Annotated in this window: 57 protein-coding genes and 1 other RNA gene (1 of these 58 running past the window's edge); 29 read left to right on the top strand and 29 right to left on the bottom strand. The window is 54.7% G+C overall.

The window, feature by feature from the left end:
- The first annotated feature begins 26 nt into the window (after positions 1-26).
- The gene (locus ACPUC8_RS11685; protein ID WP_494926343.1) at positions 27-527 is read left to right on the top strand and encodes a M48 metallopeptidase family protein; all 501 of its coding nucleotides are present in this window, start codon (positions 27-29) and stop codon (positions 525-527) included.
- On the opposite strand, the gene ACPUC8_RS11680 is transcribed toward ACPUC8_RS11685, so the two are convergent.
- Positions 524-2,203, bottom strand: coding sequence for a chloride channel protein (locus ACPUC8_RS11680; RefSeq protein WP_039328487.1), 1,680 nt, complete (start codon positions 2,201-2,203; stop codon positions 524-526). The genes ACPUC8_RS11685 and ACPUC8_RS11680 overlap by 4 nt on opposite strands.
- A gap of 139 nt (positions 2,204-2,342) precedes the next feature.
- Here ACPUC8_RS11680 and ACPUC8_RS11675 point away from each other — a divergent pair, with 139 nt between their 5' ends.
- The 3 genes from ACPUC8_RS11675 to sstT all read left to right on the top strand — a co-directional run bounded on the left by ACPUC8_RS11675 (position 2,343) and on the right by sstT (position 6,142).
- A complete protein-coding gene (locus ACPUC8_RS11675; protein WP_494926409.1) occupies positions 2,343-3,329 on the top strand; it encodes a Gfo/Idh/MocA family protein in 987 nt (328 codons plus the stop codon).
- A gap of 380 nt (positions 3,330-3,709) precedes the next feature.
- Positions 3,710-4,681 carry a TerC family protein gene (locus ACPUC8_RS11670; RefSeq protein WP_039336760.1) on the top strand — a complete coding sequence of 324 codons (972 nt, stop codon included), beginning with the start codon at positions 3,710-3,712 and terminating at the stop codon, positions 4,679-4,681.
- 228 nt (positions 4,682-4,909) lie between these two features.
- On the top strand, positions 4,910-6,142 hold the full coding sequence (sstT, locus tag ACPUC8_RS11665; protein ID WP_039336762.1) for a serine/threonine transporter SstT: 1,233 nt from the start codon (positions 4,910-4,912) through the stop codon (positions 6,140-6,142).
- A gap of 373 nt (positions 6,143-6,515) precedes the next feature.
- On the opposite strand, the gene ACPUC8_RS11660 is transcribed toward sstT, so the two are convergent.
- Genes ACPUC8_RS11660 through uxaC form a run of 3 tightly spaced genes read right to left on the bottom strand, consistent with a single transcriptional unit; the run spans position 6,516 to position 10,877 of the window.
- Entirely contained in the window at positions 6,516-8,006 is a 1,491-nt protein-coding gene (locus ACPUC8_RS11660) for a UxaA family hydrolase (RefSeq protein ID WP_494926342.1), read from the bottom strand.
- Positions 8,007-8,010: 4 nt separating this feature from the next.
- Positions 8,011-9,459 carry a tagaturonate reductase gene (locus tag ACPUC8_RS11655; RefSeq protein ID WP_494926408.1) on the bottom strand — a complete coding sequence of 483 codons (1,449 nt, stop codon included), beginning with the start codon at positions 9,457-9,459 and terminating at the stop codon, positions 8,011-8,013.
- Positions 9,460-9,461: 2 nt separating this feature from the next.
- Entirely contained in the window at positions 9,462-10,877 is a 1,416-nt protein-coding gene (uxaC, locus tag ACPUC8_RS11650; protein ID WP_039336768.1) for a glucuronate isomerase, read from the bottom strand.
- Positions 10,878-11,264: 387 nt separating this feature from the next.
- Here uxaC and ACPUC8_RS11645 point away from each other — a divergent pair, with 387 nt between their 5' ends.
- The 10 genes from ACPUC8_RS11645 (at position 11,265) to ACPUC8_RS11600 (ending at position 18,154) form a co-directional block, all read left to right on the top strand.
- Complete coding sequence (locus ACPUC8_RS11645) at positions 11,265-12,566, top strand: MFS transporter (RefSeq protein ID WP_039336778.1); 1,302 nt, start codon at positions 11,265-11,267, stop codon at positions 12,564-12,566.
- A gap of 90 nt (positions 12,567-12,656) precedes the next feature.
- Positions 12,657-13,430, top strand: a complete 774-nt coding sequence (gene exuR, locus ACPUC8_RS11640) for a transcriptional regulator ExuR (RefSeq protein WP_039336770.1) — start codon at positions 12,657-12,659, stop codon at positions 13,428-13,430.
- A gap of 321 nt (positions 13,431-13,751) precedes the next feature.
- Positions 13,752-14,429, top strand: coding sequence for a DedA family protein (locus tag ACPUC8_RS11635; protein WP_039336772.1), 678 nt, complete (start codon positions 13,752-13,754; stop codon positions 14,427-14,429).
- Entirely contained in the window at positions 14,426-14,794 is a 369-nt protein-coding gene (gene mzrA, locus ACPUC8_RS11630; protein ID WP_494926341.1) for an EnvZ/OmpR regulon moderator MzrA, read from the top strand. Before ACPUC8_RS11635 ends, mzrA begins: the two co-directional genes overlap by 4 nt.
- Positions 14,795-14,967: 173 nt before the next feature.
- Entirely contained in the window at positions 14,968-15,339 is a 372-nt protein-coding gene (locus ACPUC8_RS11625; RefSeq protein WP_153011386.1) for a DUF1090 domain-containing protein, read from the top strand.
- A gap of 159 nt (positions 15,340-15,498) precedes the next feature.
- Positions 15,499-15,804 (top strand): ElaB/YgaM/YqjD family protein, encoded by a 306-nt coding sequence (locus ACPUC8_RS11620; protein ID WP_039331587.1) that lies wholly within the window; start codon positions 15,499-15,501, stop codon positions 15,802-15,804.
- Position 15,805: 1 nt separating this feature from the next.
- Positions 15,806-16,201 carry a phage holin family protein gene (locus tag ACPUC8_RS11615; protein ID WP_039331351.1) on the top strand — a complete coding sequence of 132 codons (396 nt, stop codon included), beginning with the start codon at positions 15,806-15,808 and terminating at the stop codon, positions 16,199-16,201.
- Positions 16,198-16,482, top strand: a complete 285-nt coding sequence (locus ACPUC8_RS11610; protein ID WP_039331354.1) for a YqjK-like family protein — start codon at positions 16,198-16,200, stop codon at positions 16,480-16,482. The genes ACPUC8_RS11615 and ACPUC8_RS11610 overlap by 4 nt, the downstream gene beginning before the upstream one ends.
- A gap of 206 nt (positions 16,483-16,688) precedes the next feature.
- Positions 16,689-17,099 (top strand): DoxX family protein, encoded by a 411-nt coding sequence (locus ACPUC8_RS11605; RefSeq protein ID WP_283227327.1) that lies wholly within the window; start codon positions 16,689-16,691, stop codon positions 17,097-17,099.
- An 80-nt stretch (positions 17,100-17,179) separates the two neighbouring features.
- Positions 17,180-18,154 carry a glutathione S-transferase family protein gene (locus tag ACPUC8_RS11600; protein WP_039331358.1) on the top strand — a complete coding sequence of 325 codons (975 nt, stop codon included), beginning with the start codon at positions 17,180-17,182 and terminating at the stop codon, positions 18,152-18,154.
- A gap of 196 nt (positions 18,155-18,350) precedes the next feature.
- Here the strand turns inward: ACPUC8_RS11600 and mdtI are convergent, their stop codons facing one another.
- The 4 genes from mdtI to rsmI all read right to left on the bottom strand — a co-directional run bounded on the left by mdtI (position 18,351) and on the right by rsmI (position 20,805).
- Positions 18,351-18,680, bottom strand: coding sequence for a multidrug/spermidine efflux SMR transporter subunit MdtI (gene mdtI, locus ACPUC8_RS11595; RefSeq protein WP_494926340.1), 330 nt, complete (start codon positions 18,678-18,680; stop codon positions 18,351-18,353).
- Entirely contained in the window at positions 18,667-19,017 is a 351-nt protein-coding gene (gene mdtJ / locus ACPUC8_RS11590; RefSeq protein ID WP_494926339.1) for a multidrug/spermidine efflux SMR transporter subunit MdtJ, read from the bottom strand. Before mdtJ ends, mdtI begins: the two co-directional genes overlap by 14 nt.
- A gap of 512 nt (positions 19,018-19,529) precedes the next feature.
- Positions 19,530-19,908, bottom strand: an RNA gene (gene rnpB / locus ACPUC8_RS11585) — RNase P RNA component class A.
- A gap of 33 nt (positions 19,909-19,941) precedes the next feature.
- Positions 19,942-20,805 carry a 16S rRNA (cytidine(1402)-2'-O)-methyltransferase gene (gene rsmI / locus ACPUC8_RS11580; RefSeq protein ID WP_494926338.1) on the bottom strand — a complete coding sequence of 288 codons (864 nt, stop codon included), beginning with the start codon at positions 20,803-20,805 and terminating at the stop codon, positions 19,942-19,944.
- Positions 20,806-20,867: 62 nt separating this feature from the next.
- Between rsmI and ACPUC8_RS11575 the strand changes: the two genes are divergently transcribed.
- From ACPUC8_RS11575 to dolP, 4 genes are read left to right on the top strand one after another with little or no spacing between them, the layout of a single operon-like run.
- Entirely contained in the window at positions 20,868-22,913 is a 2,046-nt protein-coding gene (locus tag ACPUC8_RS11575; RefSeq protein WP_039331366.1) for a penicillin-binding protein activator, read from the top strand.
- Positions 22,871-23,266, top strand: coding sequence for a YraN family protein (locus ACPUC8_RS11570; RefSeq protein ID WP_494926337.1), 396 nt, complete (start codon positions 22,871-22,873; stop codon positions 23,264-23,266). The genes ACPUC8_RS11575 and ACPUC8_RS11570 overlap by 43 nt, the downstream gene beginning before the upstream one ends.
- Before the next feature lie 14 nt (positions 23,267-23,280).
- A complete protein-coding gene (gene diaA, locus ACPUC8_RS11565) occupies positions 23,281-23,868 on the top strand; it encodes a DnaA initiator-associating protein DiaA (RefSeq protein WP_007890352.1) in 588 nt (195 codons plus the stop codon).
- 14 nt (positions 23,869-23,882) lie between these two features.
- Positions 23,883-24,455: a division/outer membrane stress-associated lipid-binding lipoprotein gene (gene dolP, locus ACPUC8_RS11560; RefSeq protein ID WP_039331375.1), complete on the top strand. Its 573-nt coding sequence runs from the start codon at positions 23,883-23,885 to the stop codon at positions 24,453-24,455.
- A gap of 70 nt (positions 24,456-24,525) precedes the next feature.
- On the opposite strand, the gene ACPUC8_RS11555 is transcribed toward dolP, so the two are convergent.
- Positions 24,526-25,227 carry a pirin family protein gene (locus ACPUC8_RS11555; RefSeq protein WP_039331377.1) on the bottom strand — a complete coding sequence of 234 codons (702 nt, stop codon included), beginning with the start codon at positions 25,225-25,227 and terminating at the stop codon, positions 24,526-24,528.
- 129 nt (positions 25,228-25,356) lie between these two features.
- On the opposite strand from ACPUC8_RS11555, the gene ACPUC8_RS11550 reads away from it, so the two are divergent.
- Positions 25,357-26,256, top strand: a complete 900-nt coding sequence (locus ACPUC8_RS11550) for a LysR family transcriptional regulator (RefSeq protein ID WP_039331379.1) — start codon at positions 25,357-25,359, stop codon at positions 26,254-26,256.
- Positions 26,257-26,408: 152 nt separating this feature from the next.
- Here the strand turns inward: ACPUC8_RS11550 and ACPUC8_RS11545 are convergent, their stop codons facing one another.
- The 11 genes from ACPUC8_RS11545 to pmbA all read right to left on the bottom strand — a co-directional run bounded on the left by ACPUC8_RS11545 (position 26,409) and on the right by pmbA (position 35,973).
- Positions 26,409-28,319, bottom strand: a complete 1,911-nt coding sequence (locus ACPUC8_RS11545; protein ID WP_494926336.1) for a BglG family transcription antiterminator — start codon at positions 28,317-28,319, stop codon at positions 26,409-26,411.
- 23 nt (positions 28,320-28,342) lie between these two features.
- Entirely contained in the window at positions 28,343-29,080 is a 738-nt protein-coding gene (dagF, locus tag ACPUC8_RS11540) for a 2-dehydro-3-deoxy-phosphogluconate aldolase (protein WP_039331384.1), read from the bottom strand.
- Entirely contained in the window at positions 29,077-30,198 is a 1,122-nt protein-coding gene (locus ACPUC8_RS11535; RefSeq protein WP_494926335.1) for a DgaE family pyridoxal phosphate-dependent ammonia lyase, read from the bottom strand. The genes dagF and ACPUC8_RS11535 overlap by 4 nt, the downstream gene beginning before the upstream one ends.
- The gene (locus tag ACPUC8_RS11530; protein ID WP_058971297.1) at positions 30,182-31,315 is read right to left on the bottom strand and encodes an amidohydrolase/deacetylase family metallohydrolase; all 1,134 of its coding nucleotides are present in this window, start codon (positions 31,313-31,315) and stop codon (positions 30,182-30,184) included. The genes ACPUC8_RS11535 and ACPUC8_RS11530 overlap by 17 nt, the downstream gene beginning before the upstream one ends.
- 128 nt (positions 31,316-31,443) lie before the next feature.
- Entirely contained in the window at positions 31,444-32,091 is a 648-nt protein-coding gene (locus tag ACPUC8_RS11525) for a DUF4310 family protein (RefSeq protein ID WP_008103548.1), read from the bottom strand.
- A gap of 12 nt (positions 32,092-32,103) precedes the next feature.
- Positions 32,104-32,880, bottom strand: a complete 777-nt coding sequence (locus ACPUC8_RS11520; RefSeq protein ID WP_039331392.1) for a DUF4311 domain-containing protein — start codon at positions 32,878-32,880, stop codon at positions 32,104-32,106.
- A gap of 25 nt (positions 32,881-32,905) precedes the next feature.
- Positions 32,906-33,205 carry a DUF4312 family protein gene (locus tag ACPUC8_RS11515; protein WP_039331394.1) on the bottom strand — a complete coding sequence of 100 codons (300 nt, stop codon included), beginning with the start codon at positions 33,203-33,205 and terminating at the stop codon, positions 32,906-32,908.
- A gap of 2 nt (positions 33,206-33,207) precedes the next feature.
- Positions 33,208-33,564: an SFCGS family glycine-rich protein gene (locus tag ACPUC8_RS11510; protein WP_009087404.1), complete on the bottom strand. Its 357-nt coding sequence runs from the start codon at positions 33,562-33,564 to the stop codon at positions 33,208-33,210.
- Positions 33,565-33,581: 17 nt separating this feature from the next.
- The gene (locus ACPUC8_RS11505; RefSeq protein ID WP_039331400.1) at positions 33,582-33,920 is read right to left on the bottom strand and encodes a glycine dehydrogenase; all 339 of its coding nucleotides are present in this window, start codon (positions 33,918-33,920) and stop codon (positions 33,582-33,584) included.
- 254 nt (positions 33,921-34,174) lie between these two features.
- Positions 34,175-34,561 (bottom strand): cytochrome b562, encoded by a 387-nt coding sequence (gene cybC / locus ACPUC8_RS11500; protein WP_039331402.1) that lies wholly within the window; start codon positions 34,559-34,561, stop codon positions 34,175-34,177.
- A 71-nt stretch (positions 34,562-34,632) separates the two neighbouring features.
- Entirely contained in the window at positions 34,633-35,973 is a 1,341-nt protein-coding gene (gene pmbA, locus ACPUC8_RS11495; RefSeq protein WP_058971294.1) for a metalloprotease PmbA, read from the bottom strand.
- Between the two features lie 116 nt (positions 35,974-36,089).
- Here pmbA and yjgA point away from each other — a divergent pair, with 116 nt between their 5' ends.
- The gene (gene yjgA / locus ACPUC8_RS11490; protein ID WP_058971291.1) at positions 36,090-36,638 is read left to right on the top strand and encodes a ribosome biogenesis factor YjgA; all 549 of its coding nucleotides are present in this window, start codon (positions 36,090-36,092) and stop codon (positions 36,636-36,638) included.
- Positions 36,639-36,731: 93 nt separating this feature from the next.
- Here yjgA and mpl read toward each other — a convergent pair whose 3' ends face one another.
- Positions 36,732-38,087 (bottom strand): UDP-N-acetylmuramate:L-alanyl-gamma-D-glutamyl-meso-diaminopimelate ligase, encoded by a 1,356-nt coding sequence (gene mpl / locus ACPUC8_RS11485; protein WP_494926334.1) that lies wholly within the window; start codon positions 38,085-38,087, stop codon positions 36,732-36,734.
- A 166-nt stretch (positions 38,088-38,253) separates the two neighbouring features.
- On the opposite strand from mpl, the gene fbp reads away from it, so the two are divergent.
- A complete protein-coding gene (gene fbp / locus ACPUC8_RS11480) occupies positions 38,254-39,258 on the top strand; it encodes a class 1 fructose-bisphosphatase (protein ID WP_039331410.1) in 1,005 nt (334 codons plus the stop codon).
- Between the two features lie 50 nt (positions 39,259-39,308).
- Here fbp and ACPUC8_RS11475 read toward each other — a convergent pair whose 3' ends face one another.
- Entirely contained in the window at positions 39,309-39,572 is a 264-nt protein-coding gene (locus tag ACPUC8_RS11475) for a helix-turn-helix domain-containing protein (protein WP_494926333.1), read from the bottom strand.
- A 92-nt stretch (positions 39,573-39,664) separates the two neighbouring features.
- Here ACPUC8_RS11475 and ACPUC8_RS11470 point away from each other — a divergent pair, with 92 nt between their 5' ends.
- Positions 39,665-39,955, top strand: coding sequence for a helix-turn-helix domain-containing protein (locus tag ACPUC8_RS11470; protein ID WP_039331413.1), 291 nt, complete (start codon positions 39,665-39,667; stop codon positions 39,953-39,955).
- A 16-nt stretch (positions 39,956-39,971) separates the two neighbouring features.
- Here the strand turns inward: ACPUC8_RS11470 and ACPUC8_RS11465 are convergent, their stop codons facing one another.
- Positions 39,972-41,531: a methyl-accepting chemotaxis protein gene (locus tag ACPUC8_RS11465; protein ID WP_058971701.1), complete on the bottom strand. Its 1,560-nt coding sequence runs from the start codon at positions 41,529-41,531 to the stop codon at positions 39,972-39,974.
- Between the two features lie 173 nt (positions 41,532-41,704).
- On the opposite strand from ACPUC8_RS11465, the gene ACPUC8_RS11460 reads away from it, so the two are divergent.
- The 3 genes from ACPUC8_RS11460 to ppa all read left to right on the top strand — a co-directional run bounded on the left by ACPUC8_RS11460 (position 41,705) and on the right by ppa (position 43,270).
- Positions 41,705-42,118, top strand: a complete 414-nt coding sequence (locus ACPUC8_RS11460; RefSeq protein ID WP_494926332.1) for a lysozyme inhibitor LprI family protein — start codon at positions 41,705-41,707, stop codon at positions 42,116-42,118.
- Positions 42,119-42,189: 71 nt separating this feature from the next.
- The gene (locus tag ACPUC8_RS11455) at positions 42,190-42,639 is read left to right on the top strand and encodes a DUF441 domain-containing protein (protein ID WP_038644476.1); all 450 of its coding nucleotides are present in this window, start codon (positions 42,190-42,192) and stop codon (positions 42,637-42,639) included.
- Positions 42,640-42,739: 100 nt separating this feature from the next.
- Positions 42,740-43,270: an inorganic diphosphatase gene (gene ppa, locus ACPUC8_RS11450; RefSeq protein ID WP_039331418.1), complete on the top strand. Its 531-nt coding sequence runs from the start codon at positions 42,740-42,742 to the stop codon at positions 43,268-43,270.
- A gap of 98 nt (positions 43,271-43,368) precedes the next feature.
- Here ppa and ACPUC8_RS11445 read toward each other — a convergent pair whose 3' ends face one another.
- From ACPUC8_RS11445 to tamA, 3 genes are read right to left on the bottom strand one after another with little or no spacing between them, the layout of a single operon-like run.
- Positions 43,369-43,722 carry a gamma-glutamylcyclotransferase family protein gene (locus ACPUC8_RS11445; protein ID WP_039331420.1) on the bottom strand — a complete coding sequence of 118 codons (354 nt, stop codon included), beginning with the start codon at positions 43,720-43,722 and terminating at the stop codon, positions 43,369-43,371.
- Positions 43,723-43,724: 2 nt separating this feature from the next.
- A complete protein-coding gene (gene tamB, locus ACPUC8_RS11440) occupies positions 43,725-47,495 on the bottom strand; it encodes an autotransporter assembly complex protein TamB (RefSeq protein ID WP_494926331.1) in 3,771 nt (1,256 codons plus the stop codon).
- Complete coding sequence (gene tamA, locus ACPUC8_RS11435; protein ID WP_038644462.1) at positions 47,492-49,231, bottom strand: autotransporter assembly complex protein TamA; 1,740 nt, start codon at positions 49,229-49,231, stop codon at positions 47,492-47,494. The genes tamB and tamA overlap by 4 nt, the downstream gene beginning before the upstream one ends.
- 448 nt (positions 49,232-49,679) lie before the next feature.
- Here tamA and paeA point away from each other — a divergent pair, with 448 nt between their 5' ends.
- Positions 49,680-51,017 (top strand): polyamine export protein PaeA, encoded by a 1,338-nt coding sequence (gene paeA, locus ACPUC8_RS11430; RefSeq protein WP_494926330.1) that lies wholly within the window; start codon positions 49,680-49,682, stop codon positions 51,015-51,017.
- A gap of 83 nt (positions 51,018-51,100) precedes the next feature.
- Here the strand turns inward: paeA and ACPUC8_RS11425 are convergent, their stop codons facing one another.
- Positions 51,101-51,307, bottom strand: a complete 207-nt coding sequence (locus ACPUC8_RS11425) for a DUF1107 domain-containing protein (protein WP_031280153.1) — start codon at positions 51,305-51,307, stop codon at positions 51,101-51,103.
- Positions 51,308-51,620: 313 nt separating this feature from the next.
- Here ACPUC8_RS11425 and ACPUC8_RS11420 point away from each other — a divergent pair, with 313 nt between their 5' ends.
- The gene (locus ACPUC8_RS11420) at positions 51,621-52,178 is read left to right on the top strand and encodes a YtfJ family protein (RefSeq protein WP_494926329.1); all 558 of its coding nucleotides are present in this window, start codon (positions 51,621-51,623) and stop codon (positions 52,176-52,178) included.
- 63 nt (positions 52,179-52,241) lie between these two features.
- Here the strand turns inward: ACPUC8_RS11420 and cysQ are convergent, their stop codons facing one another.
- The gene (gene cysQ / locus ACPUC8_RS11415) at positions 52,242-52,988 is read right to left on the bottom strand and encodes a 3'(2'),5'-bisphosphate nucleotidase CysQ (RefSeq protein ID WP_039331431.1); all 747 of its coding nucleotides are present in this window, start codon (positions 52,986-52,988) and stop codon (positions 52,242-52,244) included.
- 292 nt (positions 52,989-53,280) lie between these two features.
- Here cysQ and ACPUC8_RS11410 point away from each other — a divergent pair, with 292 nt between their 5' ends.
- Positions 53,281-55,230 (top strand): bifunctional 2',3'-cyclic-nucleotide 2'-phosphodiesterase/3'-nucleotidase, encoded by a 1,950-nt coding sequence (locus ACPUC8_RS11410; protein WP_494926328.1) that lies wholly within the window; start codon positions 53,281-53,283, stop codon positions 55,228-55,230.
- A gap of 79 nt (positions 55,231-55,309) precedes the next feature.
- Here ACPUC8_RS11410 and bamJ read toward each other — a convergent pair whose 3' ends face one another.
- Complete coding sequence (gene bamJ / locus ACPUC8_RS11405; protein ID WP_039331436.1) at positions 55,310-55,930, bottom strand: BamJ family beta-barrel-assembly machinery protein; 621 nt, start codon at positions 55,928-55,930, stop codon at positions 55,310-55,312.
- 214 nt (positions 55,931-56,144) lie between these two features.
- On the opposite strand from bamJ, the gene ACPUC8_RS11400 reads away from it, so the two are divergent.
- On the top strand, positions 56,145-56,389 hold the start of the coding sequence (locus tag ACPUC8_RS11400; RefSeq protein ID WP_156138058.1) for a LysM-like peptidoglycan-binding domain-containing protein. Its footprint extends 412 nt past the window's final position; the window shows 245 of its 657 coding nt (coding positions 1-245); the start codon lies at positions 56,145-56,147; its stop codon lies off the right edge, out of view.

The following is a 56,389-nucleotide window of genomic DNA, read 5'->3' as shown; positions in this document are numbered from 1 at the left end:
TATACTGTCTTTCGTCGGGAATCCCAATGTCATTAATCTATCTGCAGGGTTACCCTGAAAACATCCTCGAACAGGTGCAGTTGCTGATTGATAATCAGCGATTAGGCAGCTTTTTGCAGGAACGTTATCCCGATACCCACGATGTAGTCAGCGATCGGGCACTTTACGAATACACCCAGGCGATGAAAAGCCGCTATATGCGCAGCGCGCCGCCAGTGAGCAAAGTGATTTGGGATAACAAAATCAAGGTGATGAAACATGCGCTTGGGCTGCACACTGCCATTTCACGCGTACAGGGTGGCAATCTGAAAGCCAAAGCCGAGATTCGCATCTCGACCTTCTTCCGCTTGGCGCCGGAGCCTTTTCTGCGCATGATCGTGGTGCACGAACTCGCGCACCTGAAAGAGAAAGAGCACGATAAAGCGTTTTATCAACTCTGCTGCCATATGGAACCGGATTACCACCAGCTGGAGTTTGATGCGCGCCTGTGGATGACAGACCAGGCGATGCGCGGCAACGCGGCTTAAAGAAACTCCTGCGCCTTCTGTATCAAGCTGGTTTTGGTCAGGGCGCCCATAAAACGGCGCTCCTGCGGGTTGTTCAGCACCGGCAAGCGCTCTAGCGTCACCCGCGCAAACGCCTCCCAGCCTTCTCGCATACTCTGATTCTGATAAATACACGGGAAGTTATCGTCCATCACACTGCTAACTGGCGAATCCAGGGTGATCTCCTGCGTCAGCACTTTGCGTGAGATATCGTGAATCGACACCACGCCAAGGAACTGCCCAACGCTGTTGATCACGTAGACATAGCGTTCACGTTTGAGCGAACTCACCGCCAGCGCCTGTCCCACTGACTCTTCCGGTTGCAGCGCCGCGCCGGGGATAATCAGCTGATCCACGCGCATATTATCGAAGTCGAATTTGGCTTCTGAACGACTAAAGTGATTGCTCACCACCGGATAGGTGCTGGCGGATTGCAGCCGGTACACCACCATCGAGGCCAGCACTGAGGCAATCATGATTGGGAACAGCAGGCTGCTGTTGAGCGTCATTTCCAGCACCATCAACATCGCCATTAACGGCGCCTGACTGACTGCTGCCAGCACCGCCGCCATGCCAATCGCCGCATACAGCAAGGTGTTACCTACCGGTATATGCAGCACTACGCCAATCTGCGCCAGTGCCACACCCAGCAACGCGCCTATCAGTAAAGAAGGGGTAAACAGCCCGCCCACCGCGTTCGATCCCACCGACAGTGTGGTCGCCAGGGTTTTCAGCACCAAGAGGCCCACCAATCCCGCCAGCACATAGTGACCATCGATGATTTTCACGATCACTTCGTAACCATTGCCCAGAATATCCGTGGAGATCAGCGCCAAAAAACCCACCGCTAAACCGCCTAACCCCAGGCGGGCGGGCAGAGATGAGATACGAGCAAACTGCGCTTTACTGCGTGCAATCAACTTAATCAGCAGCCAGCCCGCACCGCCCGCCACCAAACCAATCAGAATGGTCATCAGCAAGCTGCTGATATCCATCTGGAATAGCGCTTCGGAGAGCGGATAAAGCGCGCTGCGGAAACCCAATGACCACATGGTCATTACCGCCACCGCCGACGCGACAATCAACGGGATCAGCCGTTGTAAGGCCGAAATACCGAAGGCAATTTCAGCCACGAAGATCGCGGACGCTAAGGGAGCGTGATACACCGAAGAGAGCCCAGCCGCTGCAGCCATTGCTACGATATCGCTGTTACGCATCTGCGGAAACCAGCGTCCGATCAGACTGCCGCTCAGCGCCGACAGCTGCACCATCGGCCCCTCTTTACCGATCGAGGCGCCGCTGCCGATACTGGCAATCGATGACAGCGCACGGAACAGAGAGGTTTTGGTCGGCACCGCATCCAGACGGGCGTTGATCACTTCGAGGTAATCGGTTTTGACCGTTTCCTGTTTCTCGATCGCCACGGCAAAACGCAGGAAATAGCCCGCCAGCACCCCGCCTGCACCCACCAGCAGTGGCCAAAAGATCCACGGCCAGACGTGCATCGCCACGGTGATTTCGCTGTCGCTGTTAAACAGCAGACGGTTGATGAGATCAATCACGCCGCGAAAGGCGAGCGTCACCAGCGAGGCGACAAATCCCACGGGGATAGCGATTAACAGCGTGGTCCAGTTCAATGCATGTTTACTTCCACTCACCCACGCGTCCCCGTTTGCTGGTTAAGAAAATTGTGCCGCATCATCATATTGGAATGCGGATCGCATGATCAAATTTCGTCTGACGACCTTCCCGCTGAACATGCTACTCTGCCGCTTTACTGTTGCAGGAGAGCTAACCGTGATTCGTTTTGCCATTGTGGGAACCAACTGGATAACCCGCCAGTTTATCGACGCCGCGCACGAGACCGGCAAAATGAAGTTAAGCGGCGTCTATTCGCGTCAGCAATCCCAGGCTGATGCCTTTATCGCCGACTATCCCTGCACACTCACCTTCACATCGCTTGACACGCTGGCAGCCAGCCCGGAGATTGACGCGGTCTACATCGCCAGCCCGAATGCGCTGCATGCTGAACAGGCGATGCTGTTTATGTCGCACGGCAAACACGTGATTTGTGAAAAGCCGATGGCCTCAAACCTGCGTGAAGCCGAAGCGATGATCGCCTGCGCGCGTCAGCATCAGGTGGTGCTGTTTGAAGCCTTTAAAACCGCCAGCCTGCCTACTTTCCTGCAACTGCAGCAAACCCTGCCGCAACTCGGCAAGCTACGCAAAGCATTGATCAATTATTGCCAATATTCATCACGTTATCAGCGTTACCTCGACGGTGAAAACCCCAACACCTTTAATCCACGCTGGTCGAATGGTTCGATCATGGACATCGGATTCTACTGTCTGGCCGCAGCGGTGACCCTATTTGGCGAGCCACAAAAAGTGCAGGCACAGGCTTCACTGCTGGAAAGCGGCGTGGATGCACACGGCGTGGTGATACTGGGCTATGGGGATTTTGACGTCACTTTGCTGCACTCTAAAGTCAGCGACTCCCAGATCCCCAGTGAAATTCAGGGTGAGGCCGGTTCGCTGGTGATTGAGAAAATCTCTGAGTGCCAGCAACTGCGCTTTATCCCGCGCGGCGGTGAGAGCCAGACGCTGACGCAGCCCCAGCATACTAATACTATGCTGTATGAAGCCGAGACCTTTGCCCGTCTGGTTGAACAGCATCAGGTTGAACATCCGGCCTTGGAAACCTCACGTATCACGGCAAAACTGCTGACGGAAATCCGTCGTCAGACCGGTGTGGTGTTCCCGGCGGATCAGGTTAATCAGTAAATATTGCAAAATATTTCCACTCCCCCATTGTATCTGCTTGCGGTTGGACGTATGTTGAGCGCTGCAAAGGGGAGTAACTTGTTTACCCGAAATAATTCGATTTTCAGGAAGGCGGCAAGTACATGAACCCGCAGGAGCTTACTGAAGTAAGTGACTGAGGTGAATGCACGTAGCCAACGCACCTGCAATTTGAATTATGAAAGGTATTAGCTGATTGATCGTCATTACGATGCTAAACGCATCCGGTCGTCAGGCAACCCGGAATCGAATTCTGAGTTGTAAGTGAGACCTTGCCGGAAGGCGAGGTTTGCTTGCAGCTTAATAAAAGCGGCTAACGTCTTCTGACTTAGCCGTTTTTTATTTTCCGACAGGATACGACTATGCACTCTGTAGGCACACCACTACTCTGGGGCAGCTTCGCTGTTGTTGTGCTCATCATGCTGGCGATTGATCTCTTCTTACAGGGACGTCGCGGCGCTCAAACCATGTCATTCAAACAGGCGGCTATCTGGTCTCTGGTTTGGATCTCCATCTCCCTACTCTTCAGCGCGGCGTTCTGGTGGTACCTCGAAGGCACCGCGGGGCGTGAAGTGGCAACCGCACAAACCCTGGCTTTCCTGACCGGTTACGTGCTGGAAAAAGCGCTGGCGGTGGATAACGTCTTTGTGTGGCTGATGCTGTTTAGCTACTTTGCGATCCCGGCGCAGCTACAGCGTCGCGTCTTGATCTACGGCGTACTGGGCGCGATTGTGCTGCGTACCATCATGATCTTCGCGGGTAGTTACCTGGTGACGCAGTTCAGCTGGATACTGTACATCTTCGGTGCTTTCCTGCTGTTCACCGGCCTCAAAATGGCCTTTGCAAAAGAAGGCGATGATGCAGCGGTGGGTGATAAACCGGTAGTGCGCTGGCTGCGCAAACATCTGCGCATGACCGATAACCTCGAAGGAGAGAAGTTCTTTACCCGCAAAAACGGCGTGCTGTTTGCCACCCCGTTGCTGCTGGTGCTGATCATGGTGGAATTGAGCGATGTGATTTTCGCGGTTGATAGCATCCCGGCTATCTTCGCGGTCACCACCGATCCCTTTATCGTGCTGACCTCAAACCTGTTCGCGATCCTCGGCCTGCGTGCGATGTATTTCCTGTTAGCGAACGTGGCGGAACGTTTCTCAATGCTGAAATATGGCCTGGCGATAGTGCTGGTGTTTATCGGTATCAAGATGCTAATCGTCGAGTTCTATCATATCCCGGTTGGTGTCTCACTGACGGTGGTGGGTGTGATTCTGGGCGGCACACTGCTGATTAACGCCTGGGTTAACCACAGAAACGACCAGAAGGGCATCTCACCATAATCTGCTGCAGGGGCGATAGTCGCCCCTGCATTATTTTGCCAGATTAAACCTTCACCTTTTATCGCTCTGTCACACTTCCCATCATTAGCAGATCAAATAACCGATCCAGCCCATACAAACAGAATTATCTCTTTCCTCACCAGGACTTTTCCTTATACTCCGCCGGGCAAACCGTTAGGCGCGGAGCAACCGCGCACAACATTCATACCGCTATAAAAAGACCGAACTATGCAAAACAACTTTATTGGACGTCTGGGCGCGCTGTTCGCAGGAAGCCTGGTAAAACAAATCATGATTGGCCTGGTTGCCGGTGTGGCGCTGGCGTGGTTCTCACATGATGCCGCCTTGGCGGTGGGCCTGCTGGGTGAACTCTTTGTTCGCGCGTTGAAGGCTGTGGCACCGTTGCTGGTGCTGGTGCTGGTCATCTCTTCGATTGCCAATCACCAACAGGGGCAGAAAACCAACATCCGACCGATCGTGATGCTCTATCTGCTCAGCACCTTCTTTGCGGCGGTGGTCGCCGTAAGCATGAGCCATCTGTTCCCGCAAAACCTCTCCATGAAAGTGGGAGCGACCGAGATTTCCCCGCCGTCTGGCATTACTGAAGTGCTGCATGGTTTGTTGATGAGCATGGTGGCCAACCCGATTGAGGCGTTAATGAACGCCAACTACATCGGTATTCTGGTATGGGCCATCGGGTTAGGTTTGGCATTTCGTCACGCTAGCCCCAGCAGTAAGGCGTTTCTCAATGATGCCTCTCATGCGGCGACATGGGTGGTGCGCTGTGTGATTCGCTGTGCGCCATTGGGGATTTTTGGTTTGGTGGCTTCGATTCTGGCCTCAACCGGCTTCGAGGCCCTGCAGGAGTACGCCACACTGCTGGCGCTGTTGCTGGGATGCATGGCCATCATGGCGCTGATCGTCAACCCGATGCTGGTGTTTCAAAAGCTGCGCCGTAACCCGTATCCGCTGGTGTTTACCTGCATCCGTGAAAGTGGCGTGACCGCCTTCTTCACCCGCAGCTCTGCGGCCAACATTCCGGTGAATATGGCGATAGCTAAACGTCTGAATCTGGACGAAGACACTTACTCCGTCTCGATTCCTCTCGGCGCGACCATCAGTATGGCGGGCGCATCCACCACCATCACGGTGTTGACTCTGGCGGCGGTACATACGTTAGGGATTGCTGTGGATGTTCCCACCGCGATTCTGCTGAGTTTCGTGGCATCAATTTGTGCCTGCGGCGCGTCCGGTGTGGCGGGCGGTTCTCTGCTGCTGATCCCGGTGGCCTGCAACATGTTTGGCATCCCCAATGATCTGGCGATGCAGGTGGTGGCCATCGGCTTTATTATCAGCGTGTTGCAGGATTCGGCTGAGACGGCACTGAATTCGTCAACCGACATTCTGTTTACTGCGGCGGTATGTCAGGCGGAAGCGGAACGGGAACCGAGCACTGCATAATTTGTAAAATCGCTTCCTGCCTCCTGAGCGTATTTTGGCCGCCATGAATGGCGGCCCTACAATGGACAGATGCGATTTCGTGGGGTGCGCATTCAGGTACGAACGGGCACATGGGTAAGCAGTTATAGGTTGGTGAGAATATTGATGCCATCACTGGCCACAGCAATGACCATGCTAAAAGCCTCGTGAAGGCCAGCCCGAAGAGCAAAGCGTCCGCCGCCGGGAGCGGCGGTCGATCTGCATGGATGCGTGATTCCTTTGCGATCGGGCTGGCCTTTATGGGGCCGTGCACGATCCCCACAGCAACGTTAGGCAGACCAGCAAAAAGTGTTACCTGTGTGCCCGGTTTGCGCATTCATGCGCACCGGGGAATTTACAGCGTTACCCCACTCTTAAATATCGCTAACTCGCGGAAATCATTCGCTTCGTTACGCGCAGGCTTCCCGTTAGCAATTGCTACGATCATATCGACGAAGTCGGCCAACATCTCGGGCATGCTCATGCCATCAATCAACCGTCCGGCGTTAAAATCAATCCAGTGCGGCTTCTTCTCTGCCAACTGAGTGTTAGTGGCGATTTTCACCGTGGGTACAAAGCCACCATAAGGCGTGCCGCGACCCGTAGTGAACAGCACCATATGACAGCCCGCACCGGCCAAGGCACTGGTGGCTACCGCATCATTTCCCGGCGCACTCAACAGATTCAGGCCCGGCGTGTTGAGACGTTCCCCATATTTCAGCACGTCCACCACCTGGCTCTGGCCCGCTTTCTGCGTACAGCCGAGGGACTTTTCTTCCAGCGTGGTGATGCCGCCCGCTTTGTTCCCTGGCGACGGGTTCTCATAAATCGGCTGCTGGTGATCGATAAAGTAGCGCTTGAAGTCGTTGATCATCGCCACAGTTTTGTCGAAGGTGGCTTCATCCCGGCAACGGCTCATCAGAATGCGCTCTGCGCCAAACATCTCCGGTACTTCAGTCAATACCGTGGTGCCGCCGTTAGCAATCATTTGATCGGAGAAACAGCCCAACATCGGGTTAGCGGTGATGCCGGAGAAACCGTCGGAACCGCCACACTCCAGACCAAACTTCAGCTCGCTGAGTTTGCCCGGCTGGCGCTGATCTTCGCGCATCACGTTATACAGCGCATGCAGCCGCTCAAGTCCGGCTTCCACCTCATCGTCCTGCTTCTGACATTCCATAAACTGCACGCGGTCGCTGTCAAAGCCACCGAGGGTATCGCGGAACACATCCACCTGATTGTTCTCGCAGCCCAGGCCAATCACCAGCACTGCGCCAGCATTTGGATGACGCACCATGTTTTGCAGCATGGTGCGCGTGTTCTCATGGTCCTGTCCGAGCTGTGAACAGCCAAACGGGTGGCTGAACAGATGTACGCCATCAATCCCTTGCGCTTCATTGGTTTCTTTCATAAAGCGCGACAGGATTTGCCGGGCGATACCATTCACGCAGCCAACGGTTGGCAGAATCCATAGCTCATTGCGGATCCCCACCTCGCCACTGGCGCGTCGGTAAATCTGCACCTCACGGTCAGCCGCCTGGGGCGGAATCGTGAGGAATTCTGGCTGATACGCGTATTCATCCAGATCGCTCAGATTGGTGCGTGCGTTGCTGGAGTGAATGATTTCCCCCGCAGCAATTGGGCGCGTGGCATGGGCAATCGGCAAACCGTATTTGATCACCAGCGCATCGGTTGCCAGCGGTGTCAGCGCGAACTTATGGCCGCGCCCTACTTCATGCTGCAGCGTGATGACCTGATGATCGATTTCAACCTGGGTGTCAGCTGCTAAATCCCGCAGCGCCACCGCCACGTTGTCGCGTGAATGTATTTTTATCGCATCTTGCATAGCGTTATCTCAGTGGGTTCAACGCCGCCCGCATCCCGTGGACGATGATGTTTTGCAGGTGTTGGCTGATGGCGGCCACAAGTCCGGGCCGCTGAGTCAGATCTTCGCCCCAGTGTTGGCTGTTGCTCAGCACGGTCTGCACCAGCTGTTCTGGGGGCATTTTGTTTTGGTTTACGGCGGGCCACAGCTCAGCGAACTGCTGCAACCAGTGATCGTCATCCTGTAAAGGCCAGTGCTGCTCACCCTGTTCGCCACGGTAAAACGCCAGCAGCGCGGCAAACGCGAAGGTCAGGTGAGTTGGCCATTGCCCGGTTTGCTGCTGTGACAGCAACAGCGGCGGCAGCAAACGGGTGCGGAACTTGGTCATGCCATTGAGCGCAATCGAAAGCAACGCATGGCGAATAAACGGATTGCGGAAACGGCGCTGCACGGCATCGGCAAAGGCGTGAAGTTCATCGCGTGGCAGATCCAGCGTCGGGATCACCTCATCGCGCAACAGCGCGTCGACATAGCCAGCAATGGCAGCGTCATCCATCGCTTCGCCGACACTCTCCAGCCCCGCCTGAAACGCCACCGGTACCATGGCGGTATGCGCGCCATTGAGGATCGCCACCTTCTGCGCTTTGTAGGGCGTGATATCATCGACAAACTTCACCTCTGGCGCCAGATGATCCAACTTCAACTCCTGCGCCAGCGCATCTGGCCCCTGAATCACAAACTGGTAATAGACTTCACCCGCCACCAGATAGCGATCTTCATAGCCCAACTGCGCAGATATCGACGCGCTGTCGGCGGGATAACCGGTGACGATGCGATCCACCAGCGTGTTATAAAACGCGCAGTGATCCAGCACCCAGCGTGCAAACCCGGAGGGAAGCTGCCAGTGCTTGATGTAGCGCAACACCAAATCGCGCAGCGCATCGCCGTTATAATCGATTAACTCGCAGGGCACGATCAGCCAGCCCTTGTCTGCGGCACCAGCAAAGTGGTTAAAGCGTTCCCACAGCAATTGCGTCAGCTTGCCGGGAAAGGAGGAGGCGGGCGCATCCTCCAGACGATCCTGCTCAGCAAAGGCAATACCCGCTTCGGTGGTATTGGAAAACACATAGCGCATCTGCGGTGCGCGGGCCAGTGCGAGGAAATCGTCATAATGCTGATAAGGCTGGATCTCGCGATTCACGCTGCGGATCAAGCGGGTTTCACTGACCTGCTCACCCGCCGCATTCAGGCCACGGATCAGCGTGGTGTACAACCCATCCTGCTGATTCAGTGAATCCGCTACCACGCGATTGCGCGGCCGCACCACCACCACGCCCGCATCGGTATCCTGATGTTGATTGAGCCAGTCAAGTTGCCAGTCAATGAAGGCACGCAGGAAATTGCCTTCACCGAACTGAATAACGCGTTCGCTGTACTGCGCGCCGGGGAAGTCGTGACGGTTTAGCCGCTGCATCATCAGGCTCCTAACTCAATGCCGAAGTAATCACGGGCATTGTTAAAGCTGATGTTCTGCACCATCTGGCCCAGCAGCGCTTCGTCGGCAGGGGCTTCACCTCGTGCCACCCAATTGCCAATCATCTGGCACAGCAGACGACGGAAATACTCATGGCGCGTGTAGGAGAGGAAGCTGCGGCTGTCGGTGAGCATGCCGACGAAGCGGCTCAGTAAACCGATTTGCGCCAGCTGCGTCATTTGACGCTGCATACCATCCAGTTGATCGTTGAACCACCATGCTGAGCCAAACTGCATCTTGCCCGGCTCCCCTTCCCCCTGGAAATTGCCCGCCATAGTCGCCAGCACTTCGTTATCACGGGGGTTGACGCAATAAAGGATGGTTTTTGGCAGCGCATTATTGCGGTTCTGCGCATCCAGCAAGCGAGCCAGCGGGATCGCCAGCGGCGCATCGTTAATGGAATCGAAACCGACGTCCGGGCCAAGGATATCGAACTGGCGTTGGTTGGCATTACGCAGCGCACCGATGTGATATTGCTGCGCCCAGCCGCGGCGGGCATATTCGCTGCCCAGCCATACCAGCACCGCAGTTTTGAATTGCGCGACTTCCTGTTGTGATGGTGCGGTCCCTTGCAGACGGCGCGCCAGAATGCCATCCAGCGTGCTTTCATCCGCTTCGGCAAACAGCACCACATCCAGCGCGTGGTCGGAGATTTTGCAGCCGTGTGCGGCAAAATGATCGAGACGTTGGCTGAGGCCACGCAGCAGATCGTCAAAGCGCAGCACGTTGATATCCGTGACCTGCTCCAGACGCTGGATCCACGGCAGGAAGGTATCGAGTTCGATATTGAAGGCTTTATCTGGACGCCAGCTCGGCAGCACTTTCACGCTGAAACTGGCATCGTTCGCCAGCGTGCGGTGGTGCTGGAGATCGTCCAGAGGATCATCGGTGGTACCCACCATTTTCACCTTCATCTGCTGCATGATGCCGCGTGCGCTAAAGGCATCCTGAGCCAGTAATTCGTTGCACTGCTGCCAGATGCGATCTGCGCTTTGCTCATTCAAAAGCACATCAGTAATACCAAACGGACGGCGAAGTTCGAGGTGCGTCCAGTGATACAGCGGATTCCCAATAGTATGTGGCACCGTGCGGGCCCAGGCGTTGAACTTATCCTGATCGCTGGCTGCGCCCGTGCACAGTGCTTCCGGCACGCCGTTGGCACGCATCGCCCGCCACTTGTAGTGATCGCCCTTCAGCCAGATGTCATAGAGGTTGGTGAAGCGATAATTTTCGGCAATCTGCTGCGGGGGTAAATGACAGTGATAGTCGAAAATCGGCTGATCTTTGGCGTAGTCATGGTACAGACGACGGGCGAACTCGCTATCGAGGAGAAAATCTTCACTCATAAAACGCGACATACCTGCTTCCTCATGTTTGGTGCCTGTTGGCTTCTGACTCAAAGTTATCATACCAATTTTGCAAATCGGCAAAATTGTTTGCGATGCATCTCACAATAATGACAGTTTCACTGTGGGTATATGGACGAAATAGCCAGCATTAATGCACTAACCTGCTGTTGTAGCGGCTTTTTAAATGAACTCACACGGCATGCAGGGTTTTTGTGATGGCATTCAACTTTTAAAGTTGTATAACAAGTTAACCTCTCGCCTCGTTGATGCCGATCGTAATGGCACAGCGCATAACAACAAGGCGGCGGGTCTGCTCGTCAAGGCCGCCCGAGTGCGCACAGCAGTGCGCCTGACTCTTTAATGGCAAGCATTACGACAGACTGGAAGAGGTTAATGATGCGTAAGATCAAAGGGCTACGCTGGTACATGATTGGGCTGGTGACGCTGGGCACCATACTCGGCTACCTCACGCGCAATACCATCGCGGTTGCCGCACCCACGCTGGAAACCCAGCTTGGCATTACCACACAACAATACTCGTATATCGTTGCCGCCTATTCGGCGTGCTACACCGTGATGCAGCCCGTGGCCGGTTATGTGCTGGACTTACTGGGTACCAAAATCGGCTATGCGGTATTCGCCGTGCTGTGGGCAATCTTCTGCGCGGCCACGGCGATGGCGGGCAGCTGGGGCGGTTTTGCGCTGGCGCGCGGTGCGGTCGGTGCAGCGGAAGCCGCAATGATTCCTGCGGGCCTGAAAGCCAGTAGCGAATGGTTCCCGGCGAAAGAGCGTTCCGTCGCGGTGGGCTACTTTAACGTGGGTTCGTCGATAGGAGCGATGCTGGCACCGCCGCTGGTGGTGTGGGCGATTATGGCACACAGCTGGCAAATGGCGTTTATCATCACCGGCGTGTTGAGCATGGTGTGGGCACTGTGTTGGCTGGTGTTTTATAAGCATCCAAAGCAACAAACCAAGCTGAGTGAAGAAGAGCGTCATTACATTATCGCGGGACAGGAAGTACAGCATCAGACTGGCAACAACAGCAAAATGTCCGCCCGCCAGATTCTGCGCAACCGCCAGTTTTGGGGTATCGCTCTGCCGCGCTTCCTTGCAGAACCAGCCTGGGGCACGTTTAACGCGTGGATCCCGCTGTTTATGTTCAAAGTTTATGGCTTCAATTTGAAAGAGATCGCTATGTTTGCCTGGATGCCGATGCTGTTCGCGGACCTGGGCTGTATTGTCGGCGGATATTTGCCACCACTGTTCCAGCGCTGGTTTGGCGTCAACCTCATCGTCTCACGTAAACTGGTCGTCACCATGGGCGCAGTGCTGATGATTGCGCCGGGCACCATCGGCTTGTTTACCAGCCCTTATGTCGCGATTGGATTATTGTGTGTCGGTGGTTTTGCTCATCAGGCCCTGTCTGGCGCGCTGATTACTCTCTCTTCCGATGTGTTTGGGCGTAATGAAGTGGCAACCGCCAACGGTTTGACCGGCATGGCAGCCTGGACCGCCAGCACATTGTTTGCTCTGGTGGTCGGCGCACTGGCCGATACCTTAGGCTTTAGCCCACTGTTCGCCGCACTGGCCGTGTTTGATTTGCTGGGTGCCTGCGTTATCTGGACGGTACTGAAAAATCAACCGGTGTCTGAACTGGATGATGCGCACATGGCGCAACCGGCCACCGCGCGCAGTTAATCCCCTCGGGCTGGTGTCTGCCAGCCCATTTCCTCCGTTCCGCCAAAGTGGTATAACAACTCAACCTCCACCACTACAGCGAACCGCGCAATGGATCTGAACGAATCCCGTCGTCTTTACCAACAACTCGCCAGTGAACTCAAACGCCGGATTGAAGCAGACGATTATCGCGTGGGCGATAAACTGCCTGCTGAACGTTTGATCGCTGAAGAGATGGAAGTCAGCCGTACGGTGGTGCGTGAAGCGATCATTATGCTGGAAGTGGAAGGTTACGTTGAAGTGCGTAAAGGCTCAGGCATTCACGTCGTCAGCAATCAGCAGCAGAATCGTGAAACCACCCCGAGCCAGTTGGAATTTGCCAGCTTTGGACCCTTCGAGCTGCTGCAAGCCCGCCAGCTGATTGAGAGCAACGTGGCCGAATTCGCCGCCACGCAAGTCACGCGTCAGGATATTATGGCGTTGATGGCGATCCAGGAAAAAGCGCGTCATGAAGATCACTCACGTGATTCCGAATGGGATATGCATTTCCATGTGCGTATTGCGCAATCCACACAAAACAGTGCATTAGCCGCGATTGTTGAAAAGATGTGGCTGCACCGCCTGCACAACCCCTATTGGCTGAAACTGCACGAACATATCGATGCGCGCAATATCACCAGCTGGTGCGACGATCATGACCAGATTTTGAAAGCACTGATGCGCAAAGATCCCGCCGCCAGCAAGCTGGCAATGTGGCAGCACCTGGAAAATACTAAACAGATGCTGTTTAACGCCACAGCCGATGATTTTGAATTCAATGTTGACCGTTACATGTTTGCGGAAAATCCCGTCATCCTGCCGGAAGGTAGTGACAATTCACATTGATTCTGCTGCATTTCCAGGCGAATTAGTCAGTTAATCTGCAATAATGTCAGCTCATGTAAAGCTCCTTTTGACCATCTGCGTCAAAAGGTAAAACTCCTGTACGGCAGCCACTTTACACTGTCTGACTAGCGTGATTTTTGTTACAGTTATCGCCCTTTTCTTACCCTTTGCGACAGGGCTTTAAAAAGTCGCTGATTTAACAATCTATTCTGGATGGATCCGGAAACCCCGCATGGGCTGCATACCTAAAATGTATAACCAAACCAGCCTGCGCCTCAGCCCCTCACGGGCACGTTTAACAATGATGTTCAGGAACGATTGATGGATATTTTGAAAGCATTGCTGCATGCCCTGTGGCAGCAGGATTACGAAATGCTCTCCGACCCCACGCTGGTGTGGGCCATATACGGTTTGCTGTTCATGATCCTGTTTCTGGAGAACGGCCTGCTACCTGCCGCATTTCTTCCCGGTGATAGCCTGTTAATTCTTGTTGGCGTGTTAATCGCCAAAGGCACCATGGGTTTCCCGTTAACATTGCTGGTGCTGACCACCGGCGCCAGCCTCGGTTGTTGGGTGAGTTATATACAGGGCCGATGGCTCGGCAACACCCCCACCGTGCAAAAATGGCTCTCACATTTACCCGCGCAATATCATCAGCGCGCCCATAAATTATTCCACCGCCACGGCTTATCGGCGCTGTTGATCGGCCGCTTTATTGCCTTTGTGCGTACGCTGTTGCCTACCATTGCCGGGCTCTCTGGCTTGAGCAATGCGCGTTTCCAGTTCTTCAACTGGGTGAGCGGCTTCTTGTGGGTGCTGATCCTAACCGTGCTCGGCTTTGCGCTGGGTAAAACCCCGATTTTCCGCCGCTACGAAGATGAGCTGATGTTCTGCCTGATGCTGCTGCCGTTAGTGTTGCTGGTGATTGGGTTGGTGGGTTCTCTGGTTGTACTGTGGCGTAAACGCCAGGCATCACGTAATGGGAATTCACAGTCATGATCAAGTTGCGTGGATTCCCCAAGCGCATAGTGCCTTGGGTATTTGCCGGTGCGTTGGCAGTGCTGACCGTGATTTTTGCGCCTTCGTTACTGCAACATGAAGCCGTGGTGCAAATCCGTGTTGCTCATAGCGGCACCAATTTGCCCGATGGTTTTTATCTTTATCAGCAACTCACCGCGCAAGGCGTACGTATCAAAAGTATTACGCCTTCTGGCGATGCGCTAGTGATTCATTTTGAGAATGAAGAGCAGAGTTTAGCGGCACAGAAAGTGCTGCGACGCCTGCTGCCACAAGGGTTCGTGGTGGCCAGTGGGCCACAAGCTTCGCAGCAGGTTCCTGACGCCAATCGTCCCACTTACAGCTAACATTCCTCCGTCTGGCGATAAGCCAGACGGTGAATCAATCCTCGCTATCCCCGCGTCTTCTTTGAATTTTTTCGTCCGATGTCTATCCTTAAGGAAGCGTGCGTTATGACAAGCTGGGATGCCATTCCTGCCCGGTTTGCGGCAGGTCATCAACAATGGAAGGTAAAAGCCTGATGAAACAACAATTACTGCTGGGTGCTATTCTGTTCTCTCTCTCCGGTTCGCTGCTGGCGGCTGAATCACTGTGTCTGCAAAAAGAGCATGACATTCAGCGCGAGATCGACATGGCTAAACAGCATGATAATCAGCGCCGGGTCACCGGGCTGGAGCGCGCGCTGACTGAAGTCCGTGCCAGCTGCACCGATGAGAAACTGAAATCTGCCCACAGCGAACGCATCGAAGCGCAGAAGCATAAAATTGCTGAACGTGAGCGAGAGTTGAAGGAAGAACGTCAGGATGGCGACAAAGACAAGATTGAAAAGCGCGAACGTAAGCTAGAAGAGGCACAGCACGAGCTGAAAAAGCTGGAAGCTGAGCCCTACTAATCGGACTTAAATAAATGATGTATACCCAAAATAATTCGAGCTTCAGGAAGGCGGCAAGTGCCTGAATCCTCAGGAGCTTACTGATGTAAGTGACTGAGGTGAATGCACGTAGCCAACGCACCTGCAGCTTGAAGTATGAAGGGTATAATGGAGAACTTCATGTCTAAAGACACTACATCTGAACATCTGCGTGCGGAATTGAAAAACCTTGCTGACACCCTGGAAGAAGTCCTGAGCAGTTCAGCGGATAAATCCAAAACTGAGCTGGATAAGCTGCGTAGCAAAGCGCGTGGTGCGATTGAGAGTTCTCGTGAGCGTCTGGGGGATTCTGGCGAGCGTATCGCGCAGACCACCCGTGAAGCTGCGGAGAAAGCCGATGAGTATGTGCGCGATAACCCGTGGCACGGCGTGGGCATCGGTGCTGCTGTCGGTGTGCTGATCGGCATCCTGATCTCACGTCGTTGATATGAGCGATAGTCAGAGCCACGGCCCAGGCAAAGGGGTCTTCAACATTGGTCAGCGCATTGTCACCACGTTGGTAGGCATGGTGGAAACGCGTGTCCGGCTTGCGATTGCGGAGCTGGAAGAGGAAAAAGCCAATCTGATTCAGATGCTGCTGATGATTGGTTTGACCATGCTGTTTACCGCTTTCGGTTTAATGAGCCTGATGGTGCTGATCATCTGGGCGGTGGATGCGCAATATCGGCTGATGGCGATAGGCATTACCACCGCAGTGCTGTTTGCCTTGGCGTTGATATTTGGTTTGTGGACGCTGCATAAGTCTCGTCAGTCCACGCTGCTGCGCCACACGCGTAAAGAACTTGAAACCGATCGCAAGCTGCTGGAGGAGCATCGCTCATGAGCCGCCGCGAACGTGAAGCGCGCATCCATGAACTGCTTAACCAGGTGCAGCAGCAGCGCCTCGATCTCAGCGCGGGTCGCCGGGACTGGCTGGATAGCACTGCGCAGTACGATCGCGGTTGGTTAACGCTGATCAGCATGCGCCGCTATCTGGCGATTGGCAGCAGCGCGTTAGCAATCTGGTCTATCCGCAGCCCTAACCGTATTTTGCGTTGGGCAAAACGCGGTTTTGGCTTGTGGAGCACCTGGCGCATGATCAAATCCACGCTCGAACCTCGCTAATTCCTTCATTTCAAACCGGATCTAATCGATTCGGTTTTTCTTCATCAGAATTCCTGAATAACATTGACAGTTTATCTCGCTTACAACTGTTCCATCCTGCGACTATCATCTCCCTCCATCAGCCCAACGAACTTTTACATCCGGTTCAGCGGGATTAAAACCTTGCAGGCCAACAACCTGCTTCATAATTCTTGTTGGAGTAAATGATGAAAAAATTCGAAGACTCAGGCCTGTTGCTGGCACGTGTATTAATGACCATTCTGTTCATCACTGCAGGCTGGGGCAAAATCACCGGTTATGCGGGTACCGCACAATATATGCAGTCAATGGGCGTCCCTGGCTTCCTGCTGCCACTGGTTATCCTGCTGGAGTTCGGCGGCGGTCTGGCGATTCTGTTCGGTTTCCTGACCCGTTTCACTGCGCTGTTCACCGCTGGCTTCACCTTGTTGACCGCGTTCCTGTTCCACAGCAACTTCGCGGAAGGTGTTAACCAGCTGATGTTCATGAAAAACCTGTCCATCGCCGGTGGTTTCCTGGTGTTGGGTCTGGTAGGTCCAGGCGCTTACAGCATTGACCGTCTGATTCGTGCGCGTTTCGCTCCGGCTGCCGCACGCTAAGCACACAAGCATTGTCAGAACACATATACTGATTTGCAGGGGCGAGGATATTCCTCGCCCTTTTTCTTTATGGAGGGCTTATGGGACAGCTGATTGACGGTGTCTGGCATGACACCTGGTACGATACGAAGTCAACCGGTGGCCGCTTCAAACGCACAGAAGCAGTCTGGCGCAACTGGGTCACCGCTGATGGCCATGCCGGCCCCACCGGCAAAGAAGGCTTTGCCGCCGAACGTGACCGTTATCATTTGTACGTTTCTCTTGCTTGCCCGTGGGCACACCGCACGCTGTTGATGCGTCAGTTAAAAGGGCTGGAGGAGATGATCTCCGTATCGGTGGTGCATCCATTGATGCTGGAAAACGGTTGGACCTTCGATGATGATTTCCCGGACGCCACCGGTGACTCGCTTTACCAGAACGAATTCCTGTATCAACTCTATCTGCATGCCGATCCCCACTACACAGGGCGCGTCACCGTGCCGGTGCTCTGGGACAAAACGCAGCACACCATTGTCAGTAATGAATCTGCCGATATCATTCGCATGCTCAACAGCGCCTTTGATGCGCAGGGCGCGCGCGCAGGTGATTACTACCCGATTGAATTACGCGACAAGATTGATGAGCTGAACGGCTGGATTTACGACACGGTCAATAACGGCGTGTACAAAAGCGGCTTTGCCACTTCCCAGGCAGCCTATGATGAATCAGTAACGGCGCTGTTTCATTCGCTGGCACGACTGGAGCAGATCCTTGGGCAGCATCGCTATCTGACAGGCGATCGTCTCACCGAGGCCGATCTGCGCTTGTGGACGACGCTGGTGCGCTTTGATCCGGTTTACGTCACTCACTTTAAATGTGACCGCCACCGTATCAGTGATTACCGCAATCTCAGCGGCTTCCTGCGTGATATCTACCAGATGCCAGGTATTGCCGATACCGTGAACCTGCCGCACATTCGCCATCACTACTATTGCAGCCACAAAACCATCAATCCGAGCGGCGTGATTTCGCTGGGCCCGGCATTTGACTGGGATGAGCCGCACGGCCGCGGCTGAGGATAGCACGGCTGGGTGCCCTCACCCTGTCCCTCTCCCACAGGGAGAGGGACTGTTGTGTGCAGTTTGGTGCCCTTTACAGAAAGACAGGACTGTTTTGTACGATTTGGCAGAATGTGTTCATGGCTGATAGCCGCTCGGTCGGTTCCTTCTCCCGCTTGCGGGAGAAGGTTAGGATGAGGGCGTAGTAACCCGCTTAAGCAAACTTAATCAGCACCATCCCCGCAATCAACAATCCAACGCCCAGCCAGCCAATGCGGTTCAGCCGCTGGCCAAACAGCACCCAACCTGCAGCAACGGTCGCGACCAGCCCGAAACCACCCCATAGGGCATAAGCCACCGAAAGATCGATTCCTTTTACCGCTTGTGCCAAGGCACTAAATGCCGCCAGCACGGCAGTGAGAGACAGCAGGCCATACAGCGGGCGGCGGAATCCATCGGAGTATTTCAGAAAGATGTTGGCGATGATCTCCAGCCCAATCGCCAGTGCCAGCCAGGCAAGGTGCGCAGCATTAAACGTGGCCATGTTGCCGCTCCTTGCGCGCCAAAGTGCCAGATTTGATCAACACAATCCCTGCCACCAGCGTAACTAAGCCCGCCACTTTCATCACTGATAAGCTTTCATCAAACAACATCACGCTGAACAGCGTAATAAACAGAATGCCGATCCCTTCCCACATGGCGTAAGCCACGCCAAGCGCAATACGTTTTACGGCAAACGATAAGAAAATATAGGAAAGCGCAATCATCACTAGCATGAAAATAAAACCAGCTTGATCGTCATTGACGCTGGCCCATTTCATCGAAAGCGTGCCGGTAATTTCAGCCAGGATGGCTAAAACTAATAAAATCCAATAGCGCATACTTTCTCTCCTTAAGAGAAATAGATAGCCATCACGCGGAATAATCGCGTGAGAAGTTTTAAGAATATTTTTAAATAAGGAGAGTGTGACGCTAAAGCGCGAAGCGCCAGTGCTGGTCGTAGATCGAGCAGTGGAAGTGTTCAGGAAGGTCAGTAGAAATAGCCATCATTGGGGCGTTCATTTTGTCCATAATTTTACAACTTATCCACGTTGTTGCTTTTCATCGATGTGGATGAATAATTGTCCTCGGTAGTTAAACACGCGCTTATTCTGGCATATGGCCGTTAGATTTAGGGTGGATTTTCATTTCTTTACGATGGGCGCTATTTATTAAATGTGGTCTGGGAAACGAGCACAAATAAAAGCAAAAACCCCGCCGAGGCGGGGTTTTTCCATAAAGAAGTCGAAACTGACCGATAAGCCGCGTTCTTTTCATAGAAAGAGGAGTGGACAGTCATTCATCTTGTCCCAGAAAGCAAAAACCCCGCCGAGGCGGGGTTTTTCCATTAAAAAGTCGAAACTGACCGATAAGCCGGGTTCTGTCGTGGACAGTCATTCATCTAGGCCAGCAATCGCTCACTGGCTCAAGCAGCCTACCCGGGTTCAGTACGGGCCGTACCTTGTGAACCCCTATTTGGCCTTGCTCCGGGTGGAGTTTACCGTGCCACGAACTGTTGCCAGCCGCGCGGTGCGCTCTTACCGCACCCTTTCACCCTTACCTGATCCCATTACTGGGCCATCGGCGGTTTGCTCTCTGTTGCACTGGTCGTAGGCTTGCGCCCCCCAGGCGTTACCTGGCACCCTGCCCTATGGAGCCCGGACTTTCCTCCCCTCTGCCCGTCTCCCCCCGAAAGAGGACGACGACAAAGCGGCGACTGTCTGGTCAGCTTCGGCGCGGGATAATAGGCGATCCGTCAGCGTTTGTCACGCCTCTTGCTGCTCCAGGGCGTACTTGTAGAGTGCGTTTTTCTTAACACCATGAATTTCCGCTGTCAGCGCTGCCGCTTTTTTCAGCGGCAGCTCGCTCTGGAGCAGAGCTAGCGTGCGCAGCGCTTCAGCAGGCAAGGCTTCTTCATCCGCCTTATGCCCTTCAACAATCAGCACCATCTCGCCTTTGCGGCGATTTTCATCTTCCAGCACCCAGGCCAGCAGTTCACCCACCGGCGCACCCTGAATGCTTTCCCAGGTTTTGGTGATTTCGCGCGCCAGCACCACATAGCGATCCGCGCCCCATACGCTCACCATATCCTGCAGGCTATCAATCAAACGGTGGGTGGATTCATAAAAAATCAGGGTGCGGGGTTCATTCTCAAGCGATCGCAGCACATCACAACGTCCCTTGCTTTTGGCGGGCAGAAACCCTTCGTAACAGAAACGATCTGACGGTAACCCCGCCGCGCTTAATGCTGTAATCGCCGCGCAGGCACCCGGCAACGGAACCACGCGCACACCTGCTTCACGGCAGCGACGCACCAGATGATAGCCCGGATCGTTGATTAACGGCGTGCCCGCATCCGAGACCAGTGCAATGCTCTGGCCTTCCTGCAGTTTGGCTAACAACACTTCTGCTTTCTGTTGTTCGTTGTGGTCGTGAAGTGCGAACAGTCGCGCATTGATGGCGAAATGTTGTAGCAACAGCCCGGTATGACGTGTATCTTCCGCTGCGACCAGATCGACGCTCGCAAGCACCGTCAGCGCACGCTGCGTGATATCACCCAGGTTACCGATCGGGGTAGGAACGATATAGAGCGTGCTGGCAGAAATCTCTGCCCGATCGAGTTGTTTCATTGTTTCATCCGAATTGCCGATTTAATATTGAGCATCTTGAAAAAAACATCACTGGATACAGTATGCTTCCTTCAAAAGTCGTACGTCATAAAGCAGGACGCTTTGTACCTGTTCTTCTCGCTGGGCTAATTTTAGCCGCGTGTAGCGGTCAGGGACCGCAGCAAACCTCCAACGTCAATATTCAGGGCCCGGCAACTGGCCGGTCTGACTATTATCTGCAGCAGGTGCAACAAAGCAGCGATGATAGCAAGACCGACTGGCAATTACTTGCCATCCGTGCCCTATTGAAGGAAGGAAAGTATCCTCAGGCTAACGATCAGATCGCTCAACTGCCGCAACAGCTCTCTGCTGTGCAGCAGCAAGAGCTGCTGTTGCTGCGTGCTCAGATGCAGATTGGTCAGCAAGATTTTGGTGGTGCCCAGCAGCAACTCGGTCAGGTGAAAACCGACGGTCTGTCTCAGGATCAACAAGTGCGCTACTACGCGCTGCAAATCGCGGCGGCGCAGAATCGCCCTTCACTCGCGTTGCTACGCGCCTATATCGCTCAGGAACCGCTGCTGCAAGGTGCCGACCACCAGAGCAATATTGACGCCACCTGGCAAGCCCTGACGCAGATGACGCAAGATCAGCTGAACAGCCTGGTGATAAATGCCGATGAAAATACCCTGCAAGGCTGGCTGGATCTGCTGAACACCTGGCACACCAACAGCCAGGATCCGCAGATGCTGAAAGCGGCCATCAAAGACTGGCAGACGCGCTATCCGCTGAACCCTGCGGCGAAGACGCTGCCGACTGCACTGAGCCAGGTGCAGAATTTCAGCAAAGCCTCCACCAGCACTATCGCGTTGCTGTTACCGCTGAATGGCCAGGCGCAGGTCTTCGCTAATGCCATCCAGAAAGGCTTTAACGATGCGAAAAATGGCGTGCTGAATGCTCCCGCACCTCAGCCAGCGCCTGCTGCACCGGCCGCTACCGATGCCAGTGCGCAGCCAGCCGCACAGCAACCCGTTGATGCCAACGCCGCAGCCAATACCGTGGTTAGTCCTGCAATGGCAGCAAACACCCCGGCTCAGACTGAACAGCCACAGCCCGCTGCTCAGCCCGCGGCTGCTCAGCCAGACAGCAACGCGCAGGTCAAAGTGTATGACACCAGCAGCCAGCCGATTGCCCAGGTGATGCAGCAGGCACAGCAGGATGGCGCCACCATCGTGGTCGGTCCGCTGCTGAAAAATGAGGTGGAGTCCGTGGTGAACAGCCAGACGCCACTCAATGTTCTGGCGTTGAATGAGCCAGAACAGATCCAGAACCATCCGAATATTTGTTATTTTGCGCTTTCTCCTGAAGACGAAGCGCGCGATGCCGCGCACCATATCTACGAGCAAGGCAAGCGCCAGCCATTACTGTTGGTGCCACGCAGCAGCTACGGCGACCGTGTGAGCAAAGCCTTTGCCCAGGAGTGGCAGAAACTCGGCGGTTCCACCGTGCTGCAACAACGTTTTGGTGGCGTTTCTGAGCTGAAACAGGGTATCAATAGCGGTGCAGGTATCGCGCTGAGTGGCACGCCACTGACCGTGGAGCAGCCACAAGCTGCGGGCGTAGCCGTGGCGGGCCTGACCATTCCGGCTCCGCAAACCACGACGCCAGCACCAACGGCAGATGCCAGCAGCGGCAGCATTGATGCGGTGTATATCGTTGCCAGCCAGGATGAGCTGCAACTGATCAAGCCGATGATTGCGATGCGTACCAGCAGCCGCAATAACATCGCGCTTTATGCCAGCTCACGCAGTGCGCAGGCCGGTGCAGGCCCTGATTTCCGTCTGGAAATGGATGGTCTGCAATTCAGCGATATTCCGCTGCTCTCCGGGAGCAATCCTGGCCTGATGCAGCAAGCGGCGAAGTCGTTTAACAACGATTATTCGCTGGTTCGTCTCTATGCGATGGGCATTGATGCCTGGACGCTGGCGAATCACTTTAACCAGATGCGTCAGGTGCCGGGTTTTGCCATTGATGGCAACACGGGCAAACTGAACGCCGACACGGATTGCGTGATCAACAGGAAGTTGGCATGGAACCAATATCGTCAGGGACAAATCGTTCCGGTGCAGTAAACCGCCAGCGCATTGGCGCTGAGCAGGAGCAGCAGGCGCGTCGCTATCTGGAGCGCGCCGGGCTGCAGTGGGTCGCCAGTAATGTGCGGTGTCGCAGCGGGGAAATTGACCTGATCATGCGCGATGCCGACTGCTGGGTGTTTGTTGAAGTGCGCTATCGGCGTGATGCGCGTTATGGCGGTGCGGCTGCCAGCATCACTCGCCAGAAACAACAAAAGCTGCTGCGTACCGCCGCACTGTGGTTACTGGCACGCGGCGGCAGTTTCGATACGGTGAATTGCCGTTTTGACATCATTGCCATTACCGGGCGCGAGCTGGAGTGGCTGCCCGATGCCTTTAATGCCGATGGATAGAACCAGGTGGTCTTGTGCAGGACAGAATTAAAGCGTGTTTTACCGAAAGTATTCAGACTCAAATCGCCGCTGCGGAAGCGCTGCCGGATGCCATTTCCCGCGCGGCCATGACGCTGGTGCAGTCGCTGCTGAACGGTAACAAAATCCTGAGCTGCGGCAACGGTGCGTCATCAGCCAACGCGCAGCATTTCGCCGCCAGCATGATCAATCGTTTTGAGACCGAGCGCCCCAGCCTGCCTGCATTGGCACTAAGCGCTGATAACGTGATGCTGACGGCGATTGGTAACGATCGTCTGCATGATGAGATTTATGCCAAGCAGGTTCGCGCGCTTGGTCAGGCCGGTGATGTGCTGCTGGCTATTTCAACCCGTGGTAACACCCGCGATATTGTCAAAGCGGTTGAAGCTGCGGTTACTCGCGATATGACTATCGTCGCGCTGACCGGCCATGACGGCGGTGAGCTGGCGGGCCTGCTGGGTCCGCACGATGTGGAAATTCGCATTCCGTCACATCGCAGCGCACGCATTCAGGAAATGCATATGCTGACGCTGAATTGCCTGTGCGATTTGATTGATAACACTTTGTTCCCACACCAGGAATGACTGAAGGAGCTCAAATGAAAGCATTGAACGCTGTCGCCATTCTGTTAACCGCCATGCTGTTGCAGGGCTGTGTCGCCGTTGTCGCGGGCGGTGCCGCTGTCGCCACCAAAACGGCCACCGATCCCCGTACCGTCGGTACCCAGGTGGATGATGGTACGCTGGAGTTACGTGTCACTAACGCGCTGGCGAAAGATGAACAAATCAAAAACCAGGCGCGTGTGGTCGTCACCGCGTATCAAGGCAAAGTGCTGCTGACCGGCCAGTCACCGTCTGCCGATCTGGCGAGCCGCGCGAAACAGATCGCCATGGGCGTCGATGGTGCCACCGAAGTCTATAACGAAATCCGTACCGGCCAGAAAGTCAGCCTCGGGACCTCCTCTTCTGATACCTGGATCACCACCAAAATTCGTTCCCAGCTGTTGGGCAGCGATCAGGTGAAATCATCTAACGTGAAAGTGACCACCGAAAATGGTGAGGTGTTCTTGCTGGGCCTGGTGACACAGCAAGAAGCTGCAGCTGCAGCGGATGTGGCCAGCCGTGTCAGCGGCGTGAAGCACGTGACCACAGCCTTTACCATTCTGAAGTAACGGCAAAATAAAAGGCGCACAACGGTGCGCCTCTTTATCAAATCAGGGCAGCCTCTATCGGCTGCCTTTTTCATCCCGGAAGGTCAATCACCAGCGCACGCAACGGCGTTTTTGCCTGTAACGTAATCTGGTTCTCTTCACTCAAAAACGCCCCATCACCACAGCCGAGTCGTTCCTGATTGGCACTGTTTGCTTGCAGATCCAGTGAACCGTGAATCGATTGCAGATACGCGCGTGCGCCATGCAATTTCACCGTGTAGTGCTCACCGGGAGCCAGCGTCACCTGATGCACCCAGACCTGTTGGCGTAGTTGCAGGCTACCTTCGGCACCATCCGGCGAAGCCAGCAGCAAGCAGGTTTGTTCCGGCAACGTCATTTTCTGCAGCAGCGGATTTTCACGCTCGGGGCAAGCGGCCAGCCACAGTTGCATACGCGTAAGGGGCCGATCTTTGCTAAGATTGATTTCGCTGTAATTCACGCCCTGACGCGTGGATAACAGCATTGCTTCCCCGGCGTTGGCGATCAGATGATTCCCTTCACTGTCGCGGTATTCCGCTTCGCCTTGCAGCACCAGGTTCAGCACATCGACTTGCGGATAGCTACGCGGCTGAAACGCGGCACCCGGCGCCAGCACTTCCTGGTTGAGCACGCGCAATGACGCGTAGCCCATCATTTTAGGATCAAAATAGTGGCCAAAAGAGAAGCTGTATCGCGCCTGCAACCAACCGAAATCGGCTTGGCCACATGCGGACGCGCAGCGGGTTGTCATCATGAATTACCTCCGACGCTCTGCGGTGATAATCGATCGCAGGCTTTATACGTCAATGGTAAAAGGCTGGACGCCAGATTGTAAGCCAGTTAATCTGCCGGGCATGTTCAAATTTACTGACAGAGAACCGGCATGGCAAAAGACCGCGCGTTAACCCTCGAAGCTTTACGTGTGATGGATGCTATTGATCGCCGTGGCAGCTTTGCCGCAGCGGCCGATGAACTCGGTCGTGTTCCGTCTGCATTAAGCTACACCATGCAGAAGCTGGAAGAGGAACTGGACGTGGTGCTGTTTGACCGCTCTGGTCACCGCACTAAATTCACCAATGTAGGACGCATGCTGCTGGAGCGCGGTCGCGTGCTACTGGAAGCGGCCGATAAACTCACCACCGATGCCGAAGCCCTTGCGCGCGGTTGGGAAACCCATCTCACCATTGTGGCGGAAGCGCTGATCCCCACCAATCTGCTGTTCCCCATCGTCGAGAAACTGGCGGAAAAAGCCAATACGCAGATTTCGCTGGTCACTGAAGTGCTGGCAGGCGCGTGGGAGCGTCTGGAACAGGGCCGCGCCGATATCGTGATTGCGCCAGATATGCATTTTCGCGCCTCGACCGAAATCAACACCCGCAAACTGTACAGCATCATGAGCGTGTACGTGGCGAGTCCGGATCATCCGATTCATCAGGAAGCCGAGCCGCTGTCCGAAGTGACCCGCGTGAAGTATCGCGGTATTGCCGTAGCGGATACCGCGCGCGAGCGTCCGGTTTTAACCGTGCAGTTGCTGGATAAACAGCAGCGATTGACAGTCAGCAGTATGGACGACAAACGCCGTGCGCTGCTGGCAGGATTGGGTGTCGCCACCATGCCTTACCCGATGGTAGAGCAGGATATCGCCGAAGGGCGTCTGCGAGTGGTCAGTGCCGAATACACGCGTGAAGTGGATATTATTATGGCGTGGCGCCGCGACAGTATGGGTGAGGCCAAGGCGTGGTGTTTGCGTGAGATCCCGCGGTTACTGGCGAAGCGCGGTTAGGGTGGTGCGTGCTGACTCCCTCACCCCAGCCCTCTCCCGCAAGCGGTAGAGGGGGCCGACCCAGCACTGGAGTGATAACGGTGCACCCCCTAAACATTCCCTCGCCCGCTTGCGGGAGAGGGTTAGGGTGAGGATGAAAGACCACCGCCCCCTCACATCCTGCTCAAACAATCTATCGCCACCGCTTTAAAACTGACGAAATCGCCACAATCCCGCAGCCGGGCGGTCGCCCTTTCGCGCAGAAAGGTCACGAACAGATCGTAAATCGCCATCGCCTCTTCGTATTCGCTTTTGCTGATCGCCAGCAGGAAAATCACCGATGCCGTTTCATCACCCCAGCTCACGCCATGCGGTGCCAGCACGGTGTAGACCACGGTTTTCTTCGCCAGTAATCCCAGCGAGTGCGGCAGCGCGATACCTTCGCCAAGCAGCGTGCTGACTATCGCTTCACGCTCTTCAACCGATGGATAAAAATCGGCATCCACATACCCTTCCCGCTCCAGCTGCTCGCACAACACACCGAACAGCGCCGACTGTGACATCGGCTTATCCAGCACCATAAAGTGCTGCGCATCGAAGTACTTCTCCAGCATGTACGGACGGGTGCGATCCACCAGCACCAGCTTACCCAACTGCTCAAGCTGGAACTCAGTCGGGAACGGCGACATCACCACAATCGGCTTGTTCTTCTCGCTGAGACGCGCGGTCGAAATCACGAAGTCTTCGTCGATGTGCGCGCGCACCTCATAATCACGCTGCGACAAACGCGCCGTGACCACTAATTGCGGATATTTGCGCAGCAGCAGCGCCTCAATCATGCGTAGCGTGGAGTTGCCGCTGTCGCACACCAGCAGCACCTGCGGATGGCGCTGATAGCCGACATCGTAGTGGCGTTCCAGCCCAACGCCGATGTGCAGCACCAGGAAACCGATTTCATTTTCGCTGATGCTGTAAGGCGTGTACTTGCCCCAGCTGGTCACCGCCGCCAGCGTCACGTCATACGCCATCGGATAGTGCTGTTTGATGTTGCTCAGCAACGGATTCGGAATATGGATTTGGTAGCGGACCCGAGTGATCATGGTCTTGATATGGGTGAGCAGATCGGCGCGCAGTTGTTCATCCTGCTGGAGCCGGTAGTTGTAATGGGTGTTGATGTAATTCAGCAAGTAATCGACCAGCGCATCAGCGTCATCGGCATTGATGGTGCTAGGTGCTAATGCCTGGATCTGGCGCGCAGCAATATTGACGCGCAACCAGTTTTCTTCCGCCTGCGAGATCGGTTTGCCCACCAGCGGTCGCATCAGGTTCACCAAATCCTGCGCCGCTTCACGCACTTCATCACCGACATCTTCTGCGCCGGGATCGTTAAGGGGAAAACCCTCGCTGATGCGGCGTATCGCCACGGCGCAGTAGATTTGCAGATAGCGTTCCCCCTCATCGCTAAGGCGAATCGCGTGCTGAGCGAAGCAGTGTTCCAGCAGTGGCTTTAACTGATCCAGCATGCCGCTGTGCAATGCTTCAACCGTCAGCAGCGGGCTGTCTGGCGTCACCTGATCGATCTGCCAGAGTAAATCCGTCAGGCAGGTGCGGATCGCCGCCTCGCTGCCAAACAGCTTCATGCCGTAACGCGGTTTGGTTTCAATATTGAGATGATAGCGGCCGAGCCACTCGCGCACTTCCGCCATATCACTTTGCAAGGTCGCGCGGCTGACAAACCACTCTTCCGACAAATCTTCCAGCTTGAGGGAATAGGCGGCGGTGAGGAAACGCGTCAACAGATAGCGCACGCGATCCTGCGAAGTGCGCGGCACGCGCAACGGCGCGGCGCTCTCTTCCTGCAAGCGGTCGAAACGCACCACGTCGTCAATCTTCAGTTGATAGCCCGCGCCGCGCGCCAGCACGAACTGCGCGCCGTGTTGCTCCAGCAGCGCATTCAGCGCGGTGATATCGGTGCGCACCGTGCGCGTGGAAACAGAAAAGCGGCGCGCCAACTCATCCTGCGGCAGCGTTTCGTTTTGTAGCGCAGCGAAAAGTTGTGCCAGTCGCTGATTGGGAAATCTCACGGAGCCTCACCTGTACTGATGTGTTACAGCAATTTTTTGCACGTTGCCAGAAGCTGACGCACATCGTCAATGCGCGTGTCGCCGGTGGCGCTATCAATGATCGAACTATAGACGTGCGGGATAACTTTGCTTACGCCTGCATCGAGCGCAATCTGCACAATGGCTTCGAAATTATTGAGATCGATGCCGCCAGTCGGTTCCAGCCAGAAGTCGTGACGCGCACAGGCTTCCGCCACCGCGCGATACTCATTCACCGCTTTCAAACCGCCCATGGGGAAGTATTTCACTGAGCTGCCACCCATGTCTTGCAGCATGGCAATCGCGCTGTCGATTGGCACAATCGCATCCTCAACCTGCGAACTGCGCGGCCCGGTGGAGATCTTCACCAAACCCGGCGTGCCGGTCGGTGAGATCAATCCATTCACGACGGTTTGGTTCTGGCCCAATAGCGCACGGCTGGTTGCCACACCGGTAAACACCTGGTTGACGTGCTGCGGTTGCAGCACCGCAGAGATTTCACTCACCATCGCCGACTGATTCGGATCGCCCGCGCCCAGACCCACGGACAGTGCGTTATCGATCAGCGCCGCATACTCGCGCATATCGGCAATCGCTTCTTCGTTGCTGGCGTAGTTTTTTGACAGCACACCCACCAGCACATGGCCTTCCGCTGCCTGCCAAATCTCTTTGGCATTCTGCTTTGAACCCGCCAGCACGTTGAGGCACAGACGGTCCTGATAGAAATTAGGGTTCAGACTCATGCGCGTTTTCCTCCGCTGATTAACGCCTGGATACGGCTAAAGATGATGTGTAGCTGGTCGGCGCTCACGCTGCGCACATCGGCTTCAATGATGCCTTCATTGGCTTTATAGCCACGGAAATAGATGGCGATGTCGCCGGTTTTCAGCGCCTGCACCAGTTCGCCAGTGGGCCAACCCGTGACTGCTTCATCAAACTTAATTTCCGCACGAGCGATATCACGTCCTGCCGCATCCCACACCACGCGAGCGGTCACGCCATTTATCCCATTGAGATGGTCGATAAACGGCGTCATATTGGCGACCATTACGGCACCGGTAGTTTTCGGCTGTACCAGATAGTTTTCAATCGCTTGCGTCAGGCCAAGAATACCTTCTTTGCCCACTTTCATTGCACGGCCAATGCCGTTGCTCTGACGTTTTACCCACTCAACATACTGGGTGCGGCCAATCACTAAGCCGCTGGTTGGCCCTTCAATCGCTTTCGCACCGCTGTAGATCACCAGATCGGCACCCATCTGGTAGTAGCACTGCAGATCCTCTTCTGCCGCCGCATCCACGATCAATGGAATACCGTGCTTACGCGCAACGACCGCCGCCTGCTCAACGCTGAGGTGGCTTTTCTGCACACAGTGGTGTGATTTGATATACAGCAGCGCTGCCGTGGTCGGCGTGATGGCTGCCGCCAGCTGTTCAGGCGAGCACTCGTTGCTGTAGCCCGCTTCAATCAGCCGTCCACCGCCCAGTGCCACCATCGCACCCACCGGGGCACCAAAGTTCACGTTGTGGCCTTTTGGCACCACGATATCGTGCGGTACGGTCAGCGGCGCAGCGTGCAGGTTATCCAGCAGCCAGTCGTTATCTTTGACGATCACCGCCGCCACGCTTTGCGCGATACCGGCAGAGGCGCACGACACCACTACCGCATTCTCGACCTCCAGCAATTTCGCGATGTACGCGCCGGTCTTGTTGACCAGATCTTTGATCTCGAAGTAGTGATTCAAACCGTAGCTGACGGTGTCCACCACATCAGCAGAAGGAGTGGAAACCCCAAGAATGGTCATACGACCGGAGGCATTGATGACCTGTTTCAGGTCATATTTTTCATAAATCGAAGACATGATTGGTTTTCCCTTCATCAGTCAGATGCCACTCACCCGCGACAACCACGGCCAGCGGCAGCAAATGTTGCTCACCCAGAACCCGTTCGCCTTCAGCATCGACGAACGGGCGGGCTTCCTCTTTGACGGTAAAAATGGTCAGGTCGGCGTCATAACCGGCGGTTAAGCGCCCTTTGCCTGCTAAACGCAGGCCAGCCGCGGCGTTCACCGTGACGCAGTCAATAATCTGCGGCAGGGTCATACCGATGCTGAAGAATTTCGACATCACGTGCGCCAGACTGTGTACCGGCCCGTTGATGCGGTTGCGACAATAGATGTCCGAGCTAATGGTGTCAGGCAGAATGCCCTGCGCGATGGCCTGGCGCGCCACTTCAAAGCTAAAGCTGGCACTGCCGTGACCGATATCCAACTTCACACCGCGCGCGATGGCATTTTTCACCGCCGCTTTCAGCTCACCTTGCGGCGACAGGATGCGGTTAGGTTTGCCATTGAAGCAGTGGGTGATGATGTCACCCGAGGTCAGCAGATCGGCGATCTCTTCCAGCACCGGCGGGTTATTTCCGATATGCACCATCAATGGCAAATTACCGGCCGCCTGCTGAATGGCTTTGGCACGAATCAGCGGCTGGATGCCGTTTTCACCCACCACGCTACTGCTCATGCGCGCTTTCAGGCCCACGATAAAGTCTGGACGGCGTTTCACCGCCTGCACCACCGCTTCGCCGTCGATCTGCGTCATATCCGCCAGTTCGTTCTGGGTGATGATGCCGGTGCGCGAGATGTTGATCAGCGCACGTACTTCAGTGGTGGCAGAACGGGTGAGCTGATAGAAATCGTCGATATGATCCGCGCCGGTGCTGCCCGCATCGACAACCGTGGTGACGCCCTGCGCCACACCAATCGCATCAGCTTCATCATGGTAAATCGGGGATTTGGGGTAGCAGTGTACGTGGCTGTCGATCCAGCCTGCGCTGACGTAGTAACGCCCTGCCAGATCGCGCTCTTGCTGGGCTGGGCCGCTGACCTCGCCTACAGCAGCAATTTTGCCGTGCTGGATGGCAATATCCACCAGCTGTTCGTCGCACAGACGCGCGCGGCGCAGAATCAGATCAAACATGCGAACTCCTTAGCCAGGTGCGCATAAATGCGCACCCTACAAAATACTAGCCGCAATTGACTGCCGACCCTACAAACCGCGCCGAGCCGTTGTAGGGTCGCCAATGGCGACCTGGTCTCACAAAAAAATTACAACGAAATCGGGAACATCGCGCCTAACACCATGGCACCGAGAATCGCACCACCGGTGATCGGTTTGTTCCAGAGATAAAACAGCAGCGCACCCACCAGCGAACCAAGACCGATTGGAATCGATGCGGCCATCGCAGAGAGAATGATCAACGGCCCAAGGAAGCGACCAGAGGCATTACCTGCGCCCATCATCACGTCCGCACCGTAGGTGGAGTCGCTCTGATTAATGGTGAACTTACGCGCCAGGATAATCAGATATCCAATGGCTAACCCCACCACCAGGCCTGTTGCCAGTGAAGCGGCGAAGTTGGCCACCGGGAACACAATCCCTGCCCCAAGCAGCAGCGCGGGAACGCCCAGGCCAACGCCGGTCTGGATTGCGCCACCAATATCGAGGATGCCCACCAGCGAACCTTCGATGATGCGGGCAAACAGGAAACTGGCACCAAATGCCGCCACCGCGCCATACACGCCGGTTTCCATACCCGAACGCAGCATCGACACAAACGCCACTTCGTTAAATGCGCCAATACCGTACAGGTAGTACATGTGCGTACCGGCGAACACGCCGGAGGAGAGCAGGCCAACAAAGATCGGGAACGACCAGTCGGCATACCAGAACCCTTTATTTTCGGTCTCGTTCATTCTCAAGGCTCCTTATTTGCCGCTCAGGCTGTTGTGGATCATGTCCAGCCAGCCTGGGATGCCCAGTTGGAAGGATTGCAGCAGCTTCATGTCGAAGCCGCGGAAGAAGCCGCTCAGGGCAAACAGCAGCACGATAGCGAACATCATCACTTTGGTGACCTTGTTCCAGCCGCTCTCTTCCACGCCTTTACCGATCAGAATGCCCAGCACCAAGCCCGGTACTGCGTTACCCATGATCAACTGCGCCAGACCGCCAAAAATGGTCGCCCAGAAACCTGATTTCTTACCGGCATCAATCGCTGCCAGCCAGAAGATCACTGGCATCACGGTGTTCACCAGCAGGTTCGCGGCGGGGACTAAGACTTTGACCGCCGTGACCTGCAATGCCGCGGGCACCGCAGAAGCGGTACTGTTGAGGAATGCCACTACGATCATGCCGATGATGCCGCAGGCAATCGCCATGCGTTTCGGGTTGTGCAGGGTTTCCGCGAGATTACGATTTTTCACCATCAACGCTGCCGCGCCCCAGTTGGGAATAATGCGGTGGTCAACGTCCTGTGTGAAGGAACCCGCAGCCACTGACGATGCCCAGGCGTTAAAGAAGAAGCCAAGACCAAAGGAGAAGTGCGATGCAGGATCGCCTTCGCAGGAATTGAGTTCACCCAAGGTACGAAATGCGCCCATACCTTGCGTGGTTGGTGCGTGGAACATGCGCGCTGCGCCCGCTCCTACCCCAACGCCAACCAATCCACCAATGATCAACGACTTAAACAAAATGATCAGAAACATGTTGTTGTACCCTTTGTTGTCGTTTTTATTTCGTCGCGATGAAATCCACCTTGTCGGTATCGATCACGGTGACGCTGACGGTAATTTCCAGCTCGACGCTGTAGTTCCGTCGTTCGCGCGCCAGAAAGAAGAACAAGAACTTCTCTGTGCGTACGCTCTCCTGCGCGCGCAGCACCCGCACATCTATGGGTTCAATGCGCAACAGAATCTTTTGACTGGTGCGCAGCACTTGCTGCTGCACCTTGCTCAGTGCATCGGCAAAGGCTTTTGCTTTGCTGTCGCCTTTGCCCTGCACCGTGACCTGAGTGTCATATTGCTGTTTCATGCTTAGCTGCCGTGCTTCTTGTTCCACGCCTGTACCAGACGTTCACCCAGCTCTTCTTTATCCATAAAGCCGAAGCCCAGCACAGTGGCACCTTCGTTGATGGCCGTGACGCCTTCATCGATGGAACGCATACCGTGTTTCGCTTTGTAGCCGTATTTATTCTGTGCAGTGATGGCACCCGCACCGCCGCTGCCGCAGAAAGAGATGCCGAAGTCTGCGTTTTCCGCTTTCATCACATCGCCCAGCTTCATGTCTGCCGCGACGCCCGGTACCACGACGGCACGTCCGCCCGCTTTCTCAATACCGGCTGCGACTTTCTGGCCTTTACCCAGACGATCACCAATGACGACAGTTACCATGTTCAATTCCTCTCAATTCAAGATTCGTTCGATTTCGCCACTTCGATATGCACCGAAAGTAGCCAGGCTTCTTCTTTAGGCAGATTGCCAAACAGATCCACCACCTGCTGCGCCAGCGCCATGGTGTCTGGCGAGATATCTTCAAACAGCTCGGCTTCTACCTCTGGCAGCGCCTCACCCGTGAGGGAGCGCCCGGCCATGGCCCGCACATGTGAAGCCAGCATCTGTTGCTGAACCGCATTGGCTTCAATCTGGTGTGCGGTGTAGATCGCCGCAATTTGCTTCATCACGTTATCCGCCAACGCCTGAATGGCTTCCGGCGTACTTTGCTTCAGTGGGACAGCTTCACTCCTCACCTTGTTACTCCTGTTTACTGCGGACAATTAGAGATAATTCGCGTTGAAAAGAAATTACGCTTTCCGCTGGCCGCTGTGGAGACGCATCTTTTCCACCTTTAAGTGGAAATCCCACGGCTGAGTGTGCGCCAGATCGCAGTACGCACGAACTGTGCGAAACAGGTCACAAAATGCGGTGATGTGATGGAATAAGGCGAATAATTACGGCGAGGTGAGCGAAGGAAATAAGGCCAGCAGAGGGCTGGCCAGGTTTATCAGCGGAATTTCTTATGGTTGGCGTTGCGAATATCTTCCAGTTTCTTCGCTTCCGTTTTAGCCTCATCCAGTTTGTTGGCTTTGGCTAACTGGTCAACGACATCAATCTGCGCAATCAACGAATCCAGACCGGCGTGATAATCCTTAATCTGAGCGCTGTCAGCCGACTGACCTTCCAGTTTCTCCGGGGTGGATTTTTTCGCATCCTCCGCCGCCTGGCGCATCTTGCCGAGTGCAGTTTGCATTTCCTGAGCATCGGAGGTTTTTTTCACCACGCTCAGACCATCTTTCAGCGTATCCATATCTTTCTCCAGGTCAGCGGCAAAAACGCTAGCCGAGGAGAACAACAGCGAGAGAGACAACATTGCAATCACATGCTTACGCATCGGTATATCCTTTTATTATTGTCGGGCTAATAAAAAAGCAGCCACTTGGGCTGCTTTCAGGAAGCGATGTTTTATTGTCCGGCGATTTTCATCTCCGGCAGCAGCACCGACCCGCATTGTATATTGCTGCGCGTTTCAATGTCGTTACCGAGAGTTACCATATTGAGCCACATGTCTTTCAGGTTGCCCGCAATTGTGATCTCGCTCACAGGATATTGGATTTCACCGTTTTCAACCCAAAAGCCTGACGCGCCGCGCGAGTAGTCGCCTGTCATGGCACTCACGCTAGAACCCATCATTTCGGTGACTACTAAACCACGGCCCATCTGCTTCAACAGATCCTCAAAGCTGTGGCCCTGGCCTGCAATGCGCCAGTTATGGATGCCGCCCGCATGACCGGTACTCTGCAAGCCAAGCTTGCGCGCCGAATAGCTGGTCAGCAGCCAGTTTTGCAGTACACCATCTTTAATAATGTCACGCGCCTGAGTGCGCACACCTTCGCTGTCGAACGGCGTGGAAGCCAGCCCTTTCAGCAGATGCGGTTTCTCTTCGATGGTCAGCCATTCCGGCAGAATCTGTTTGCCCAGTGAATCCAACAGGAAGGTCGATTTGCGATAGACGCTACCACCGCTGATCATGCCCACCAGATGGCCGAACAGACCGGTCGCCACTTCTGGCGCGAAGATCACCGGTGCTTTCATGGTCGACAGCTTACGCGGCGCTAAACGTGACAACACGCGACGCGCACACTCCTGCCCCACCCATTCCGCGCTTTTCAGGTCGTCCATTGAGCGACCAATGGTGTAAGCGTAGTCACGCTCCATGTCGCCATCTTGCTCTGCAATCACGCAGCTGGAGAGTGAATGACGGCTTGAGCAGTAGCTTTGCAGCATGCCGTGGCTGTTACCAAACACTTTGATGCCGACATGGCTGTTAAAGCTGCCGCCTTCGGTATTGGTGATGCGCTTATCCGCCTGCAGTGACGCTTGTTCCGCCTGAGCGGCCAGTTCGATAGCGCGATCGGCATCGATCTCCCACGGATGGTAGAGATCAAGATCCGGCGCTTCAAAGGCCAGCAGATCGGGATCGGCGGGTGCACCAAAAGGATCAACGGAGGTGTAACGGGCAATATCGATCGCCGCCTGCACGGTGCGTTTAATCGCATCCGGGCTAAGGTCGGTTGAGGAAGCACTGCCTTTTCGGTTTTGATGATAGACGGTGATGCCGAGCGCACCATCGCTGTTGAATTCGACGTTTTCGACTTCGCCGTAGCGGGTGCTGACGCCGATGCCGGTGGTTTTAGTGACCGCCACTTCTGCACCATCGGTGCTGGCTTTCGCCAGTTCCAGCGCCTGCGCGACAGCCTGTTCTAACACTTTACGTTGTTCTGCAACCTGAGTAGATACGTTCATCGACCTGCCGTCTAATCTTAAGTATGAATTTATTGAGTCTATCAGACTCAGAGAACAATTTCGCAGTCGCCCGATAAACTGGTAGGATTAGCCTCTTTTTTTTAGGGAGCCAAGAGATGACCAAGCAGCCCGATGACTGGCTCGACGATGTGCCGGATAATCAAAACGAAGAAGATGAAGACGATGAGATTATCTGGGTCAGTAAAAGCGAAATTAAACGCGACGCCGAAGAGCTAAAACGCCTCGGTGCCGAGTTAGTGGATTTAGGGAAAAACTCCCTCGATAAGATCCCCCTCGACGAAGATCTGCGTGCCGCCATTGAACTGGCACAGCGCATTAAGAAGGAAGGCCGTCGCCGCCAGTTGCAGCTGATCGGTAAGATGTTGCGCGCGCGCGATGAAGATCCGATCCGTCAGGCGCTGGATAAGCTGAAGAACCGCCACAACCAGCAGGTTGCGCTGTTCCATAAACTCGAGCAGTTGCGCGATCGTTTGATTGAGAAAGGCGATGACGCCGTGGCAGAGGTGATTGCCCTCTATCCAGACGCTGACCGTCAGCAGTTGCGCAGCATGATCCGTAATGCGCAGAAAGAGAAAGCCGCGAACAAGCCGGTTAAATCAGCCCGTCAGATTTTCCAGTATCTGCGCGAGTTGGCAGAAGCGTAGGTCCGCTGCGCTCATTAAAAAGGTCGCCATGAATGGCGACCCTGCAATGAGATTGCATACCTTGTAGGGTGGCCATTTATGGCCACCGCAAACTTAACGCCCCAATCGCTCCAGCAGTTTCTGATGAATACCACCAAAGCCGCCGTTACTCATCACCAGAATGGAATCTCCTGGCTGGGCTTCTTTCGCCACCATCTCTACCAGCGTATCGATATCCGCGCTCCACTTGGCTGGCTGGACACAGGCTTCCGCCACATCCGACACCTGCCACGGAATATGATGTGGCTGGAACAGGAACACGTTATCAGCACGGCCCAGTGACGGTGCCAAATCGTTTTTACTGACGCCCATCTTCATGGTGTTAGAGCGTGGCTCCAGCACTGCCAGAATGCGCGCCGTGCCACCGACTTTACTGCGCAGCGCCGCCAGCGTGGCGTGAATCGCCGTGGGGTGGTGTGCAAAGTCATCGTACACCTTGATGCCATTCGCCTCACCACGCAGTTCCAGGCGACGACGTGCATTGATAAAGCTGCTGAGCGCTTCACCTGCATCCACGGGTTTCACGCCCACGTGACGAGCGGCGGCAACCGCCATCAGCCCGTTGTGCATGTTGTGTTCGCCCACCAGCGCCCAGTTCACTTCGCCGACTTTCTCGCCGTCGAGCCAAATTTCCCAGTGCGATGAGTCCGGCGTCAATTTCTTCGCCTGCCAGTGGCCGTTGTCGCCCACGGTTTCCTGCTCGCTCCAGCAGCCCATCGCCATCACCTGCTTGAGATTGTGATCGTGCTCTGGCAGCAGGATCTTACCCTGTCCCGGCACGATACGAATCAGGTGGTGGAACTGTTTCTGGATCGCACGCAGATCGTCAAAGATATCGGCGTGATCGAATTCGAGATTGTTGAGGATCAGGGTGCGCGGGCAGTAATGGACAAACTTAGAACGTTTGTCGAAGAACGCGCTGTCGTACTCATCCGCCTCAATGACGAAGAATGGACTTTTTCCTAATTTTGCCGAAACGTCGAAGTTTCCTGGCACACCACCGATGATAAAGCCCGGCTCAAGGCCACAGGCCTCCAGAATCCACGCTGCCATGCCTGCGGTGGTGGTTTTTCCGTGGGTGCCCGCCACAGCCAACACCCAACGATCGCGCAGCACGAAATCGTGCAGCCACTGTGGGCCTGACAGGTACGGAATGTTGCGTTCCAGTACCGCTTCCACACACGGATTGCCGCGCGTCATGGCGTTGCCAATGATCACCAGATCCGGGTGCGGATCAAGCTGACTAGCATCATAACCTTCTGTCAATTCAATGCCTTGCTGCTCCAGCAAGGTGCTCATCGGCGGGTAGACATTGGCGTCTGAACCGGTCACTTCGTGTCCCAGTGAACGGGCGAGCATCGCCAGTCCGCCCATGAAAGTGCCACAAATCCCAAGGATGTGAATACGCATAAAGAGACCCATTACTCAAAAGTTCGGCGCACAGTGTAACCCCGAGCAGAGTGGGAAGAAACGGATTAGGACTATGGTTTTTAAAGTTCAATCGGCTAAACTGCGCTCATACGTTGGTAGCGTGTTACAGCTGCTACCACTCCACCGTAGATTCAGGGAATGTGTTATGAAAACGTTAGGCGAATTCATCGTCGAGAAGCAACACGACTTTCCTCACGCCACAGGTGAACTGACGGCGCTGATTTCCTCCATCAAGCTTGGGGCTAAGATTATCCACCGCGACATTAACAAAGCGGGTCTGGTGGATATTCTCGGTGCCAGCGGCGTGGAAAACGTGCAGGGTGAACAGCAGATGAAGCTGGACCTGTTCGCGAATGAAAAACTGAAAGCTGCCCTGAAAGCGCGTGGCGTGGTTGCCGGTATCGCTTCTGAAGAAGAAGATGAGTTTGTCATCTTTGAAGGTTCAGAGGACGGTAAATACGTGGTGTTGATGGACCCACTGGATGGTTCTTCAAACATCGACGTTAACGTTTCCGTTGGTACCATTTTCTCTATCTATCACCGCATCAGTGAGCCGGGCACCCCGATCACCGAAGCGGACTTCATGCAGCCTGGCAACAAACAAGTCGCCGCCGGTTATGTGGTGTACGGTTCTTCCACCATGATGGTTTACACCACCGGTGTAGGCGTGCATGCGTTTACCTACGACCCGTCTCTCGGCGTGTTCTGCCTGAGCCACGAGCGCATGACCTTCCCAGAGAAAGGTTATACCTACTCGATCAACGAAGGTAACTACATTCGCTTCCCACAGGGCGTGAAGAAATACCTGAAATTCTGTCAGGAAGAAGATGTAGCGACCAAGCGCCCGTACACGTCGCGCTACATCGGTTCACTGGTGGCAGACTTCCACCGTAACCTGCTGAAAGGCGGCATCTATCTCTATCCAAGCACCGCCAGCCACCCGAAAGGCAAGCTGCGTCTGCTGTATGAGTGCAACCCAATGGCGTTCCTGGCGGAACAGGCCGGCGGTAAAGCCAGTGACGGTGAGCATCGTATCCTCGACATTCAGCCTGAAACGCTGCACCAGCGTTGCCCGTTCTTCTGCGGCAACGATGCGATGGTCGATGACGTTGAGCGCTTCATCCGTGAATTCCCGGACAGCCACGCGTAAGTTGTTTTGATGTGAAAAAGCCCGCTCAATGTAGCGGGCTTTTTGTTGGCTCATTTCATCTTTCGTCTTTTTGCCTGACGGTCAATCAGCTCACCTTGTGGTGAGTAGTATCGGCTTGGCCATATCTCATTCGGTGCCACACCAATAGCTTCAGCAATCAGCCACTCACCTTTCGGCCACGATCGCGTTAAGGCATTGGCCAGCGTCGTTGAGCACAAACCCGCCTCGCGGGACACCGCAGCTAATGAAGTCCCTCTCTTTCGTAAGGCGGCAATAATATCGGCCTGATGCCAGTCCTGCTTGCTTTCACCCACGTCACTCTCCTTAGTTATCGTTATAGGTTCACTTAACGATACTACGTTACTCGTAGTATCTGACAAGCAGTAAATCTACGATTCTCGTAGTCATGAAACCAACCTCATCCCTGCAAGACACTTTCTGTAGACGCCTGAAACATGCGCGTCTTGCTAAGAATTTGTCGCAAAAAAGGTTGGGAATTGCAGCAGGAATAGAAGAGTTTTCCGCCAGCGCGCGTATCAATCGCTATGAAGTGGGGGTGCATCAGCCCGATTTGCTGACACTGCAATTACTGGCGAAGGCGCTGGATATCTCTGCCGCCTATTTTCTGGCTGAAGATGACCGATTAGCCGAGATGATCCTGCGCTTTTCTGAAGGTAAGAGTGGCAACGTGCCATAAGCACGTTGCCACCTGATTACGCGGCGACCACGCGGAACTGCGCCATCGACTCCTGCAACTGCTGCGACTGCGCTTCCAGTGACTGGGTGGCGGCGCTGGCTTCTTCCACCAGCGCGGCGTTCTGCTGCGCGGCTTCATCCATCTGCGTCACCGCCTGATTCACCTGCTCAATGCCACGACTCTGCTCTTCTGAGGCAATCGAAATCTCTTTCATCAGTGACGTCACGCGCATCACTTCAGTGGAGATCTCATCCATGGTTTCCCCCGCACGCGTGGCCATGTCGCTGCCCTCTTTGACGCGCGTCTGGGATTCACTGATCAGCTCGCGGATCTCTTTCGCGGCGGTGGCACTGCGCCCGGCCAGGGTGCGCACTTCGTTAGCGACCACGGCAAAACCACGCCCCTGCTCCCCGGCACGTGCGGCTTCAACCGATGCGTTAAGCGCGAGGATATTGGTCTGGAAAGCAATGCCGTCGATAACGCTAAGAATATCGCCGATGCGGTTCGAGCTTTGCGTGATCTCCTGCATCTTCTCCATCACGTAGCCCACTACTTCGGCACCGCGATCCGCGCTGGTCGAGACATTGCTGGCTAGCTGGTTTGCCTGCTGTGCGTTGCTGGCATTGAGACGTACCGTTGCAGTGAGCTGCTCCATGCTGGCCGCCGTCTGCTCCAGCGACGCCGCCGACTCTTCAGTGCGCTGTGACAAATGCACGGTGCCTGCCGCCAGTTCACGGCTGCCCACATCAATCTGCAAGCTGGCTTCACGCACCTGACTGACGGAATCACGCAACGCCAGCTGCATATCGGACAGTGCCTGATTAAGACGACCAATTTCATTGCTGCCCGCAGCGGGTAACGGCTGCGAGAGGTCGCCTGCCGCAATCTGCTCCAGATGCGCAATGGCGCTGTCGAGAGGACGCAGTAACGAGCGGCGTAACAGCTGCCAGGCCAGCACGATTAGCAGCAGCGTCAGCGCCATCACCACGCCAATCATCACTTTCATCTGCACTTCGTTCTCTGCCGCTTGCTGCAAACGCGCAGCGGAGACTTGATCGGCATACTGGCTGAAATCATTCACCGCTTTCGAGTAGTTGGCCGCCAGCTGCGACTGCTTCCCTTCCAGCACCTGATAATACTCATCGGTATACTGCTTTTTCAAAGCATCCATCATCGGCGTGATGCCCTCTTTGTCGTAGATGGCATAGGTTGCGACAACGGCATCCGCCAAGGTTTTACCCTGAGCGGTGACCGTGCCCGCATCGACAAAGGCTTTCAGTAAAGCGTGCGAGCTATCCACAGCAGCCTGCGCTTGATTGGTGACTTTCGTTCCGTCATCCAACAAACCAATTTCGATTTTGCGTACCGCCAACGCCGCATTGGCGCGTGCACGCATCAGTTCAGAGCGGCTTTGATACAACTTGTTCAGCTCAATTCCCTGGATGCGGTTTAATGCGTCCAGTGATTGATTCCCAGCATTGATGGCATAAATACCCATGGCGCTGACGGCTAACAGCATCACCGTCATGATGGCCAACAACGCAAGCAAAGCGGTACGTATTGATAGTTGTCTGATCATGATCATTCCCGTGTGTATGGAAAAAGGCAGAACTCCACTGGCCCTAAAACGGAGAGATTATCGGCAGTTGATCACAGAAACTTTATCCAGAGTTGATAGTCATGCGGCTGGCAATCCCCTACTCTTCACAATGAATTAAGTGTGACCGCCAAAAATGAAGGGAGAGATCGATGAAAAAATGGCTTTTGCTTGCCTGTTTATGCACCTCGGGAATGGCGCTGGCGCAAACCCATCCACTGGATCAGCAGCTACAACAGTGTCTGAACAAGGAATCGTCTACCGCGGGTATGTCGCAGTGCTACAGCGCGGCCAATCAGTCCTGGGATAAAGAGATGAATGTTCAGTACAACCAGGCAATGAAAAAATTAACCGGTGACGCTAAAGACAAATTACGCACTGCCCAGCGTGCGTGGCTGACATACCGCGACAGCTGGATGGATGCCAGCCGCAGCTATTTCCTGAGCAGCCAGGGCAGCATGGCGGCCCTTTCCGTGGGCGCGCAAGGGGTCAACCTGGTGCGTAATCAGGCATTAATGTTGCAATCAATCAACAAAGGCAGTTGCGCCAATCCCGATGATTGTTGATAAATGGGGGCGTTAAAAAAACGTCAGCGCGGGCACTGATCCGCGCACCCATCCATCTACAGGGAGAAATCATGGCTGCTTATGCCTCTACCATCATTCTGGTTTGCCTCGCCGTTCTCAGCTATTTCGTGCACAACAGCGCTGTCACTATCTCGATTCTGATCTTACTCGCCATCAAACTCACGCCGCTGTCGCAGTTCTTTCCGTATGTGGAAAAACAGGGCATTCAGATCGGTATCATTATTCTGACTGTGGCGGTCATGGCACCGCTGGCCAGTGGCACCTTGCCCGCGTCGTCACTGTTAAAGTCCTTTGCTAACTGGCAATCGATTGTGGCGATTATTGTCGGGGTGTTTGTCGCCTGGCTGGGCGGACGTGGCGTCAGTTTTATGAGTGTGCAGCCATCGGTGATTGGTGGATTGTTGATCGGCACGGTGATTGGCGTGGCGTTTTTCCGTGGTGTCCCGGTCGGACCACTGATTGCTGCGGGGATTGTCTCGCTGTTTGTCACTGCTAAGTAGGCCGTTGGAGCATTCCTAAACGCCAAAAAGGGGGCATACTTTCAGAGTCAGTTGGCTATAATAGCCGTCACTCAACATACGACCAATGAAGGAAAGCCAGATGAGTTTGAACCAGGTGCCTGCAGGTAAAGAACTGCCAGAAGATATCTATGTCGTTATCGAGATCCCAGCGAACGCCGATCCGATCAAATATGAAGTGGACAAAGAGTCTGGCGCCCTGTTTGTAGACCGTTTCATGTCTACCGCCATGTTCTATCCGTGCAACTACGGTTACATCAACCACACCCTGTCTCTGGATGGTGATCCGGTTGACGTGCTGGTGCCAACCCCGTATCCACTGGTGCCGGGTTCTGTGATTCGCTGCCGTCCAGTTGGCGTGCTGAAAATGACCGACGAGTCTGGTGAAGATGCCAAACTGGTTGCGGTTCCGCACACCAAACTGAGCAAAGAATACGATCACATCAAAGATGTGAACGACCTGCCAGAACTGCTGAAAGCGCAGATCACCCACTTCTTCGAGCACTACAAAGACCTGGAAAAAGGCAAATGGGTGAAGGTTGACGGCTGGGACAACGCAGAAGCGGCCAAAGCTGAAATCATCTCTTCTTTCGAGCGCGCTCAGAAGAAATAATCGAGTCCTGGTGCGCATGAATGCGCACCCTACAATGTAGGGTGCACATGCCACGATCGGATGATAAAAAAACACCGTCCATTGGACGGTGTTTTTATTTATGCCTCGGTATCCTCGTCGCGTTTTAGCCAGTCACCACTCGCGATGCGTGTGCGACCAGCTATCGAACGCTGATACACATACAGCCAGGCACTGCCGTAAGGCGTCTGGATAAGTTGGCGTTTGTATTCGCCATTCTTGGTGCGCAAGGCATCAAGTTCGCCGAGCGTGCTGGCATCGATGCGATAAACCTCGCAACAGACCTTGCCCTCACCCTCAACCACGCCCGGATAGTGCCCCAGATTGTAGAGATCGAACCCTTCAATCTGATGGTCGCCGAGCCATTGCGCATTCGTCATCCAATGACTGTTTCCCTGTTTGCGCCGTAAACTGCCGTAGACAATTATTCGCATTGCTAAAACTCAAACTGATAGAGCAAATCCAGTGCCTGATCGAGACCCGACACGGCTTCTAAATAGAGTTTGGGCATCAGGCGATAACGCAAGGTTAAAGTCGCCAGTGAATCAAATATGCCGACACCGTATTTTACTTGTAGACCCGGCAGTACATAACCACTCACCTGCACCTGCTGGCTGTCGCCCACGCCGGTGGTATCAAGGGCAAGGTTACTTACGCCGAATGTCTCGCCGATTTTACCCATAACCTGACCACTTTGTGCAACCCCTAACCCTACAAGTGCTGAAGTTAATGCATTGCTGTCACCGTCACTGCTCAGTCCCTGGCCGCGTAACAGGTAAGAAAGTGCTTCCTGTTGCGACATTGCCGGGTCAGAGAACACCTCCACTTTCGGTTCATCCGCTAAGCCGGTGACACGGATGCCAGCCGTGACATCATCTTCGGTTGCCTCTGGATTACGTATCGCCTCCAGATTCACATACGGCTGATCCGGTGGTCCAGCAAACTGCAGCTCCCCTTTGCGCACAATCAAATCCTGTCCATAGGCGTGGAAACGGCCATCCGGAATATTGATTTGCCCGTTCAGGCCCAGGCCGTTTTTATCCTGCACCAGTTTGAGGTCGCCGTTCAGTTTAGCTTTCAGACCAAAAGCAGAGAGGCGCACATCGTTGCCAACGTGGATCACCAGGTTGCTGTTGATCGGAATCGCCGCCGTCTTCGGCTGTATCGGTTTCAGATCTTTATCCAGCATCACCTCATCGGAAGAGACACCGGTAGCGCTCTCTGGCACTTCCTGAACCGTGATACGCGCCCAGGGAATATCAACCTTGCCATCAAGATTAAACGCGGCTGGCGTGGCCTCGAATACCAGATCCGGTGATACATCCATACGTACCATCGGCGGCACCGTTACGCGGATACGGCTGCCCTGGGCTGTCACACGGGCACGCCAGTTATCCAGTTGGCTCCAGTCGGCATTACCGCCCAGGTTCAGGTTGCCCTGCGTGGTTTGCAACAGGCCGTTGAGCGTGGAGCTCATGCCGTTAAACACCATATTCAGGTTGGCGGAGGTGAGCGAAACCGGCATAAAGCTGGCCTGCACATTCACATCGCTCAATCCCAACTGGCCAAACACCTGCGGCTGCTGCAACGAACCGCCCAGACGCAGATTGCTGTTGAGATTGCCTTTGATCTTCTCACCCTGCATCAACGCCGGGTTGAACATCGCCAGTGACAGATTGCTGATGCCCACGTTCCCTGACAGCAGTCGACGGCTTTGCGGATCGGCAATCTGCACGTTACCGCTCAACTGACCGTTGTTAACGATGTGGATCAGCCAGTCGAGTTGTGCCCGTCCATTACGCATCGCCGCATTGAGGTTGAGCGTATCGAAAGCAATTGGCAGCGTGTTGCCCTGCACATCCTGCTCCACTTTCACCCCGTTGCCTTTGAGCGATACGGTGCCAGTAGGCAGCGCGCCATCGGCGGTCCAGTTCACCCGCGCATCACCGCTGAATACGCCGTTAAGCTTGGTGGCATCGGTGAGGAAGGGTTTGATCATCGCCAAATCGAAGCGATTGAGTACCACATGGGCATGACCGCTTGGCCCTGCTTCAATCGGTTCTGGGACGCAGACTTGTGCATTCGGGTTCTGCCAACAGTGAGGCCCGATAGTCGCAGTCTGCTTGCTGTTGAGATAATCGATCGCCATGGCGCGCGTCAGACGCCATTCACCCACCGGCGTGTCAAAGTGGGTGTTGTTGAGATTGCCCTGCCAGCGTTGGGTTTGACGATCAAAGCTGCCGTTCAGTGCCAACTGACCAGAAACCGGCTCGCCTTGTACGTTCAGCTTCAGCTGATGCTGTTTCTCGTTGCCGTCGGCATTCAGCGTCAGCAGGTTGATCTTCAGCGCATCCTGTTGCAGTTGCTCGACGCGCAGTTGCAGCTTACCGGCAATCTGCTCGCTGGATTTCACATCACCTTGCAGCGCCACGCGTTGAATATGCAACTGCTGCCAGCGTAAGCCGGTTGCCGTCAGGTCCGCCAGCAATTGCGGCGCCTTCAAGGTTCCTCGCGCTTTTACTGTGCCTTTCGCCACCCCACCGAGACCTGGCAGCGCGTTGTCCAGCTGCGGCGCATCAATGTTGGCATCCAGATTGAGTGCATCGCCCAGTTCACCCTTCACATCCAGATGGTTGCGGCCCAGCGCAATGTTGATACCGGGGATTTTCCACTGGTTGTAGCTGTTGCCGGTGAGCGAACCTTTCGCGCTGACCAGGTTCTGCTTCACGTTGCCCTTCAGCTCCAGCTGCGGCACGCTGAGCTGCCAGCTACCGCCATACAGGCTGCCACGCGTGGCAATTTTGCCGTCGAGTTTGGCAGGCCAGTCTGGATACTGTTTGGCAGTGTTGATACCCGACAGCGTCAGTTCACTGCGCCAGCTGATGGCTTTGCTCCAGTCCACCAGCGCCGTCAAATCCACGTTGCCCTGTAGCGCCGCGATACGCAGCTTATCAAGATTGAACTGCTGCACATTGCCTTTACCGTCCAGCGCCAGAGTGGCAGGCGGCACGCCTTCACCCTTCACGGCGGTGCGCAGCGACATCACATAGTCAGTGGCTTTGCCTCTGAACTGATAATCGAGGTTATCGGCCTGATACTGCACCGGGCCAGTCAACGGCCAGCGCAGTTGCGGACTGGTGAGTTTGAGCGACAGCGGTAACCCGGCCACCGCCGGTTGTGCAGCGGCATCCAGCTGTGCCTGCATCGGTCCGGAGAGATTCAGCCCCAGCTTGAGTTCTTCACGCATCGCCCCGCTGAGGTTCATTTTGATCTTCTCACCCTTGATAGGGTCAAGATTCAGGGAACCATTGAGAGTGAAGTTCACTGGCCAGTTATCGGCCAGCTGCGCGTCACCGCTGGCGTTAACCTGCCCTTGCGGTGAATCGACATCAAAGGTTTCCAGTTGCAGATGGCGATCGGCAGTTTTGGCTTTCAGCAACAAACGCGTGATGGAGACATCAGTGTCACCGGTCAGGCGCAACTGCTCGCCAAGCAGTTCCTGAACGGTGATATCCAACGGCAGTTGGAAATCTGGCAGTTCTGGCAGCAGCGGTTTGGCAAACATCTCTTGCAGGGTTTCACCCAGCGGCTTTTCATCCGGCTGCGGCTGCTGCACTTTCGGCTGCACCACTTGCTCATCGACCACTTTCGCCGCTTTCGGCAGCGCAATCAGCAGGCTTTGAATATGCGTTGGCGTTAACGTCAGCGCACGGCCCTGCCAGTTCAGGCCGGTGGTGAAATCCAACAGCGAGATCGCCGTATCATCCACTTTGACGTTGATGTTATGCAGGCCAACTTTGCTCAGCGTGATCGGATACGGCGTGCTCAGGTTGGTGCTGCCGCTCTCTTCTTGCGGAGGCGGAGCCGCGGGCGGGGCCATTTTCTTGCTATCGACCACCACGCTGACGTCCTGCAAGCCAATGTCGTTGACACAGACTGAGGAGTGCAGCAGGCAATTGAGATTCAGCGCCAGGTGGAAGCGCCCCGCGTCGACACTCACGCCTGGCATCTCATATTTCACGCCGCTCAGCGTGAGATCACGCCAGCCGCCTTCGACTTTGTTAATCGATAAACCCGGCACCCAACGATCGGCGCCTTTGAGTAACAGATGCAATCCCGGCGTAGTGCCAATCAGAAACGCCACGCTGCCAAACAGCACCACCAGAAAAATACCGAATCCAATCAGGACCTTTTTCCACAGCTTCATAGTTCAGGCCCCAGTCCTACATAGAATTGCAAACCGTGTTCCTTGTCATCGCCAATTGGACGTGCGATATCGAATTTGATCGGCCCCACAGGAGAAGCCCAGCGCACGCCGACACCCGCGCCGGTTTTGAAATCACTCTGTTTGATGTCATTCACCGCTTCACCGGAATCGACAAACACCGCGCCCCACCATTTGCCGGTCACGTTGTATTGATACTCCAGCGAGCCGGTGGCCATTTTGGAGGCCCCGGTCAATTTGCCGTCGCTGTCACGCGGCGAGACATCTTTGTATTTGTAGCCGCGAATACTGCGATCGCCACCGGCGAAGAAGCGCAGATCCGGCGGGACTTTGTCGAAGTCGTTGGTTTCGATCCAGCCGAGATTGCCACGTACCACAAAGCGGTTTTTCTCGCCCAGCATGCGGATCCAGACGTTTTGCGCCTGCAGGATCAGGAAGTCAACATCCGAACCCCAGGTGGTATCAGAGACATCCACCGAGTAACGCTGCGAGTCGCCCCAGGTGGGCATCAGGCCACCGCGCGAACGCGTGCGGCTCAAACTCACGCCCGGATAGAGCAGCATCGTGGTGTTGGTGACGCTACCTTGGGTAAAGTGGTCGAGACTCCATTTCAGATTAACCGCGCGCTGCCAGCCGGAGCTGCTGTCCCAGTTGCGGGAGACGCCCAGCGTGGTGGTATCGGCTTTGGTATCGTTGAGATCGGTGCGCTTCAGGCCGCCGGAGAAGGTGTAGTACTGTTCCAGCGGGCTTTTTAACAGCGGCACTTTATAGCTGAGGTCCAACTGCTGTTCGGGAGCAGAAATATAGGAGCTGGCGGTCAGGCTGTGGCCACTGCTGTTGATCCACGGCTTTTTCCAGGTGCCTTTCAAACGTGGCCCGACGTCGGTGGAATAGCCCACACCGGCTTCAATGGTGTTTTCCACGCGCGGCGAGACGGCTGCATTGAGCGGCAGCACTTTGGTCTGGCGACCTTTATCAAATTCCGGGGCCACCACCACCGAGTTAAACCAGCCCGTGGCGGATAAACGACGGTTCAGCTCCGCTAAATCACGCGAGCTATAGGGATCGCCTTTTTTAAACGGCACCAGATTACGCAGATAGGCTTCGTTGATTTGCGAGCCCTGGAAGCTGACATCGCCAAAACGGTAGCGTGGACCGCTGTCGTAATCGATGTCCCAGAAAGCTTCGCGTCTTTCGACCGAAACGCCAAGCTGGCTTTGCTTAAAGTCACCGTCGAAGTAACCATTACGCAGTGCCAGGCTGGAGAAGCCGTTTTTAAATTTATCGTATTCGCCGTGATTCAGTTGGGTGCCGACTTTCGGCGTGCCCTGTTTCACCCAGGCTTTGTAATCATCATCATTTTTAGCTGCGCCTTCGACCACGATGTGGCTGCCGCCGATCTTCACCGGCTCACCCGGTTTCACATGGGCAATCAACACCGGTCTGCCACCCTGCGGCGGAGCAGGACGGGACTCAAAATCGATCTCGGGTTCGTAGTAACCCAGCGCACGCAATCCTTCTTTGATCGCCTGCGAAACACGCGCCTGGAAACGCCCGTCACTCGACACCTCGTCCGTACCAATGGTGGACAAGCGCGCCCTGACGTTCTTCTGTAAATCCCCGGTTAAGCCTTCAAGTTGCAAGCGCACTTTCGCTGCCTCAACGGCAGGCGCAGCAAGCAACAGGCTGGCCAGACAATAAATATGCAATCGTGGCACGTTTACTCCTGTTAATAATGCCTGCCCCTAATTCCGCAGGGGCGTTAATGCTCATAGGAGGCTATCACCACCACTCGCTTACCCATCAGCATAGCCGCTCTTTTCGGCGCATAGCTGAGGAAAATGGTCACTAAGCCAAATCATTTCCTATTGTCGGTAAATGGCGGGACCGATACAACAACGAAGCCGCAGTTCTGTGCCTGGCAGCGGCGCACTCGGATTAATCCTGGCCTTCGATGCGCGCCTCTGGCGGCATGATAAGCGCTGCTGCTATAATCAGCACCCAGCAGGCATGACCTGCTTTCCTTTCTGCCCCGACGCTAACGTTCCTTGTCGAAATGGCGCAGACATTTTTGGCACGGATAGCCCTGTATCACGGGTGAGTACTGGATGTACGCCCGCGCTGCCCAGGCCAAAAATGACAAGTGATTAACCCAACGGATCTTTTATGCTCGATAGCTTACTTGTCATTCTTTTACTGATTGTGATCAGCTCATTCTTTTCTCTTTCAGAGATTTCGCTGGCGGCTGCCCGTAAAATCAAACTTAAACTACTGGCCGATGAAGGCAACATTAATGCCCAGCGCGTGCTGAAAATGCAGGAACAACCTGGCATGTTCTTCACCGTGGTGCAGATTGGCCTGAACGCGGTGGCGATCCTCGGCGGTATTGTCGGTGATGCCGCGTTCTCACCCGCCTTCAGCAGCCTGTTTAGCCGTTTCATGTCTCCCGAACTGGCCGATCAGTTGAGCTTTATTTGCTCGTTCACCGTTGTCACCAGCCTGTTCATCCTGTTCGCAGATTTAACACCTAAACGCGTGGGGATGATTGCGCCGGAAGCGGTGGCATTGCGCATCATCAATCCTATGCGCTTCTGCTTGCTGATTATGCGTCCGCTGGTGTGGCTGTTTAACGGTCTGGCGAACGTGTTCTTCCGCATCTTCAAATTACCGATGGTGCGCAAAGACGACATCACTTCCGACGATATCTACGCGGTGGTGGAAGCGGGCGCGCTGGCAGGTGTGTTGCGTAAGCAGGAGCACGAACTGATCGAGAACGTGTTTGAGCTGGAATCGCGCACCGTGCCCTCTTCTATGACATCCCGCGAGAACATCATCTGGTTTGATCTGCACGAAGATGAAAACAGCCTGAAAACCAAAATCGCTGAACATCCGCACTCTAAATTCCTGGTGTGTGACGGCGACATCGATCACATCGTCGGTTATGTGGATTCCAAAGAGCTGCTGCTGCGTGTGCTGGGTAACCAGAGTATGACGCTCAGCAGCGGCGTGCAGATCCGCTCCGCGTTGATTGTGCCGGACACACTGACCCTCTCCGAAGCGCTGGAAAGTTTTAAAACCGCCGGTGAAGACTTCGCGGTGATCATGAACGAATACGCGTTGGTGGTAGGTATCATCACCCTGAACGATGTGATGACCACCTTAATGGGCGATTTGGTGGGCCAGGGTCAGGAAGAGCAGATTGTCGCGCGTGATGAAAATTCATGGCTGGTCGAAGGCGGCACACCAATTGATGACGTGATGCGCGTGCTGGATATTGATGATTTCCCGCAGTCCGGTAACTATGAAACCATCGGCGGCTTTATGATGTATATGCTGCGCAAAATCCCGAAACGCACCGATTTCGTGAAGTTCTCAGGCTATAAGTTTGAAGTGGTGGATATCGACAGTTACCGCATCGACCAGCTGCTGGTCACGCGTATTGACGACCGACCGCCAGTGCTGAATGTCACTAAGAGTGCGACGGATGAGCTTGAGTCACCGTAGGGTGATGGGCTGAAAAAAACAAGGCGCGATAAATCGCGCCGCTACAGGGCGCCTGACTTCATGGCGCCCTTTCTTTTTGGTGCTTAGTTGTACTCAGCTTGCAGTCGCAACACCTGGCGATTGATTTCTGACATCACGCTGAGATGCTGCTTATCTTTGACGCGTGGCAACATTACCTTGCCTTTATCAAACTCAAACGCGCCAACATCCTTGATGTACAACCTTCCTTTAAATAGCGTCTTTACATATTTCGCAATTTGCAGCGGATTATAGCGCTGGAAGATTTTCATGCTGTCTAACTCCTGAACAGATGGAATACGCTTCGCCGTTGCCAAATTCGGTACGAGCCCATGAAGCGCAAATGAGGCATAACTATAGAACACCCTGCGTTACGTATGTTCCGAAAAAGTGAATTTTTTACTGAATTGACACATCATTACAGAACACTCTGTTATGCCGCTCACAAAACACAGTATAAACCTTCACTCATTAAGGAATTGTGGCGTGGGTTGCAAAGCTGTTAACTCATCGCGACAGGCGCATCATCCACGCCTAATATTGCAGAAACATGAATAACTGGTCGGATCACTAAGGAGCATCAACATGCGTTTGGCACATTCTTTAATAGCACTGGCACTGTTGTTACCGGGGCTCGTCTCAGCCCACGCGTTGAAGCTGGGCGACCGCGTCCCACCGGTTGGCGTGAGTGACAGAGGTGAGCTGCTTTATCAACAAGATAAGTTTAGCTACCAGCCGTGGAATAGCGCGCAGCTGAGTGGAAAAGTGCGAGTCATCTTACATATTGCCGGGCGCTCGTCGGCTAAAGAGCAGAATGCCGCGTTGATTGAAGCGATCAAAGCCGCGAAATTCCCGCACGATCGTTATCAGACCACCACCATCGTCAATACCGACGATGCCATTCCCGGTACCGGCATGTTTGTGCGCAGCAGCATTGAGAGCAATAAGCAGCAATATCCGTGGTCGCAGTTTATCGTCGACAGCAATGGCAATGTGCGTAAAGTCTGGCAGCTGGAGAAAGGCGGCTCCGCCATTGTGGTGTTGGATAAAACCGGCCATGTGCGTTACGCCAAAGAGGGCGCATTGACGCAGGATGAAGTGCAGCAGGCGATGACGTTGATCCGTGAGTTGTTGCAACAATAGAATCCAGCACAATTTTTGTAGCGGCGCGATTTATCGCGCAATAAATTGCGCCGCTACGAACCATTAAAACAGCGAAACGCGGAACCCCGGGTTCAGGAAAGACTCACGCGGTGCATAGTCCAGCGTTTTACCCTGCCAGTCATGCACATGTGCCCCAGCAGCAATCGCCACCGCGTGGCCCGCGCCGGTATCCCAGATGTTAGTCGGCCCAAAGCGTGGATAAAGCTGGGCTTTACCTTCGGCCACCAGGCAAAACTTCAGCGATGAACCGATCGCCGTGGTTTGATGCTCACCTAACTGCGTCAGATACTCTTTCAGTTCTTCATCTTTATCAAAGTGCGAACGGCTCACCACCACCAGTAATGGACGCGCTTCACGTACCTGAATCTGCGTTTTATGACCGCCCTCTTCTTTCCAGGCCTTACCTTCCGCAGCGAAATACATGACGCCCAGAGCCGGCGCGTAGACCACGCCCAGCACCGGCTTGCCGTTATCGATCAGGGCAATGTTGACGGTAAATTCACCATTACGCTTAATGAACTCTTTGGTTCCATCCAGCGGATCGACCAACCAATACTTTTGCCAGTGCTGACGCTCCGCCCAGACTGGCGGATCTTCTTCTGACAGCACCGGGATCTCGGGTGACAGTCGGGCAAGCCCATCAATAATCACTTTATGTGCCGCGAGATCGGCGGCGGTAACCGGGGAATCATCCGATTTACGTGTGACATCCATCGGCTGTGCACCATCGTAAACCTGCATAATTGCATCGCCCGCTTCACGCGCCAGCTGGCAAATTTTATCTAACATTTTCCACCTCTTATCCGCTGATTCTGCCTGTCAGACATTTACAGCCCACCTCTACACAGTTTAGCAGTTGTGCCTCAACCCTCGGTGGCTGTACTGTCGGCTACGGCAATCTATATGATTATCAATACCATAGTTCACTGACCGCGGCTATGGCGCGATGCTGAATAGGTTTATGGCTGAGACGCACGGCGGAAACTGTGCAAAAGTCCGGGTTACATCACAAATTGAAATGATAATTCGTCATTGTTTTACATTATTTTGAGAGGCCTATTCATAAAACAAGGAGCAAGCCATGTTCAAAGCGAGCATGTCGTTACTGGCGCTGTGTGTTACAGCGGCCACGGTACAGGCCGCTACCGTAGATCTGCGCATTCTGGAAACCACCGATCTGCACAGTAATATGATGGATTTCGACTACTACAAAGACACACCGACCGAGAAGTTTGGCCTGGTGCGCACCGCAACCTTGATTCAACAAGCGCGGGCGGAAGCGAAAAACAGCGTGCTGGTCGATAACGGAGACATCATTCAAGGCAGCCCGCTGGGTGATTACATGGCCGCTAAAGGACTGAAACAAGGCGATGTCCACCCCGTATATAAAGCGATGAACACGCTGGATTACACCGTCGGTAACCTGGGTAATCACGAATTTAACTATGGCTTACCCTATCTGCAAAAGGCGATTGCCGGTGCACGTTTTCCTTACGTTAACGCCAACATTATCGATGAAAAGAGCGGGAAACCGCTGTTTACACCCTATTTAATCAAGGAAATGCAGGTCACAGACCGCAGCGGCCAGATACATCGGTTAAAAATTGGCTATATCGGATTCGTTCCGCCGCAGATTATGGTGTGGGATCGTAACAATCTGCAGGGAAAAGTCCGTGTTGATGACATTACAGAAACAGCGAAGCGCTATGTGCCGGAAATGCGTGCAAAAGGTGCTGAAATAATCATCGCTATACCGCACTCTGGTTTGAGCAGCGAACCCTATCACGCCATGGCAGAAAATTCGGTCTACTACCTCAGCCAGGTGCCGGGCATTAACGCCATTATGTTTGGTCATGCGCATGCGGTGTTCCCCAGCAAAGAGTTCACCGCCATTAAAGGCGCTGATATTGCGCAGGGCACCCTCAACGGCATTCCATCAGTGATGCCAGGTATGTGGGGCGATCATCTCGGTGTGGTCGATTTGGTGCTGAACAACGAGGGCGGAAAATGGCAGGTCACGCAGGGTAAAGCGGAGGCGCGTCCGATTTACGATCCGGTCGCGAAGAAATCACTGGCGACGGAAGATGCCGACCTGGTGAAGGTGCTGGAACAAGATCACCGTGCCACGCGTGAATTTGTGGCCAAGCCCATCGGGAAATCCGCCGACGTGATGTACAGCTATCTGTCGCTGGTGCAGGACGACCCCACGGTACAGATCGTGAACAATGCGCAGCGTGCCTATGTTGAGCACTTTATTCAGGGCGATCCCGATTTAGGCCGCCTACCGGTGCTGTCTGCTGCTGCTCCGTTTAAAGCCGGCGGTCGCAAGAACGATCCAGCCAGCTATACCGAGGTGGAGAAAGGTGAACTCACCTTCCGTAATGCCGCCGACCTTTATCTCTACCCCAACACCCTGGTGGTGATGAAAGTCAGCGGTGCGCAAGTGAGAGAGTGGCTGGAGTGTTCAGCCGCGCAGTTTAATCAGATTGACCCGCACAGCAGCAAGCCGCAGTCGCTGATTAACTGGGATTTTCGCACCTACAACTTTGATGTGATTGATGGCGTGGATTATCAAATCGATGTGACGCAACCGGCGCGCTATGACGGGGAATGCACGTTGATCAACAAACAGGCTTCACGTATCAAGGATCTGACATGGCAGGGCAAGCCTATCGATCCGAATGCCACTTTCCTCGTTGCTACCAACAACTATCGGGCTTATGGCGGTAAGTTTGCCGGAACCGGTGATAAGTATGTCGCGTTTGCTTCGCCTGATGAGAACCGTTCCGTGGTTGCGGCTTATATCAGTAGCGAAACCAAAGCGCACGGTGAGGTGAAACCGCAAGCCGATCACAACTGGCGTTTAGCGCCCATTCACAGTGACACGCCACTGGATATCCGCTTTGAAACCGCACCGGGCGAAAAAGCCACGCAGTTTATTGAGCAGTACGCTGATTACCCGATGAAAGCGGTGGGGAGTGATGAGATTGGCTTTGCGCTCTGGCAGGTGAATTTGCAGAAGAATGATTAGTTCTGTTTGGGCGGCCATCAGGCCGCCCAAGAGCGCATCAAGGTACGCACCTACAATCACGCTGAAGCAGGGTGAAAAATTACAGAATTTCCAGCAGCTCGACTTCAAAAATCAGGGTGCTGAATGGCGGGATAGAGGCGCCAGCACCACGCTCGCCATAGGCGAGGTTTTGTGGAATCACCAGCTCCCATTTTGAGCCAACTGGCATCAGGGTCAGCGCTTCAATCCAGCCAGCGATAACGCCGCTGACCGGGAATTCAGCCGGCTCGCCACGTGCAACTGAGCTGTCGAAAACAGAACCATCAATCAGTTTACCGGTGTAGTGAACGCGTACACGGTCCTGACGCGAAGGGATTGGGCCATCACCTTGGGTGATCACGCTGAACTGCAAACCGGTTTCAGTGCTGCTTACGCCTTCGCGCTGCGCATTCTGCTCAAGGAATTTCTGGCCTTCTGCTGCCATGGCTTCAACACGCTCACGACGCACGCCTTCAGCACGCTCATGGACTTCGCGCAGCGCACGATGTACCACGTCAACAGGCACAGCCGGTGAGTTCCCTTCCAGCGCGTCGCGCAGGCCCGCGAGCAGTGCTTCCGGCTGCAAACCTTGCAGTCCAGATTCCTGCAACTGCTGGCCTACCTGTAAACCGATACCGTAACTTGCCTGTGATTCGACGCTGTCAAATGAAGGGGTGGTCATTTTGATTCCTTAATCCCGAATAAATTAGAAACGGCAGCATAACAGCGCGGGCGGCTGGCGTAAAATCTGCTGCGGCAGAGATGACATTTCTCAGCGAAAGAGAAACAATACACAGGTCAAATTTTTCAATGCTGGCAGGCACTTCGCGCCCGCATTGCCCATACTATAGCTGTGACAAGGTTTTTGCTGTACAGCGCTAAGAAAGAGAGAATACATGGGCCAGATCGCCCCACGACGTCGCAGGACGCGCGCACCGCGTGCTTTTACTTTACCGAGGTTGCAACGTTGGCTGCCGCAAATTAAGCGCAAGGCCGCCAGCGAGGAGGATTCACGAATGGCTTCTGATACCCCTTCCCGCGTTCCCGCCGTGCTGCTGCGCGTCTGGCATCTGCTGGATAATGTGCGTTGGATGGACCCGCTCCCAGCCTTCCATCGTCGCGGCATTGTTATCGCCCTGCT

The organism is Pantoea sp. CFCC18177, from assembly GCF_059412425.1.
This window is presented reverse-complemented; position numbering and strand designations above follow the sequence as displayed.

Excerpts from the sequence above, each read along its gene's own strand:
- paeA (WP_494926330.1), top strand. The coding sequence starts at position 49,680 with ATGCTCGATAGCTTACTTGTCATTCTTTTACTGATTGTGATCAGCTCA.
- ACPUC8_RS11510 (WP_009087404.1), bottom strand. The coding sequence starts at position 33,564 with ATGGTAACTGTCGTCATTGGTGATCGTCTGGGTAAAGGCCAGAAAGTC.
- ACPUC8_RS11425 (WP_031280153.1), bottom strand. The coding sequence starts at position 51,307 with ATGAAAATCTTCCAGCGCTATAATCCGCTGCAAATTGCGAAATATGTA.
- ACPUC8_RS11455 (WP_038644476.1), top strand. The coding sequence starts at position 42,190 with ATGGCTGCTTATGCCTCTACCATCATTCTGGTTTGCCTCGCCGTTCTC.
- mzrA (WP_494926341.1), top strand. The coding sequence starts at position 14,426 with ATGATCAAGTTGCGTGGATTCCCCAAGCGCATAGTGCCTTGGGTATTT.
- ACPUC8_RS11575 (WP_039331366.1), top strand. The coding sequence starts at position 20,868 with ATGCTTCCTTCAAAAGTCGTACGTCATAAAGCAGGACGCTTTGTACCT.
- mpl (WP_494926334.1), bottom strand. The coding sequence starts at position 38,087 with ATGCGTATTCACATCCTTGGGATTTGTGGCACTTTCATGGGCGGACTG.
- cybC (WP_039331402.1), bottom strand. The coding sequence starts at position 34,561 with ATGCGTAAGCATGTGATTGCAATGTTGTCTCTCTCGCTGTTGTTCTCC.
- ACPUC8_RS11420 (WP_494926329.1), top strand. The coding sequence starts at position 51,621 with ATGCGTTTGGCACATTCTTTAATAGCACTGGCACTGTTGTTACCGGGG.
- exuR (WP_039336770.1), top strand. The coding sequence starts at position 12,657 with ATGGATCTGAACGAATCCCGTCGTCTTTACCAACAACTCGCCAGTGAA.
- ACPUC8_RS11535 (WP_494926335.1), bottom strand. The coding sequence starts at position 30,198 with ATGTCTTCGATTTATGAAAAATATGACCTGAAACAGGTCATCAATGCC.
- ACPUC8_RS11460 (WP_494926332.1), top strand. The coding sequence starts at position 41,705 with ATGAAAAAATGGCTTTTGCTTGCCTGTTTATGCACCTCGGGAATGGCG.
- ACPUC8_RS11470 (WP_039331413.1), top strand. The coding sequence starts at position 39,665 with ATGAAACCAACCTCATCCCTGCAAGACACTTTCTGTAGACGCCTGAAA.
- mdtI (WP_494926340.1), bottom strand. The coding sequence starts at position 18,680 with ATGGCCACGTTTAATGCTGCGCACCTTGCCTGGCTGGCACTGGCGATT.
- rsmI (WP_494926338.1), bottom strand. The coding sequence starts at position 20,805 with ATGAAACAACTCGATCGGGCAGAGATTTCTGCCAGCACGCTCTATATC.
- ACPUC8_RS11645 (WP_039336778.1), top strand. The coding sequence starts at position 11,265 with ATGCGTAAGATCAAAGGGCTACGCTGGTACATGATTGGGCTGGTGACG.
- ACPUC8_RS11570 (WP_494926337.1), top strand. The coding sequence starts at position 22,871 with ATGGAACCAATATCGTCAGGGACAAATCGTTCCGGTGCAGTAAACCGC.
- ACPUC8_RS11655 (WP_494926408.1), bottom strand. The coding sequence starts at position 9,459 with ATGCAGCGGCTAAACCGTCACGACTTCCCCGGCGCGCAGTACAGCGAA.
- yjgA (WP_058971291.1), top strand. The coding sequence starts at position 36,090 with ATGACCAAGCAGCCCGATGACTGGCTCGACGATGTGCCGGATAATCAA.
- dagF (WP_039331384.1), bottom strand. The coding sequence starts at position 29,080 with ATGAGTCTGAACCCTAATTTCTATCAGGACCGTCTGTGCCTCAACGTG.
- ACPUC8_RS11555 (WP_039331377.1), bottom strand. The coding sequence starts at position 25,227 with ATGATGACAACCCGCTGCGCGTCCGCATGTGGCCAAGCCGATTTCGGT.
- tamB (WP_494926331.1), bottom strand. The coding sequence starts at position 47,495 with ATGAAGCTGTGGAAAAAGGTCCTGATTGGATTCGGTATTTTTCTGGTG.
- ACPUC8_RS11550 (WP_039331379.1), top strand. The coding sequence starts at position 25,357 with ATGGCAAAAGACCGCGCGTTAACCCTCGAAGCTTTACGTGTGATGGAT.
- ACPUC8_RS11605 (WP_283227327.1), top strand. The coding sequence starts at position 16,689 with ATGAAAAAATTCGAAGACTCAGGCCTGTTGCTGGCACGTGTATTAATG.
- ACPUC8_RS11515 (WP_039331394.1), bottom strand. The coding sequence starts at position 33,205 with ATGAAACAGCAATATGACACTCAGGTCACGGTGCAGGGCAAAGGCGAC.
- ACPUC8_RS11610 (WP_039331354.1), top strand. The coding sequence starts at position 16,198 with ATGAGCCGCCGCGAACGTGAAGCGCGCATCCATGAACTGCTTAACCAG.
- ACPUC8_RS11530 (WP_058971297.1), bottom strand. The coding sequence starts at position 31,315 with ATGTTTGATCTGATTCTGCGCCGCGCGCGTCTGTGCGACGAACAGCTG.
- ACPUC8_RS11600 (WP_039331358.1), top strand. The coding sequence starts at position 17,180 with ATGGGACAGCTGATTGACGGTGTCTGGCATGACACCTGGTACGATACG.
- ACPUC8_RS11635 (WP_039336772.1), top strand. The coding sequence starts at position 13,752 with ATGGATATTTTGAAAGCATTGCTGCATGCCCTGTGGCAGCAGGATTAC.
- fbp (WP_039331410.1), top strand. The coding sequence starts at position 38,254 with ATGAAAACGTTAGGCGAATTCATCGTCGAGAAGCAACACGACTTTCCT.
- ACPUC8_RS11670 (WP_039336760.1), top strand. The coding sequence starts at position 3,710 with ATGCACTCTGTAGGCACACCACTACTCTGGGGCAGCTTCGCTGTTGTT.
- ACPUC8_RS11525 (WP_008103548.1), bottom strand. The coding sequence starts at position 32,091 with ATGAACGAGACCGAAAATAAAGGGTTCTGGTATGCCGACTGGTCGTTC.
- pmbA (WP_058971294.1), bottom strand. The coding sequence starts at position 35,973 with ATGAACGTATCTACTCAGGTTGCAGAACAACGTAAAGTGTTAGAACAG.
- ACPUC8_RS11620 (WP_039331587.1), top strand. The coding sequence starts at position 15,499 with ATGTCTAAAGACACTACATCTGAACATCTGCGTGCGGAATTGAAAAAC.
- ppa (WP_039331418.1), top strand. The coding sequence starts at position 42,740 with ATGAGTTTGAACCAGGTGCCTGCAGGTAAAGAACTGCCAGAAGATATC.
- sstT (WP_039336762.1), top strand. The coding sequence starts at position 4,910 with ATGCAAAACAACTTTATTGGACGTCTGGGCGCGCTGTTCGCAGGAAGC.
- ACPUC8_RS11660 (WP_494926342.1), bottom strand. The coding sequence starts at position 8,006 with ATGCAAGATGCGATAAAAATACATTCACGCGACAACGTGGCGGTGGCG.
- ACPUC8_RS11685 (WP_494926343.1), top strand. The coding sequence starts at position 27 with ATGTCATTAATCTATCTGCAGGGTTACCCTGAAAACATCCTCGAACAG.
- ACPUC8_RS11445 (WP_039331420.1), bottom strand. The coding sequence starts at position 43,722 with ATGCGAATAATTGTCTACGGCAGTTTACGGCGCAAACAGGGAAACAGT.
- ACPUC8_RS11520 (WP_039331392.1), bottom strand. The coding sequence starts at position 32,880 with ATGTTTCTGATCATTTTGTTTAAGTCGTTGATCATTGGTGGATTGGTT.
- dolP (WP_039331375.1), top strand. The coding sequence starts at position 23,883 with ATGAAAGCATTGAACGCTGTCGCCATTCTGTTAACCGCCATGCTGTTG.
- ACPUC8_RS11410 (WP_494926328.1), top strand. The coding sequence starts at position 53,281 with ATGTTCAAAGCGAGCATGTCGTTACTGGCGCTGTGTGTTACAGCGGCC.
- bamJ (WP_039331436.1), bottom strand. The coding sequence starts at position 55,930 with ATGACCACCCCTTCATTTGACAGCGTCGAATCACAGGCAAGTTACGGT.
- cysQ (WP_039331431.1), bottom strand. The coding sequence starts at position 52,988 with ATGTTAGATAAAATTTGCCAGCTGGCGCGTGAAGCGGGCGATGCAATT.
- ACPUC8_RS11625 (WP_153011386.1), top strand. The coding sequence starts at position 14,968 with ATGAAACAACAATTACTGCTGGGTGCTATTCTGTTCTCTCTCTCCGGT.
- uxaC (WP_039336768.1), bottom strand. The coding sequence starts at position 10,877 with ATGTCGCGTTTTATGAGTGAAGATTTTCTCCTCGATAGCGAGTTCGCC.
- ACPUC8_RS11615 (WP_039331351.1), top strand. The coding sequence starts at position 15,806 with ATGAGCGATAGTCAGAGCCACGGCCCAGGCAAAGGGGTCTTCAACATT.
- mdtJ (WP_494926339.1), bottom strand. The coding sequence starts at position 19,017 with ATGCGCTATTGGATTTTATTAGTTTTAGCCATCCTGGCTGAAATTACC.